Source organism: Streptomyces sp. NPDC020379 (assembly GCF_044387105.1).
Taxonomy (GTDB): domain Bacteria; phylum Actinomycetota; class Actinomycetes; order Streptomycetales; family Streptomycetaceae; genus Streptomyces.
Map to the genome: position 1 here is coordinate 115343 of NZ_JBIRVR010000005.1, position 57671 is coordinate 173013.

48 protein-coding genes (2 of these 48 running past the window's edge) are annotated in these 57671 nt (G+C 73.5%); 31 read left to right on the forward strand and 17 right to left on the reverse strand.

The features are described from left to right. The 3 genes from ACH427_RS08650 to ACH427_RS08660 form a co-directional block, all read right to left on the reverse strand. Positions 1-480, reverse strand: partial view of a metal ABC transporter ATP-binding protein gene (locus ACH427_RS08650; RefSeq protein ID WP_398868685.1) — the 5' portion only. 387 nt of this gene lie to the left of the window's left edge; only the first 480 of its 867 coding nucleotides appear in the window; the start codon lies at positions 478-480; its stop codon lies beyond the left edge, outside the window. 8 nt (positions 481-488) lie between these two features. Next, a complete protein-coding gene (locus ACH427_RS08655) occupies positions 489-1475 on the reverse strand; it encodes a metal ABC transporter solute-binding protein, Zn/Mn family (protein ID WP_398868686.1) in 987 nt (328 codons plus the stop codon). A 335-nt stretch (positions 1476-1810) separates the two neighbouring features. Then, positions 1811-2080 carry a LuxR C-terminal-related transcriptional regulator gene (locus ACH427_RS08660; RefSeq protein ID WP_398868687.1) on the reverse strand — a complete coding sequence of 90 codons (270 nt, stop codon included), beginning with the start codon at positions 2078-2080 and terminating at the stop codon, positions 1811-1813. 386 nt (positions 2081-2466) lie between these two features. Here ACH427_RS08660 and ACH427_RS08665 point away from each other — a divergent pair, with 386 nt between their 5' ends. Next, positions 2467-10395 carry an SDR family NAD(P)-dependent oxidoreductase gene (locus tag ACH427_RS08665; protein WP_398868688.1) on the forward strand — a complete coding sequence of 2643 codons (7929 nt, stop codon included), beginning with the start codon at positions 2467-2469 and terminating at the stop codon, positions 10393-10395. A gap of 456 nt (positions 10396-10851) precedes the next feature. Beyond that, positions 10852-12750, forward strand: a complete 1899-nt coding sequence (locus tag ACH427_RS08670; RefSeq protein WP_398868689.1) for a hypothetical protein — start codon at positions 10852-10854, stop codon at positions 12748-12750. A gap of 340 nt (positions 12751-13090) precedes the next feature. Here the strand turns inward: ACH427_RS08670 and ACH427_RS08675 are convergent, their stop codons facing one another. Next, positions 13091-13546, reverse strand: a complete 456-nt coding sequence (locus tag ACH427_RS08675) for a MarR family winged helix-turn-helix transcriptional regulator (protein ID WP_398868690.1) — start codon at positions 13544-13546, stop codon at positions 13091-13093. 119 nt (positions 13547-13665) lie between these two features. On the opposite strand from ACH427_RS08675, the gene ACH427_RS08680 reads away from it, so the two are divergent. The 9 genes from ACH427_RS08680 (at position 13666) to ACH427_RS08720 (ending at position 23189) form a co-directional block, all read left to right on the forward strand. Then, positions 13666-14058, forward strand: a complete 393-nt coding sequence (locus tag ACH427_RS08680; RefSeq protein ID WP_398868691.1) for a nuclear transport factor 2 family protein — start codon at positions 13666-13668, stop codon at positions 14056-14058. 104 nt (positions 14059-14162) lie between these two features. Then, entirely contained in the window at positions 14163-15635 is a 1473-nt protein-coding gene (locus tag ACH427_RS08685) for an FAD-dependent monooxygenase (protein WP_398868692.1), read from the forward strand. Between the two features lie 308 nt (positions 15636-15943). Continuing rightward, positions 15944-16531, forward strand: a complete 588-nt coding sequence (locus ACH427_RS08690; protein WP_398868693.1) for a TetR/AcrR family transcriptional regulator — start codon at positions 15944-15946, stop codon at positions 16529-16531. A gap of 75 nt (positions 16532-16606) precedes the next feature. Next, positions 16607-17827, forward strand: a complete 1221-nt coding sequence (locus ACH427_RS08695; RefSeq protein WP_398868694.1) for an MFS transporter — start codon at positions 16607-16609, stop codon at positions 17825-17827. A gap of 49 nt (positions 17828-17876) precedes the next feature. Next, complete coding sequence (locus tag ACH427_RS08700; protein WP_398868695.1) at positions 17877-18809, forward strand: MBL fold metallo-hydrolase; 933 nt, start codon at positions 17877-17879, stop codon at positions 18807-18809. Between the two features lie 154 nt (positions 18810-18963). Further along, positions 18964-19173 carry a hypothetical protein gene (locus ACH427_RS08705; RefSeq protein ID WP_398868696.1) on the forward strand — a complete coding sequence of 70 codons (210 nt, stop codon included), beginning with the start codon at positions 18964-18966 and terminating at the stop codon, positions 19171-19173. Beyond that, complete coding sequence (locus ACH427_RS08710; RefSeq protein WP_398868697.1) at positions 19160-20551, forward strand: amidase; 1392 nt, start codon at positions 19160-19162, stop codon at positions 20549-20551. Before ACH427_RS08705 ends, ACH427_RS08710 begins: the two co-directional genes overlap by 14 nt. Before the next feature lie 889 nt (positions 20552-21440). Next, complete coding sequence (locus tag ACH427_RS08715) at positions 21441-21974, forward strand: hypothetical protein (protein ID WP_398868698.1); 534 nt, start codon at positions 21441-21443, stop codon at positions 21972-21974. A gap of 579 nt (positions 21975-22553) precedes the next feature. Then, positions 22554-23189 (forward strand): DNA-binding response regulator, encoded by a 636-nt coding sequence (locus tag ACH427_RS08720; RefSeq protein ID WP_398868699.1) that lies wholly within the window; start codon positions 22554-22556, stop codon positions 23187-23189. Here the strand turns inward: ACH427_RS08720 and ACH427_RS08725 are convergent. Next, complete coding sequence (locus ACH427_RS08725; RefSeq protein ID WP_398868700.1) at positions 23128-24321, reverse strand: histidine kinase; 1194 nt, start codon at positions 24319-24321, stop codon at positions 23128-23130. The genes ACH427_RS08720 and ACH427_RS08725 overlap by 62 nt on opposite strands. Before the next feature lie 265 nt (positions 24322-24586). Here ACH427_RS08725 and ACH427_RS08730 point away from each other — a divergent pair, with 265 nt between their 5' ends. Next, positions 24587-25399 carry a BTAD domain-containing putative transcriptional regulator gene (locus ACH427_RS08730; RefSeq protein ID WP_398868701.1) on the forward strand — a complete coding sequence of 271 codons (813 nt, stop codon included), beginning with the start codon at positions 24587-24589 and terminating at the stop codon, positions 25397-25399. An 18-nt stretch (positions 25400-25417) separates the two neighbouring features. Here ACH427_RS08730 and ACH427_RS08735 read toward each other — a convergent pair whose 3' ends face one another. Then, positions 25418-25849, reverse strand: a complete 432-nt coding sequence (locus ACH427_RS08735; protein WP_398868702.1) for a nuclear transport factor 2 family protein — start codon at positions 25847-25849, stop codon at positions 25418-25420. 195 nt (positions 25850-26044) lie between these two features. Between ACH427_RS08735 and fabG the strand changes: the two genes are divergently transcribed. Genes fabG through ACH427_RS08750 form a run of 3 tightly spaced genes read left to right on the forward strand, consistent with a single transcriptional unit; the run spans position 26045 to position 28643 of the window. Beyond that, positions 26045-26830 (forward strand): 3-oxoacyl-ACP reductase FabG, encoded by a 786-nt coding sequence (fabG, locus tag ACH427_RS08740; protein ID WP_398868703.1) that lies wholly within the window; start codon positions 26045-26047, stop codon positions 26828-26830. Then, positions 26830-27570 carry an SDR family NAD(P)-dependent oxidoreductase gene (locus ACH427_RS08745; protein ID WP_398868704.1) on the forward strand — a complete coding sequence of 247 codons (741 nt, stop codon included), beginning with the start codon at positions 26830-26832 and terminating at the stop codon, positions 27568-27570. The genes fabG and ACH427_RS08745 overlap by 1 nt, the downstream gene beginning before the upstream one ends. A gap of 35 nt (positions 27571-27605) precedes the next feature. Next, positions 27606-28643, forward strand: coding sequence for an LLM class flavin-dependent oxidoreductase (locus ACH427_RS08750; protein ID WP_398868706.1), 1038 nt, complete (start codon positions 27606-27608; stop codon positions 28641-28643). On the opposite strand, the gene ACH427_RS08755 is transcribed toward ACH427_RS08750, so the two are convergent. Continuing rightward, on the reverse strand, positions 28638-29186 hold the full coding sequence (locus tag ACH427_RS08755; RefSeq protein ID WP_398868707.1) for a hypothetical protein: 549 nt from the start codon (positions 29184-29186) through the stop codon (positions 28638-28640). The two genes, ACH427_RS08750 and ACH427_RS08755, sit on opposite strands and share 6 nt — an antisense overlap. Before the next feature lies 1 nt (position 29187). After that, complete coding sequence (locus tag ACH427_RS08760; protein ID WP_398868708.1) at positions 29188-30018, reverse strand: SAM-dependent methyltransferase; 831 nt, start codon at positions 30016-30018, stop codon at positions 29188-29190. Between the two features lie 217 nt (positions 30019-30235). Between ACH427_RS08760 and ACH427_RS08765 the strand changes: the two genes are divergently transcribed. After that, on the forward strand, positions 30236-31126 hold the full coding sequence (locus ACH427_RS08765; RefSeq protein WP_398868709.1) for a TIGR03619 family F420-dependent LLM class oxidoreductase: 891 nt from the start codon (positions 30236-30238) through the stop codon (positions 31124-31126). Here the strand turns inward: ACH427_RS08765 and ACH427_RS08770 are convergent. Beyond that, positions 31089-31790: a TetR family transcriptional regulator gene (locus ACH427_RS08770; protein WP_398868710.1), complete on the reverse strand. Its 702-nt coding sequence runs from the start codon at positions 31788-31790 to the stop codon at positions 31089-31091. The two genes, ACH427_RS08765 and ACH427_RS08770, sit on opposite strands and share 38 nt — an antisense overlap. A gap of 64 nt (positions 31791-31854) precedes the next feature. On the opposite strand from ACH427_RS08770, the gene ACH427_RS08775 reads away from it, so the two are divergent. Next, the gene (locus ACH427_RS08775) at positions 31855-33321 is read left to right on the forward strand and encodes a DHA2 family efflux MFS transporter permease subunit (protein ID WP_398868711.1); all 1467 of its coding nucleotides are present in this window, start codon (positions 31855-31857) and stop codon (positions 33319-33321) included. A gap of 16 nt (positions 33322-33337) precedes the next feature. Here ACH427_RS08775 and ACH427_RS08780 read toward each other — a convergent pair whose 3' ends face one another. Genes ACH427_RS08780 through ACH427_RS08790 form a run of 3 tightly spaced genes read right to left on the reverse strand, consistent with a single transcriptional unit; the run spans position 33338 to position 36392 of the window. Beyond that, a complete protein-coding gene (locus tag ACH427_RS08780) occupies positions 33338-34363 on the reverse strand; it encodes a methyltransferase (RefSeq protein WP_398868712.1) in 1026 nt (341 codons plus the stop codon). Then, positions 34360-35505: an acyltransferase family protein gene (locus ACH427_RS08785; RefSeq protein WP_398868713.1), complete on the reverse strand. Its 1146-nt coding sequence runs from the start codon at positions 35503-35505 to the stop codon at positions 34360-34362. Before ACH427_RS08785 ends, ACH427_RS08780 begins: the two co-directional genes overlap by 4 nt. After that, positions 35502-36392 (reverse strand): NmrA/HSCARG family protein, encoded by an 891-nt coding sequence (locus ACH427_RS08790; RefSeq protein WP_398868714.1) that lies wholly within the window; start codon positions 36390-36392, stop codon positions 35502-35504. The genes ACH427_RS08785 and ACH427_RS08790 overlap by 4 nt, the downstream gene beginning before the upstream one ends. Before the next feature lie 170 nt (positions 36393-36562). Between ACH427_RS08790 and ACH427_RS08795 the strand changes: the two genes are divergently transcribed. The 10 genes from ACH427_RS08795 (at position 36563) to ACH427_RS08840 (ending at position 49800) form a co-directional block, all read left to right on the forward strand. After that, positions 36563-37438, forward strand: coding sequence for a DUF6081 family protein (locus ACH427_RS08795; RefSeq protein ID WP_398868715.1), 876 nt, complete (start codon positions 36563-36565; stop codon positions 37436-37438). After that, on the forward strand, positions 37435-37836 hold the full coding sequence (locus ACH427_RS08800) for a DoxX family protein (protein ID WP_398868716.1): 402 nt from the start codon (positions 37435-37437) through the stop codon (positions 37834-37836). The genes ACH427_RS08795 and ACH427_RS08800 overlap by 4 nt, the downstream gene beginning before the upstream one ends. Then, on the forward strand, positions 37833-39005 hold the full coding sequence (locus ACH427_RS08805; protein WP_398868717.1) for an acyl-CoA dehydrogenase family protein: 1173 nt from the start codon (positions 37833-37835) through the stop codon (positions 39003-39005). Before ACH427_RS08800 ends, ACH427_RS08805 begins: the two co-directional genes overlap by 4 nt. A 1131-nt stretch (positions 39006-40136) precedes the next feature. Next, the gene (gene cseB, locus ACH427_RS08810) at positions 40137-40805 is read left to right on the forward strand and encodes a two-component system response regulator CseB (RefSeq protein WP_398868903.1); all 669 of its coding nucleotides are present in this window, start codon (positions 40137-40139) and stop codon (positions 40803-40805) included. Between the two features lie 5 nt (positions 40806-40810). After that, positions 40811-42082 carry an ATP-binding protein gene (locus ACH427_RS08815; RefSeq protein WP_398868718.1) on the forward strand — a complete coding sequence of 424 codons (1272 nt, stop codon included), beginning with the start codon at positions 40811-40813 and terminating at the stop codon, positions 42080-42082. Positions 42083-42279: 197 nt separating this feature from the next. Continuing rightward, on the forward strand, positions 42280-43059 hold the full coding sequence (locus tag ACH427_RS08820) for an ABC transporter ATP-binding protein (RefSeq protein ID WP_398868904.1): 780 nt from the start codon (positions 42280-42282) through the stop codon (positions 43057-43059). Positions 43060-43108: 49 nt separating this feature from the next. Further along, on the forward strand, positions 43109-45667 hold the full coding sequence (locus tag ACH427_RS08825) for an ABC transporter permease (protein ID WP_398868719.1): 2559 nt from the start codon (positions 43109-43111) through the stop codon (positions 45665-45667). 550 nt (positions 45668-46217) lie between these two features. Continuing rightward, positions 46218-47864, forward strand: coding sequence for an ABC-F family ATP-binding cassette domain-containing protein (locus tag ACH427_RS08830; protein ID WP_398868720.1), 1647 nt, complete (start codon positions 46218-46220; stop codon positions 47862-47864). A 49-nt stretch (positions 47865-47913) separates the two neighbouring features. Next, on the forward strand, positions 47914-49176 hold the full coding sequence (locus ACH427_RS08835) for a hypothetical protein (protein WP_398868721.1): 1263 nt from the start codon (positions 47914-47916) through the stop codon (positions 49174-49176). A gap of 27 nt (positions 49177-49203) precedes the next feature. After that, entirely contained in the window at positions 49204-49800 is a 597-nt protein-coding gene (locus tag ACH427_RS08840; protein ID WP_398868722.1) for a 2'-5' RNA ligase family protein, read from the forward strand. Between the two features lie 32 nt (positions 49801-49832). On the opposite strand, the gene ACH427_RS08845 is transcribed toward ACH427_RS08840, so the two are convergent. Then, positions 49833-50198: a hypothetical protein gene (locus ACH427_RS08845; protein ID WP_398868723.1), complete on the reverse strand. Its 366-nt coding sequence runs from the start codon at positions 50196-50198 to the stop codon at positions 49833-49835. A 112-nt stretch (positions 50199-50310) separates the two neighbouring features. Next, positions 50311-50673, reverse strand: a complete 363-nt coding sequence (locus ACH427_RS08850; RefSeq protein ID WP_398868724.1) for a DUF488 domain-containing protein — start codon at positions 50671-50673, stop codon at positions 50311-50313. Positions 50674-50745: 72 nt separating this feature from the next. On the opposite strand from ACH427_RS08850, the gene ACH427_RS08855 reads away from it, so the two are divergent. Then, entirely contained in the window at positions 50746-51498 is a 753-nt protein-coding gene (locus tag ACH427_RS08855) for a uracil-DNA glycosylase (protein WP_398868725.1), read from the forward strand. Positions 51499-51578: 80 nt separating this feature from the next. Then, complete coding sequence (locus ACH427_RS08860; protein WP_398868726.1) at positions 51579-51959, forward strand: hypothetical protein; 381 nt, start codon at positions 51579-51581, stop codon at positions 51957-51959. 52 nt (positions 51960-52011) lie between these two features. Here ACH427_RS08860 and ACH427_RS08865 read toward each other — a convergent pair whose 3' ends face one another. The 3 genes from ACH427_RS08865 to ACH427_RS08875 all read right to left on the reverse strand — a co-directional run bounded on the left by ACH427_RS08865 (position 52012) and on the right by ACH427_RS08875 (position 56623). After that, on the reverse strand, positions 52012-53595 hold the full coding sequence (locus ACH427_RS08865; RefSeq protein WP_398868727.1) for a serine/threonine-protein kinase: 1584 nt from the start codon (positions 53593-53595) through the stop codon (positions 52012-52014). Continuing rightward, the gene (locus ACH427_RS08870; RefSeq protein WP_398868728.1) at positions 53592-55202 is read right to left on the reverse strand and encodes a serine/threonine-protein kinase; all 1611 of its coding nucleotides are present in this window, start codon (positions 55200-55202) and stop codon (positions 53592-53594) included. Before ACH427_RS08870 ends, ACH427_RS08865 begins: the two co-directional genes overlap by 4 nt. A gap of 293 nt (positions 55203-55495) precedes the next feature. Next, positions 55496-56623, reverse strand: a complete 1128-nt coding sequence (locus ACH427_RS08875; RefSeq protein WP_398868729.1) for a PP2C family protein-serine/threonine phosphatase — start codon at positions 56621-56623, stop codon at positions 55496-55498. 223 nt (positions 56624-56846) lie between these two features. Here ACH427_RS08875 and ACH427_RS08880 point away from each other — a divergent pair, with 223 nt between their 5' ends. Beyond that, entirely contained in the window at positions 56847-57248 is a 402-nt protein-coding gene (locus tag ACH427_RS08880) for a hypothetical protein (RefSeq protein WP_398868730.1), read from the forward strand. Further along, positions 57245-57671, forward strand: partial view of a hypothetical protein gene (locus tag ACH427_RS08885; protein WP_398868731.1) — the 5' portion only. It continues 4130 nt past the right edge of the window; 427 of the gene's 4557 nt are visible here — the first part of the coding sequence; its start codon is at positions 57245-57247; its stop codon lies beyond the right edge, outside the window. Before ACH427_RS08880 ends, ACH427_RS08885 begins: the two co-directional genes overlap by 4 nt.

The following is a 57671-nucleotide window of genomic DNA, read 5'->3' on the forward strand; positions in this document are numbered from 1 at the left end:
CTGCCCGATGGGCCGGTGCGCGTACGCGCTCGCCCCGACCAGCTCGACGACCTCGGCCACGCGTGCGCGGGCCGCCCGGCGGCGCGGGCCGCCGAATGGCAGCGGCACCCCCCAGCGGTCGCCGTCCAGCCCCATGCGGACCACGTCGATGCCGCGGATCCGCAGGGAGGCATCGAAGCTGCGGCGCTGCGGCAGGTAGCCGATGCGGTGGTTGGCCTGGCCGGGGCGGGCCCCGAGGACCCGGACCTCGCCCGCGGCGACGGGCGCGGCGCCGAGCAGCATCTTGACGAGGGTGGACTTACCGGCCCCGTTCGGACCGAGGACAGCGGTGAACTCCCCCGCCCGGACCGTGAGATCGACTCCGGACCACAGAGTGCGACCACCCGCGCGCGCCGCGGCGGCGCGCAGTTCGAGCACCGGGCCGTGTTCCCCCTCCGGAGCGGGCACGCGCGGCCCGTCCACCGCCGTCGGCCGGGCCATGACCCGGCTCATCGCCCGGTGGCCTTGGCCAGGGCGTCCGCGATGCCCTGGAGCTGGGCGCTCTGCCACTGCTGGAAGGTGGCGTCGGCCGGGGCGAGGGTCTCGGTGACGGTGGCCACCGGAATGCCCGCGTCCTTGGCCTCCTTGACCTGTGCCCGCACGTCGGGCGTGGAGTTCTGGGAGTTGTAGACGTAGATCTTGATCTTCTTGTTCTTGATCTGGTCGTCGATGGCGGTCTTGTCCTTGGCCGTGGGGTCCGTGCCCTCGCTCATGGCGTCGAGGAAGGTCTCGGGGGTGAGCATCTTCAGCCCGAGCCCCTCGGAGAGGGGGGTGACGATCGACTCCGACGCGCCGATCGGAGTGCCCGCGTACTTGCCCTTTATCTCCGATATGAGCTTGGTGTACGGGGCGAGATCCTTGCCCTCGTAGGCGGTCTTCCGCTGGTCGAAGTAGGCGGCGTCGGCGGGGTCGGCCTTCTTGTAGTCCTCGGTGATCCTCTCGATGACCTTGTGGACGTCGTCCGGGGAGTACCAGCGGTGCGGGTTCCCGCCCTCCTTCACGCCGACGAGGTCGCCGACCTTCAACTCGTCCCGCCCGCTGGCGGGGTTGGCGGCGAGGAGCTTGTCGGCCCAGGCGTCGTAGCCGATGCCGTTCACGATGGCGTACCGGGCGCCGGCCACGGTGCGGGCGTCGGCGGCCTTGGGCTCGTAGTCGTGCGGGTCGGTGTCGGGGTTGGTGATGACGCTGGTGACGTGCACATGGTCGCCGCCGAGCTGGGTGGCGATGCTGCCCCAGAAGTTCTCCGCCGCCACCACCTCGATCTTCTTGCCCGATCCGGAGCCGCTCGCGGCCGGCGCGCTGCCGTCCGCCTTCGAGCCGGAGGAGGACGAGGTCGAACAGGCGGTGGCGGTCACGGCCGTCAGGGCCGCCACGGCGGCGACGAGGGTGGTCCGGGCGGATGGTCGCGGAAATCGGGACGTGGTCGCGGTGGGCATGGGGGCTCCTTCGGGGCGTGCCGGTGGCGCTGCGGCTCACTCCGGCGTGCGGGACTCGCCCATGAACGTAAGTGGAAACGATTTTCATATCAACGTTAGATGAAAACCATTGCCATCTTTTGACTGGAGTGCGACCATCCGGACCAGACCATGCGCGCCTCCTGACGGATCCCGCCCCCTGTGCGGCTCGCCGCGGTTGCCGGCTGCTCTTGCTACGACCGGGAGCCGATCCGCGTGGGCCGGCTCGCGCGGCCGAATGTGACATGCGATGAGTGCCTACGGCGGAGGTGGTGGCCCGCTTGTCCCGGGCGACGGCGCTGACCCGGTGAGCTGGATCATGCCGAACAGTGCTTCATGCGTGCGGAAGCGAACAGAGCCCTGACGGTGTTGTAGGAGATGTGCAGGATATGGGCGATCTGGTGGAAGCTGTACCCGCGCGACACGAGGTCGAGAACCTGCCTCTCCCGCTGTGTGCAGGAGGCGTAGGCCGTCGGCCGGGCGGTGACGGTGGCGCGTGCGGGAGCCGCGTGAGCCGGTACGGCGCCCATGGTGACCAGGGACGCGGCCATGAGCGCGGCGGCGCATAGCTGTTGGCTTCGGGACATGGACGCCGTGCGGTTTCCCTGACGCGTGGCATGGCCTGTCGTCCGCATCATCATCTCCACTTCGCGCTGCCGACGCCTGAGTCGGCGCCGAGGGCAGGGTGAGGACGCGGGGCCGGTGACCGGGCGGCCGTGGCCCTCCGTCAGGATGACGATCCCGGCCCGCTGAGGTCCGACCGCTTTCCGGCCATTGCCCGCACTCCCCGGCCGGCAGCGGCCGTCCTCCAGTTCGGCGAGTCGGGCGGCATGTGCGTCGGCGGGCCCCGACGATGCCGACGGGCGGGTGTCCGGCCCTGACCGATGGTTGGAGAATCTCGGCAGCGAACGCGACTGGGGTCATGTCACCGCGCCGGGCGTTCAGGTCGGTCGCGGCGGCCGAAGGGGTGGGGATGACGGAGATCCGCAGCGAGTTGATCCGCGCATTGCCCGGTGTGCTGAAGGCACACGCTGAGCGAGCGGGAGAGAGGATCGCGTTCCAGGACGCGTACCGGGGCGTCACGTACAAGGAGCTGGAGGAGCGGACCGGCCGCCTGGCGGGCCACCTGGTGCGGCTGGGGGTGCGCAGGGGTGACCGGGTGGCGCTCCTGCTGGGCAACCGGGTGGAGACGGTGGAGAGTTCCCTCGCGGTTCTGCGAGCCGGAGCCATGGGCGTTCCGGTCGATCCCGGGGCCGCGGACGCCGAGCTCGCGTACTTCCTCGACGACAGCGGGGCGGTCGCGGTGGTCACCGAGGACACACTGCTCCCACGGGTCTTGCGACTGGCGGCCGGACGGCCACGGCTGCGGTCGCGGGTCCTTGTGGCGGTCGCGGGCGAGGCGGGCGCGGGTGCGCACGACTTCGAACGGCTCGCCGGGTCGGATCCGGGACGCTCGCCCCGGGACGACCTCGGCCTGGACGAGGCGGCCTGGATCCTCTACACCTCGGGTTCGACCGGGCGGAGCAAGGGCGTGGTCTCCAGCCAGCGCGCCGCGCTGTGGTCCGTGGCGGCGGCCTACGTCCCGTTGTGGGGCCTGGAACCGGAGGACCGGTTGCTGTGGCCGCTGCCGATGTTCCACGCCTACGCCCATTCGTTGTGCCTGCTGGGCGTGGTGGCCGTGGGCGCGAGCGCGTACCTCCTCGACCGGGGCGCGAGCGTCGCGAAGGCGCTCACTGAACAACGGTTCACCATCGTGGCCGGTGTGCCCGCCACCTACCGCCTGCTCACGAGCGCGGCCCGTGAAGCCTCGCGGCCGCCGGCCGGCCTGCGTCTGTGCGTCACCGCGGGCGCACCGTGTCCCCCCGGACTGCGGGCGGACGTAGCGGAGTTGCTCGGCGTACCGCTCCTCGACGGCTACGGCAGCACCGAGACCTGCGGGAAGATCACGGTCGACCGGCTCGAAGGTCCTGACGGTCTGCCGGTGCCTGGCGTCGAGGTGCGGCTGACCGATCCGTCCGGTGGCGAGGACGTCGCTGACGGGGACGAGGGGGAGATCCGGGTCCGCGGCCCGAACCTGATGCTCGGGTATCACGAACGCCCGGACGACACCGCCCGGGCGTTCCAGGACGGCTGGTACCGCACAGGGGATCTCGGCCGCCGCGTCCGGCACGGCGGTCTGCGCGTCACCGGCCGGGTCAGGGAACTGATCATCCGTGGCGGCGAGAACATCAACCCGGTCGAGGTCGAGCAGGCGCTGCTCGCCTGCCCCGGTGTCGTGGACGCGGCCGTCGTCGGCAGGCCGCACGACGTGCTGGGCGAGGTGCCGGTCGCGTTCGTGGTCGCCGGCCCGCGGCGCGGTGTCGACACGGACCGGGTACGGGCTCTGTGCCGGGAGCGGCTGTCGGGCTTCAAGGTGCCCGACGAGGTGTACGAGACCGGCTCCGTGCCGCGTACCTCCTCCGGCAAGACCGACCGTCCCGCGCTGGCCCGCCAACTGGCCGAACGGCTCGGGCTGGAGCGCGAGGCCACGTCCTCCGCCCTGCGGCGGAGCCTGGCGGAGCTGACCTCGTCCGCGCGGTACGGGGCCGTGTTGCGTCTCGTCCTCGCCGCGACGGCGCACGCGAGCGGGGTGCCGGAGCGGGAGCTGGAACCGGGCCGGCCCTTCACCGCCTCCGGGATCACGTCCCTCGCGGGTGTGCTGCTGCGTGACCGGCTGGGCGCGGTCACCGGCGTGCAGTTGCCCGCGACCTTGGTGTTCGACCACCCGACGCCCGCCGCCGTGGCGGAATTCCTGGGGAGCGAGCTGCTCGGTGACCCGGCTCCGGACGGCGCTGCCCGCAGGGTACGTACGCCGGTGACAGAACCGGTGGCCGTCGTCGCGATGGCCTGCCGGTATCCGGGCGGCGTGACCTCGCCCGAGGAGCTGTGGCGGCTCGTCGCGGACGGGATCGACGCGACCTCGGACGTCCCCGACGACCGCGGCTGGGACCTGCCCGGCCTCTTCGACCCCGACCCCGACCGGCTCGGCACGTCCGTCACCCGCCGCGGCGGCTTCCTGCGCGGGGCGGGCGACTTCGACGCGGCCTTCTTCGGGATGTCCCCGCGGGAGGCGCTGGCCACCGACCCGCAGCAGCGGCTCCTGCTGGAGACCACCTGGGAGGTCCTGGAGCGGGCCGGCATCGACCCGACGGCCCTGCGCGGCAGCGACACCGGCGTCTTCGTCGGCGTGATGCACGACGACTACGCCGGCCGTCTTCTGCACCATGGCCCGCACGAGTTGGAGGCGCATCTCGCCCTGGGCTCGGCGGGCAGCGTGGCCTCGGGCCGTATCGCCCATGCCCTGGACCTGCGCGGGCCCGCCGTGACCGTGGACACCGCCTGCTCGTCGTCGCTGGTGGCGATGCACTCGGCGGCACAGGCGCTGCGGTCCGGCGAGTGCTCGCTGGCCGTGGCCGGCGGCGTCACGGTGATGGCCACCGCAGTGCCGTTCGTCGTGTTCAGCAGACTGCGCGGCCTGGCGCCGGACGGCCGGTGCAAACCGTTCTCGGCCGCGGCCGACGGCACCGCCTGGGCCGAGGGCGCCGGCGTCGTCCTGCTGGAGCGGTTGTCCGATGCCCGGCGCAACGGCCATCCGGTGCTGGCCGTGCTCCGGGGCTCGGCCGTCGGTTCCGACGGCGCGTCCAACGGCCTGACCGCGCCGAACGGCCCGGCCCAACAGGAGGTGATCCGCCGGGCCCTGGATGATGCCGGGCTGTCCCCGGCCGACATCGACACGGTCGAGACGCACGGCACCGGTACCGCGCTCGGTGACCCCATCGAGGCCCAGGCGCTGCAGGCCGCGTACGGGCGGGAGCGGCCCGAGGACCGGCCGCTGTGGCTCGGGGCGCTCAAGTCCAATGTCGGACACACCCAGGCCGCGGCCGGTACAGGCGGTGTCATCAAGACGGTCCTGGCGATGCGCCACGGACGGCTGCCGCGCGTTCTGCACTGCGAGGAGCCGTCACCGCGGGTGGACTGGTCGTCGGGCGCCGTACGGCTCCTGACGCGCGAGGAGGACTGGCGCCCGGCCCGGCCCGGCGGCCCGCGCCGGGCCGGGGTGTCCGCGTTCGGCATCGGCGGGACCAACGCCCACGTCATCCTGGAGGAGGCGCTTGAGGAACCCGTTGCGGAGGTGCCTGCCGAGCCCTGGAGGGCGGTGCCACCACTGCTGCTGTCGGGCGCGGATCCGCGGGCCCTGCGCGCGCGGGCCGGGCAGGTGGCGGCTCTGATGCGGGAGCGGCCCCGGCTGTCCGCGCTGGACGTCGCGTTCTCCCTGGCGACGACCCGGGCGGCACTCGCGCATCGGGTGGCTGTGACCGGAGGGGATCGCGAGGCGCTGCTCAGCGCCCTTGACGCGGTGGCGTCTGCAAGCACCGAGGTGAGGCCGGTCGCGCCTGCCGGGCGCCTGGCACTGCTGTTCTCCGGCCAAGGTGCGCAACATCACGGGATGGGACGGGAGCTGCACAGGACGTTCCCCGGATTCGCGGCCGCCTTCGACGCCTTGTGCGCACGGTTCGACGCCATCGGCGACCTGGAGCGCCCGCTGCGCGCCGTGCTGTGGGCGGACGAGGGCACGGGTGACGCCGCTCTGCTGGACAGGACCGACTTCGCGCAAGCGGGGCTGTTCGTCCACGAAGTGGCCCTGTTCCGGCTGCTGGAGTCCTGGGGAGTGCGGCCGGACGCCGTGGCCGGGCACTCCGTCGGCGAGTTGGCGGCTGCCCACGTCGCGGGCGTCCTGCCGGAGCCGGCGGCGGTGGAGCTGGTCGCGGCCCGCGGGCGGCTGATGCGGCAACTGCCCGGTGACGGCGGCATGGTGGCTCTGGAGGCCACCGAGGGTGAGGCGGCGGAAGAACTGGCCGATCTGGCAGACCTCGTGGCGATCGCGGCGGTGAACGGTCCCTGGTCGGTCGTCGTCTCAGGGGAAGAGGAAGCCGTCCGCACCGTCGCCGCCCGGTTCACCGCGCGCGGACGCCGCACCACGCGGCTGCGGACCGCGCATGCCTTCCACTCACCGCTGATGGAACCGATGCTCGCCGAATTCGGCCGCATCGCGTCGGGCATGACCTACGGGAAGCCGCGTATCCCGGTGGTATCGACCATGACAGGGCGTCAGGCCGAGGGGGACGACCTGCGTTCGGCGACGTACTGGGTGCGCCACGCCCGCGAAACCGTACGGTTCGGCGACGCGGTGCGACACCTCGTCAACGACGAGCGGGTGACCGCCTGTGTGGAGGTGGGCCCGGACGCGCAGCTCACGGCGGCCGCCCTGGCCGGCGTCGCGGGGGAGCGCGAGGACTTGGTGTTCACGGCCACCACGCGGGCCGGTGCGCCGGAGCCGGAGGCGGTCCTGGCCGCGCTCGGCCGACTGCACGCGCACGGCCTGCCGGTGGACTGGCCCCGGGTCTACGCGGGCAGCGGCGCACGGCGGGCGGACCTGCCGACCTACCCCTTCCAGCGGCAGCGCTACTGGCTGGAGGACACCGTCGCCCTGGCGCCCGCCGGTGCCGGGCATCCTCTGCTGACCGGGACGACGACCACCGTCCCGGGCACGGAACGCCTGTTGTGCGTCGGCCACCTCTCCACCGCGGCCCAGCCGTGGCTGCGCGACCACGTCATCTCCGGGCAAGTGCTCGTCCCCGCTGCCGCGTTCGCCGAGATGGTCATCCACGCGGGCGAGGCGTGCGGGCTGGAAGTCGTCGAGGACCTCGTGCTGCTGGCCCCGCTGCCGGTGTCCGGCAGCGGGGACGGGTTCCAGATACAGGTGCTCCTCGGTGAGCCGGACGCCTCCGGCCGCCGCGCCGCGGATGTCCACTCCCGCCCGCGGGAGGCGGGCCCGCTGGGCGCCTGGACGCACCACGCGACCGGGCGGCTCGGCCCGGCCACCGGACGGGGCAGCCATGGGGCCTCAAAGTGGCCGCCTCCGGGCGCTGTGCCCATGGACCTCACAGGCGCCTACGAGCGCCTGGCCGATGCCGGTCACGCGTACGGTCCTGCCTTCCGCGGCGTCACGGGCGTCTGGCGAGGACCGGACGAAGAGGTCTTCGCCGAGGTGCGCCTGCCCGGGGCGACGAGCGCTGATGCCGGTCGGTACGGCCTTCATCCCGCCCTGCTGGACGCCGCGTTGCACGCCGCACTGCTCGCCGCGCCCAGCACCGGTCCCGCCCGGATGCCCTTCGCCTGGCGCGGTATGCGCCTCTACGCCGTGGGTGCCACGGCGCTGCGCGTACGCATCCGCACCACCGGTCCGGACACGGTCGCGGTGGACCTCACCGACCCCGCGGGAAGGCCGGTGGCCCGGGTGGACGCGTTGACCACCCGGCCCGTACCGGAAGCCACCGGTGCCATGGAGGAGAGCGCGGCCGGGGGTCTGTACGGCCTGCGCTGGGTCGCCGTCGTGGCCGAGGGCGACGGGCCGCTCCTGTCCGTGGCGCAACCCGACGACCTCGGCCTCGGCTCCGTGCTCTCCGCACCGTCGGACGCGCCTGGGGCGGTGGTGGTCTCCCTGTCCGGCCCCTCCTCGGCCGCCGGCCCGGTCGCGGACACCCATGCCCTGACCGCCCGTGCCCTGGCCGTGCTCCAGACCCACCTGTCCGCCCCGGCCGCGCCGGGATCGCGCCTGGTCGTGGTGACCCGCGGCGCCACCGCCGCCGCGCCGGACCTCCCGGCCGCCGCGGTGTGGGGCCTGGCGCGTGCCGCACAGGCGGAACATCCCGGGCGTCTCACGCTCGTGGACACCGATGGCCGGCCCGACTCCCTGCGCCTGCTCCGCGCCGCCGTCACCACCGGCGAGCCCCAACTCTCCCTCGCCGGAGGCGCCGTGCGCGTGCCGCGGCTGGCCACCACCGACACGCCACGGCGCGGTCTCCCGGCAGGTGGCACGGTCCTGGTGACGGGCGGCACCGGAGCACTCGGCAGCCTGCTGGCCCGGCACCTTGTCAGCCGGCACGAGGTCCGCCACCTCGTCCTCGTCAGCCGTCATGGCCTCCGGTCGCCGGCCGCGCGACAACTGAGGTCAGAACTGCGGGAGTCCGGCGCCCGCGTGGACGTGATCGCGTGTGATGCCGCCGACCGCTCCCGGCTGGCCGCCGTCGTGCAGACGTACGCACCCGGGCTGAGCACTGTCGTGCACGCCGCCGGGGTCCTGGACGACGGCGTGCTGGAGGCCCTGACACCCGGGCGGCTGGCCGCGGTGCTGCGGCCGAAGGCGGACGCGGCCTGGAACCTGCACGAGCTGACGCAGCATCTGCCCCTCTCGCACTTCGTCCTGTTCTCCTCGGCGGCCGGGCTCCTGGGCACCGCGGGCCAAGCCAACTACGCCGCCGCGAACACCTTCCTGGACGCGCTCGCGCAGTACCGCGCCGGCCTCGGCCTGCCGGCGCTTTCGCTCGCCTGGGGCCCGTGGGCGGGCGGGGAGGGAATGGCCGCGCGTACCGCCGCTCCCGGCCGGGCCCTGGACGGCGTGCTGCGCGCCGTCTCCCCCGCACAGGGGCTGGCGATGTTCGACGCCGCGCTGGGCAGCGGCGAACCGGTGCTGGCCCCCTTGCTGTTGGACCGTTCACGCCGGGCGGCCACCGCCGGGCAGCAGCTGCCACCGCTTCTGCGCGGGCTGTTGCGTACGGCCCGCCCGGCGGCCGGAGCCGGTGACGACTCCGGGCCCGAGGCCGGAGCATGGCGGGCACGGCTCGGCGCGCTGCCCGCGTCCGACCGGGCACCGGCCCTGCTCGAACTCGTGCGTGAGGAAGTCGCCACCGTGCTCGGCCATGCCGGTGCGTCCGCCGTCGCCCCGGACCGTCCCTTCGCCGAACTGGGCTTCGACTCCCTGACCGGAGTGCTGCTGCGCAACCGGCTCAGCGCGCTTACGGGCCTGCCCTTGCCCGCCACCGTCGTTTCCGACCGGCCCAGCACCGCGGAACTGGCGGATCATCTCGGCGAGGAGCTGGGCAGAGCCCTGCCCGAAGGGGACTCTCCCGAGCGGGGAACGGTACGGCCGCCGCAGGCCCTCGCCTCCCTCTACCGGCGCGTGTGCGAGACCGGCGACGTCGTGTCGGCCATGCATCTGCTGGTGACCGCCTCGCTCGCCCTGCCCGCCTTCGGCCACGCCGACAGCGCCCGGCACGAACTCGCGCCCCTCAAGCTGGCCGAAGGCACAGCCGGCCCCGCGCTCGTGTGCTTCCCCGGTTTCTCGCCCGCCCTCGGCGGCCCCTGGCACGCCACGCTGGCCTCCTCCTTCGACGGCGAACGGGACGTCCTCGAGATCCAGCACCCCGGCGTCCGGCACGGCGAAGCCGTCCCCGACGACTGGCAGACCCTCGTGGGCCTGCACGCCGGCACCGTGCGCGAGCACCTCGGCGACCGCCCGTACGCCGTCCTCGGCTCCTCGATGGGAGGCTGCCTCGCGCACGCGGTGGCCGCACGCCTCGCGGCGACCGGCACACCACCGCTCGGCCTCGTCCTCATCGACACCTACCACGTCACCCCGGACCTCGAGAACGAGCCGTGGCTGCTCGCCCTGCCCGCCCGCGTCCCCTTGCAGTGGGGTGAGCGGTTCGACACCGCCGTGGACGACATGTCCATGGCCGCCCTCGGCGCCTACACCCGTCTCGCCCGTGGCTGGTACCCGGAACCGACCGACATCCCCACCCTGCTGCTCCGCGCCACCGAACCGCCGCCGCGGCCGCCCGCCCACGGCAGGTCCGGGGCGCGGGCGGGGGAGTGGCGAGCGGCCTGGCCCGTGCCGCACACCACCGTGGACGTCCCCGGCGACCACTGGAGCATGACCGAGCAGCACGCGCACACCACGGCGGAGGCCATCAGGGCATGGTTGGGCACACGCTTCACGGCCACCGGTGACGCCCGGGCGTGACGCGCGTCCGTCTCCGGATCACTCGCCGCCGAGGCCGCCTCCTTGGGGATCAAGGTGACGATCGCCGACTGGTGGGAGGTGGCTCTCGGCGTCGGGTTCCCCCGGAACGGACCTCAAGTCGGCGTGCATGACAGCGCAGCGGCCTGATCCGTCTTCGCCCACCGGCATGGGTGAACCCGTAACGAACCGGGGACAGGGGGCAACCGGAGCTGATGTCGAGCTCCTCATCAAGGCGACGGGGCCGCCTGCTTTGAGTCAAGTGCCTGGAGACGCGGGGCGGTTGAGGTGCTCCGGGAGGAGCATCTGAGGGGAATCCAACGCAGGAGGCAGTCGGTTCTGTCCGGTGAGGAGGGAAACGAGCTCGGTGCCCAGGCGGGGTCGAGCGGAGGTTCGTGGAGAAGGCGCGCATTGACCCCCCGGGCTGCTTGGCCCGGGCCGACGCGGGAGGACGGACCATTGACGAGACACGACCATCCGACGGCGCGGGGCCGTCGACGGCGGTGGACGGCCGCCGCGGTCGCCGTCCCGGCCGTGCTGGCGGCGCTGGCCGCGAACGTGACGCTGACCGCCACGACAGCGCGGGCCGTGAACGGTGACGGGAGTTCGCCGTTCGCCACGTACAACATGCACGGTTCCGACAACGGCTTACGGTGGCGCTCGGAGATCCAGCCGCTGGCCGCGAACAATCAGGTGGTGATGGTGCAGGAGGCGGGTGCCGGGCCGCCCCTGCCGAGGGACGACCACCGGACCAACTTCCGGGGTATCCGGCTCACGCCGAACCGCGATCCCCAGCCCAGTTCCGTCACATTCGTGACCTGGCCGGAAGCCGGCCCGAACCACAGCGACCGCTATGTGTACTACCTCCAGACCGACCCCCGCAGGGTCGGCGCCACGACCCTGGACACCTGGGACGGCGGCCAGATGAACCTGGCGACGGTCACCGACACCCCGGCCAACGAGGTCCGCGTGCTGGAGAACGCGTTCTACAATCCGGACCCGAACGCCCCGAACAACCGCTACCGGGCGCGCCCCCTGCTCGGTCTGCGGTTCGGCGACACCTGGTACTGGAACACCCATGCCCGCGGTGAGGACGTGACCGGACGGGCGGGCATGCCCGGACTGCTCGACCAGGTCCGCGCCTTCATGGCCACACCGGGCCAGGGCGGCCGGAACTGGGTCCTGGCCGGCGACTTCAACGTGAACATCCTCAACCGCACCAACGACCAGGCCCGCAATCAGACGCTGCGCCTGCGAGCGGGCGAGAATCTGCTGCGCACCGGCCAGCCGACGTACATCGGCGGTGACGAGCCCAGCGAGCTGGACTACGCGGTCACGCACGGCCTGCCCGGGGGGTTCGCCGCGACCCGTCCGGGAGGCGGCGGTTCCGACCATGTGCCCGTGCTCTTCGCCCGGACCCCGCCGCCGGCCCAGCAGCCACGTCCGTCCCACGTCTTCCACAGTGTGCTGGCCACACCGACGGGGCGGCTGCTGCAGGAGAACCCGGACCGCTCGTTCGCGGTCGGGGACGCCCGCTACAACGGCAGCCAGACCTTCGGGATGTTCACCACCGGCGCGCTCACCCACTACCTGCAGAACATCGACACGGGCGACTGCATCGCCCTCGCGTCGGGTGCCCGCCGGGACGTGGCCTCCCCGATCGTGGCGGGCAAGTGTGACGACCCGCGCGCGCAGTGGACGGTCAGCCACCTGGAGGACGACCCGCAGCCGAACGAGGACGGCGGTGGACCGCAGCGCTGGCGGAACGTGGCCTTCCCCGGGCTCTGCCTGACCCCGGGCAACACCTCGGTGACCGCCACGCCGTGCACCGACAACCCCGGCCAGCGGTGGTGGGACAGCGCGGCCTCCGTGCCCGTGAGCTGGCAGACGACCGGCGACAACGTACGCCTGGAGTCCGCGTTCCTCGGCGGCCGGCTGCGGCGGGCCGGCAACGTCCCCGGGACCTTCGTCTACACGGCGCCCACCCCGCCCCGCTGGTGGTGGATCTACTGGCTGGCCTACGAGCGCAAGGACTTCGGCTGGAACATCCAGCGGATCAGCCGCGACGACAACCTGGTCCGCTTCCAGAGCCTCGACGGCACCAACCAGTGCCTGGGCAGCCGGGACGAGCACGCCACCACGCGAACGGGCGCTGTGCTCCAGGGCTGTGACGACCCCCGCGGCGTCGCCGGCGCAGGACAGCGCTGGCTGGCCGAGGCATACGCGGACGGCACCGTCCGCTACCGCAACGAGGCCAACCACCTGTGCCTGCTGGCCCCCGACGCCGACCACGGCACCGTCAGCCTCTACAAGTGCGAGGACATCCCCGCCGAGCGCTGGAACGCGGTGAACCCCTGAACCCCACCGGGCCGCCTGGACCTCCGTACCACCGGCCCAGGCGGCCCGGGCGCCGTCCACCGTGTGCGGGGCGAGCCGGTCCAGGATCGCGTCCTGAGCCCGGAACCGACCATGAAGACGGTGATCGCCGCTTCGGCGGAGGACAGCCGCGATCGCGGTCGGCGGCGTGACGATTTCGATCAACTCACGTTCATGGAGCTGGGCGTTGGCCGTGATCGAAGTCTGTCGCTTGCGCTGCGTGCTCCCAGCGACCGGCGCACAGCACCTCTCGCTCCCCGGTGCTCCTCGTGAAATACCGGGCTCGCACGCCGAACCGGCGGGCCCCGCGCGCCGGTGGCGGTCAGTGAGGTTCGTCGGCGAACGGGCCCTCGTCGACGAAGCGGCGCAGCTGGCGCGCGAAGGTCTGGGCGTCCGCCTGTGGCCAGGTGGCGAGCGAGGACTCGATGCCGGCCGCCAGGCGCTGCCTGGTGACCGACACGATGCCGTGACCCTGCTCGGTCAGCGCGAGGAGGGTCGCGCGGCCGTCGGCCGGATCGGGCTGGCGCCGGAGCAGGCCGGCCTGCTCCAGCCGGTCGGCGCGGCGGGTCACGGTGGTGCGGTCCAGTCCGATCTCACGGCCCAGGTCGGCGGCGCTGCACGCCCCGGTCCGGGCCAGGCCGCTGAGGACCGGATACGTGAGGTCGTCGACCGCTTCCCCCAGCCCCTCGGTCAGCTGGGCGTAGAGGCGGGCGCGAGTGCTCCGCCGCAGGAGCAGGCCCAGCGCATCGGCGATGTCGTGTCCCGTCGAGTTCTTCACCCCTCCAGATTAGCGTGCGCAGCGCACGCTTTTCCTGTACGGTCATAAGCGTGCTTCAGGCACGCATATCCGACCGATGTCCGGCGGGCCAACTCCCGCACCCGACCGAAGGAATCCCCATGAACCGCACCGATGCCCGCGCCGCCCTCACCGACCTGCTCCTCACCCCGGGCCTCGACCTCGACGAGGCCGCCGACCGGCACTTCGCCCCCGACTACCGCCAGCGCACCGACGGAAGCTGGGCGAACCGCACCGAGTTCCTCGCCCACATCGCCCACCTGCGCACGGTCGTCGCCGGCGGCTCGGTCGAGGTGCACGACGAACTCTCGTCCGGCGACCGCTACGCCGACCGCCACACGATGGAGGTCATCAAGGCCGACGGCTCCACCGTTCGCATGGAGGTCTACCTCTTTGCCGAGTTCGCCCCGGACGGTCGCTTCCGCCGCATCGAGGAGACCACCCTCATGCTCGAAGGCGCCGACGCCGACCGGAACCTCGGCAGCGCCCGCTGAGCCGCATCGCCCACCTGACGCCATGAGGCCGCCGCTCGTGTCCCAGCGCATCGGCGCGCGGCCGTCATGGCGCGTCATCCGAAGAGTGAGAGGAAGTGGTCGTCGTGCTCGATGTGCTCATCGCCGGGGCCGGCCCGGTGGGGCTCTGGCTCGCCGCGGAATTGCGCCTGCACGGGGTGGAGGTGGCCGTCGTGGAACGCCGGGCGGCACCGGACGGACGGTCGCGCGCGGTCGGCATGCAGGCCGGCACGCTGGACACCTTTGCCACCCGTGGCCTCGCGGAGCGGTTCATCGAACGCGGCACCCCGGTGCCGACCGGCCACTTCGGCGCGGCGGCCACCCGGCTGGACTTCTCCACCGTCGGGGCGGTGCACCCCTTCATGCTGGCGCTCGGTCAGTCCGTCACCGAACAGCTCCTGGAGGAGCACGCGGTCGCCGTGGGTGCCCGCGTGCTGCGCGGGGAGGAGGTCGTCTCGCTCACCCAGGGGCCGGACGCCGTCGAGGTGGTGATCCGGGCCGGAGGCACCCATCGGACCGTGCGGGCCCGCTGGGTGGTGGGCTGCGACGGCACCCGCAGCGCGGTGCGCCAGGCGGCCGGCATCGGCTTCCCCGGTCAGGACACCACCCTGACCGGGTGGCTCGCCGACGTCGAGCTCGACGATCCGCCCGCCGCGCCGCTCGCCGCCGCCGGGCCGGCCGGTTCGTTCCTGGCGGCCCCGATCGGCGACGGCGTCCATCGGCTGGCGGGCCTCTCCACGGCCACCATGCACCACGGCACCGGCGAACCGCTGACCCTGGAGGAGGTGCGCGAGCAGGCCCGCGCGCTGCTGGGACGGGATCTGGGCATCCGCGACCCCCGGTGGCTCTCGCGCTACGGCAATGCCACCCGCCAGGCCGCGCGGTACCGGGCCGGACGGGTGCTGGTCGCCGGGGACGCGGCGCACATGTTCTTCCCGGCCGGTGGGCAAGGCATGAACCTCGGTATCCAGGACGCCACCAACCTGGGCTGGAAACTGGCCGCCACCCTCCAGGGCCGGGCCCCCGACGGACTGCTCGACAGCTATGACACGGAGCGCCGGCCGGCCGCCCGCGCCGTCATCGACAACACCCGTGCGCAGCTCGCCCTGTTCGCCGCCGCGAGCCCGGAGCAGACAGCGCTGCGCGAGGTCTGGTCCGCCGCGCTCGCCGAACCGCGGACCAACCGCCGGTGGGCCCGCCGGATCGCCGGATTCGACGACCCGCTCCCCGCCGGCACCCCTCCCGGCGCGCATCCGCTGAACGGCACCCGACTGGCCGGCCTCGCCCTGGACGCGGCCGACGCACCCACCGCCCACCCGTTGATGCACCACGGCCGACCACTGCTGCTGGACCTCGGCGGGACGCGGACACCGTGCTCCGCGGATGGCCTGGAGCGGCGGGCGGGAACCGTCAACACCAGGACGGCGCACGCGATCTGGCGGGACGTCACCGCCGTACTGATCCGGCCGGACGCCCGGATCGCCTGGGCCGGCACCGACACCGACCCGCGGCGCCGGGCCAGGGACTGCCTCGCCGCCCTGCGCGCCTTGTGCCGGTGAACGCCGCCCGCCGGGCCTGTCTGCCGGGCCTCGCCCGGCGGCCCTCTCTCGCGGATCAGGCCGGATCACCGCCCGGCAGGTCCCGCCACGGATCGGGGTGGGTGGCCCTCGGTCCTGAGACCGTGGTGGGGTGGCCCTCGGTCCTGCGAGGTTCGCGGTCATGCCGCGGCGGGCCCGGAAGGATTGTCCGAGGAGATGGCCGCGTTCGAAGCGGGCTCCGGCGCGGGCGAGGGTGATGAGGCGGGATTCACGGCCCGCCCCGGGGCCAGGTCGGATCGAACGCAACTTCTTCGCATTAAGCTGTGTGCATGAGTGCCCGAGCGACCACACGCCCCGGCGGGCGCAGCGCCCGCGTCCAGCAGTCCGTGCATCAGGCCGTCCGCGATCTGGAGGCGGAGGTGGGGCGCGACGCGCTCACCGTGCCGCTGGTCGCCGCCCGCGCCGGAGTGACGCCGTCCACCATCTACCGGCGCTGGGGGGATCTGCGGGAACTGCTGTCCGACGTGGCCGTCGAGCGGCTGCGCCCCGACACCTCGCCGGCCGATCACGGCAGTCTGCGGGCGGACCTGGAGGCGTGGACGACGCAGTTCGCGGAGGAGATGTCCTCGACGGCGGGCCGCACGTACATCCGCGACGCCCTGCTGGGCGACCCCGGGCAGGGCAACGCGGCGCGCTGCTCCGACTACGCCGCCGAGCAGTTGAAGGCCATCGGCGTGCGCGCGGCCGGGCGCGGGGAGGCCGTGCCCGATGTGGAGAGCCTGCTGGATGTGGTCGTCGCCCCCCTGATGTACCGCATCCTGTTCCGTCCCTCGGATCTGTCGGCGGCCTACACCGACCACCTCGTGGCGACGGCGCTCGGCGGCCGGAGTTCCGCTCCCCCCACACCTAAAAGCTAAAGGTTTGCGTTTTGGATGCGCGGGGGCCTACTCTTCCTAACGCAAAGCGTTTGCCTTTAGGTGTGAGAGGTCTCCATGCTCAGCGTCGCAGCCCCGCCGTCCCCTCCCCGCCGTCTGCCCGTGCTGGACCGCCGCAGCGCCTTTTTCCTCCACGCCTCCGTCCTCGTCGCCCTGCTGGCCGCCTCGAGTGCGCCGACCCCTCTCTACGCCCTCTATCAGGCCGAATGGCGCTTCTCGGCGATGACGGTCACCGTCGTGTTCAGCGCCTACGCGCTCTCCCTGCTCGGCGCACTGCTGACCGCGGGCACGCTCTCGGACCACCTGGGCCGGCGCCCGGTCCTCACCGGCGCGCTGCTCACGGAGGCCGCCGCGATGGCCGTCTTCGCCACCGCCCAGGGCGTGATGGCGCTGATCGCCGCCCGGATCCTGCAGGGCCTGGCCACCGGCGTGGCCACCGCCGCCGCCGGAGCCGCCCTGCTCGACTTCGAGGACCCCGAGCGCCCGGGCCGGGCGACGCTCGCCAACGGCATCACCCCCGTGGCCGGCATGGCGGCCGGCGTGCTGGCTTCCACCGCCTTCGTGCAGTACGCCCCCGCCCCCACCCGCACCGTCCACCTCCCGCTGCTCCTGCTGTTCACCGCGCAGGCGGCCGCAGTGCTGCTCACCACCGAGACCGCACACCCCCACTCCGGTGCGTGGCGCTCCCTGCGTCCCGGCATCGCCGTCGCCCCCGCCTCCCGCCCGGCCATGCGGCTTCTCGCCCCCGGCGTCGTCGCCGCCTGGGCGCTGGGCGGCTTCTACTCCTCCCTCGGTCCCTCGCTCGCCCGGCTCATCGCCCCGCACACCTCCCGCGCCACCGGCGGCCTGGTCTTCTTCACCCTGACGGCCGCGGCTGCCCTCGCCGTCCACGCCGCGCGGCCGCTGCCCGCCCGCACCGCGAGCTCCGTCGGCACCGCGCTCCTGATCCCGGGGGCCCTGCTGACCCTGAGCGCGCCCCACCTGAACAGCCTGCCCGCCCTGTTCGCCGGCACCGCCCTGGCGGGCACCGGCTTCGGCGCCGTCACCCAGGGCGCCCTGCGCCTGCTGCTGTCCCCGGCCGCCCCGGGCGAACGCGCCGGCACGCTCGCCGCCTACTACGTCGTCAGCTACCTGGCCATGAGCATCCCCGCCGTCCTCGCCGGCCTGCTGACCAACCTGTACGGCCTGCGGACCGCCGTCTCGCTCTACGCCGTGACGGTCGTCCTGCTGACCCTGACCGGCCTCGCCCGCGCCGTGCGGCAGCCGAGCACCGGCTGACCGGTTCTGCTTTCCCGCCCCGCCCCGCCCCATTCGAAAGGCCCCACCGATGAGCACCGCCTCGCCCCGTCAGGCCACTTCCTCCACCAGCGCGGGATGGAGCCTCGGCGACATCACCGTACGCCGCGTCGACGAGATCGAACTGCCGCGCCAGACCGGACCCTGGCTGCTGCCGGACGCCACCAAGGAGGTGCTGGACGAGGCATCGTGGCTGCGCCCCGACTTCGCCGACGCCGACGTCCCGCGCCTGGCGAGCCACAGCTTCGCGGTGGAGGCGGGCGGGCTGCGGATCGTCGTGGACACCGGCATCGGCAACGGCAAGACCCGGGCCAACCCGGCCTGGGACGGTCTCGACACCGCCTTCCCGCAGCGCCTGGCAGCGGCCGGCTTCGCGCCCGAGTCCGTGGATCTGGTGATCACCACGCACCTGCACACCGACCACGTCGGCTGGAACACCCGCCTCGCCGGTGAGGACTGGGTTCCCGCCTTCCCGGGCGCCCGCTACGTCACCAGCCGCACCGAATGGGACCACTGGGCCGCCACCGACCTGGACGAGGCCCGCGCCCAGATGTTCCGCGACTCCGTCACCCCTGTCCGCGACGCCGGACAGTACGACCTCGTGGACGTGCCCGAGCAGGGGCACGAGGTGGCGCCGGGCGTCTTCCTGGTCCCCGCCCCGGGCCACACCCCGGGGCAGGTCGCCGTGGAACTGCGCGGCAGTGACCGCCGGGCGCTGATCACCGGCGACAGCATCCACCACCCCGTGCAGCTGTCCCACCCCCACGTGCACAGCTGCGTCGACATCGACCCCGCCCAGGCGATCCGCACCCGCGCCCGGCTGCTCGACGCTCTGGCGGACACCGACGCGCTGCTCCTGGGCACCCACTTCCCGCGGCCCACGGCCGGCACCGTCCGCCGGGAGAGCGGCCGTTACCGGCTGCTCGCCGAGCACGGCGCGGAGATGCCGGCCACCGCGGCCTGACCACGCGACCGGTCCCGAGTGGCCGGTCCCGCTCGGCCGCTCCCGCACGGGCCGCCGGGCTACCGCGGCGTCCGCAACCGCCTCAAGCGAATCCTTGGCCTTCAGAGCGCCGGTCACTCCGCCGCTCCCCCCTCCACCGAGAGCGAGAACACCCATGTCCGCCGTCGAACTCACACCGCCGGAGGCCGCCCGCTGGGCCGCCCGCGCCGGTCTGGTGCTGCCCACCGAGCGTCACGCCGCGGTCGCCGCGGTCGCCAACCACATCCACAGCGTCGTCGCGGTCCTGCGCGAGCTGGACTTCGCGGACGTCCCGCCCGCCGCTGCCTACCGCGCCGGAGAGGAGAAGCGCGATGCAGCCGTATGAGCTGTCCCTCGCCGCCGCCGCGGACGCGATACGTGCCCGGCGGCTGTCCCCGGTCGAACTGGTCGACTCCGTCCTCGATCGCGTCGAGAAGGCGGAGCCGCATCTCGGCGCCTACGTCACGGTCGCCGCGGAGCAGGCCCGCCGGGCGGCGGGCGAAGCCGAACACGAAGTGGCGCGAGGCCGATACCGGGGACCGCTGCACGGCATCCCGATGGGGCTCAAGGACCTGATCGATGTCGGCGGGATGGCCACCACGGCCAGCTCCCGGGTCCGTGCCGGCCATCGCGCGCCGGCGGACAGCACGGTCGCCGCGCGGCTGAGCGCGGCCGGCGCGATCCTGCTCGGCAAGACCCACACCCACGAATTCGCGTTCGGCCTGACCACCCCGCAGACCCGCAACGCCTGGGACCCCGGCCGGGTCGCCGGTGGCTCCAGCGGCGGCTCCGCGGTCGCCGTCGCGTCGGGCACCGCGACCTTCGCCCTGGGCACCGACACCGGCGGGTCGATCCGGGTGCCCGCCGCGCTCAACGGGGTCGTCGGCCTCAAGCCGACCTACGGTCTCGTCCCCCGGCACGGCGTCACCTCCCTGTCCTGGTCGCTGGACCACGTCGGCCCGGTCACCCGCACCGTCGAGGACGCGGCCCTGGTCCTGACCGCGCTGGCCGGACACGATCCGCGCGACCCCGCCTCGCTGTCCGTGCCCGTCACGGACTACCGGCCCGGTGCCGGCACGGACCTGACGGGGCTGCGTGTCGGGGTGCCGCGCACCTATTACTTCGACAACGTCCACCCGGAGGTGGAGACCGCCGTCCGGCAGGCCATCGGGCAGCTGGAGGCCCTGGGCGCACGGCTCGTCGAGGTCCACATCCCGATGACCCGCTACATCCAGGCCACCCAGTGGGGCCTGATGGTGCCGGAGGCCGGCGCCTACCACGAGGACAGCCTGCGCACGGTCCCCGAGCTGTACCAGGAGGACGTCCGCATCCTCCTGGAGGCGAGCGAGTTGATGAGCGCCCGTGACTACGTACGCGCTCAACGCTCCCGCACCCTCATGCGCGCCGAGTGGGCGCGGATGCTGGAGGAAGCCGACGTGATCGCCGCCCCGAGCGTCCCGATGCCCGCGGTCGGGGCCGACGAGGCTACGGTCACCTGGCCCGACGGCACGGCCGAGAGCGTCTCCGACGCCTATGTGCGCCTTTGCGCCCCCGCCAACATCACCGGAGTGCCCGCCCTGACCGTTCCGGTCGGCCACGACGCGGCGGGCATGCCCATCGGCATGCAGCTGCTCGGCCGGCCCCTCGGTGAGCCCACGCTCCTGCGGGTCGGCCACGCCTACGAGCAGACGCGGCCCGCCCGGGCACTCGCCACAGTGGCTTGATCCTTCGCGCTTCCCGGCCGGCACGCGGCACCTCGTCGGCCGGGCAGCGCGCCCGCGCTTCCGGGCGGCCTCCTCCCGGGCCGGGAAGCGCACCCGGCGGAGCACGGCGAGCGCATCGCGTCCCGCGTGCGCCACCTTGCCGGACGCCCGGTGGTCACCGCGTTTCGTCCTCCCGCCGCGCAGGCAGTGTCAGGCCGATGAGCCGTTTCCCTCGCCTCTCGTTGGCGGACGAATTCATGGCCCGGCACACCCGCGGTCCTCTGATCTGGTGCGTGACTTTTCTGTTCGGCGGCAGTCCGCCTGCCGTGGACGATCTGCGGAGCCGTGTGGCGGCGAGATGGGGTCATCTCAGGCGGCTGCGCCGGGTGTCGGAGCCGTCTCCCGGCACGGTTGGTGCCGGTCGGCGCCGGTGGACGGAGCATGCCCGTTGCGCGGTCGAGCAGCATGTTGTCCAGGATGCGGCCGAGTGCGCGATCGAGTCGTGGGCGTCCGCCCATCCGGTGCGCCCGCTGTCCCGGAACGGCCTTTGTGGGAGCCGCGGTTGATGCCGTGTCCGGAGGCGGGCGGGTGCGCGCCGCTGCTGCGGATGCGTCACGCCCAGGGTGCCTGGCGGTCGGCGGTCACGTGGATGCGTCTGCTCCTGGCCGCTCCGGGGGACGCGGTCCCCGGGCCTCGTCGGCACCCGGATCGCAGTGATCCGCGTCGCGTCGCCGAGAGCTACCCGCCGGCCGGGGCCGGCCGTCCCACTGCCTCAAGGGCGTTGTGCTGCCCCGGACCTGGCCTGGGGGCCGGTTGACGCGGGCACGTTCCGGGCGGCGCGCCGGGCCCTGCCCCACACCGCCGCGACCACCACCGAGACGCTGATGGCGGCGGCCGGAGCGCTTCGTGAGTGCTTCGGCGATCCGGCCGGGTGGAAGCGCTCACCGGCGGCAAGGCCCAGTGGGCGGCTGCCCGGTTCCGCCGGCGCTCCTTCTCCGGCCGAGGACGATGTGCCCTGGTCGGCGGCGCCGTCGGACTCGGACACCCCCCGGCCGCCCACGGCATGACCCTCGCGCTCCTCGACGGCGAATGCCTCGCCCGTCGGGGCGGTGACAACTCCTCCTGCGCCGCCGAACGAGCAGCCCGCTCCTGGTCGGCCGAACGTCTCGGCGCCGCACTCCACCGCGCCCTGACCGGGACCGACCCCACCTCCCTGCTGCTGCGTCGGGCGGCCTTCGGTTTGTGGCGGGATGGCGTCCGTCAACGGAGCCTCATGCTCGGGCTGTTGGGCATGCGGGACGACCGCCGCAGCGCGTTGTGCCATGTCCTCGCGCACGTGACGACTCGCGCGCTGGTCGAGCTCACCCGCGCCGACCCCGACCTCCGCGGCGCCGCCGAGCCGTCGGGCAGGCCGGCCGAACCGGCCGACTGCTGCTCTGGCTGATCGGCCCCGCCGTCGGCACCCGCCGTCCGCCCCGCAGGAGGAGGCTGCCGGCACTTGCCGTCATGGGGCCATGACAGGCGGCACCCGCTGACCACTTATGCGCCCACAGCGCGGCGGGAGCAACCCTCCTGACGTGGTGTCTGGTGCTGGTCGCGGGGCCGGTGGGGCCTTCGGGGCCGGGCCGCGACGGCCTGGCCACCTGTGCGTTCCCTTGCTGTGCGCCGGCCGGCGGACCTACGTACCGCAGGTGCCACGTGAACCAGTCGGACGCGAGTGCGAACCTGTGGTTTTCACCCGAGATCCGTCAGGGCGGCAGCGTGCGCCGTCCCCGGGGAAGCGCGGGCTGGACGAGGACGACCCGGGAGGCGGAACCGGCCGCCTGCTGAGCGCCGCCGGGGCGCGGGCGGCTCGAAAACGGCGCATACCCCCGCGCATCTTGGCGCCAACGTGCCTCCATGCAGAAGAACATGGCGAGAAAGGGACGATTGTTCGGGTAAGGGGTCCGTAGGCTGGAACTTCCAGCGAGTGGGCCGCGTTCCGCGGAAGGCGGCCCAAGGGCGCGAGCATCACGGGGGAACGGTGATCCGGATCCTGCTGGCCGAAGACATGCACATGGTCCGGGGGGCGCTGGTCGCGCTGCTCCGTCTCGAGGCGGACTTCGAGGTGGTCGCCGAGGTGGCGGACGGGCGGGGCATCATCCCCGCGGTGCTGACCCTGCGCCCGGACGTCGCGATCCTCGACATCCATCTGCCGGGCTCCAACGGACTCGACGCCGCCCGTCGGGTGAACGAGCTGGCGCCCGAGTGCAAGGTCGTCATCCTCACCGCCCTGGAGGAGCGGGGCACCGTGCGCAAGGCGCTCGACGCCCAGGTCAGGGGCTTCCTGCCCAAGGACGCGCCGCCAGCGGAACTGGCCGCCGCCATCAGGGCGGTCGTGTCGGGCAGGCGCGTGATCGACTCCCGGATACCGCCCGCCGCGTGGGAGAACGACGACGGGCCCCTCGCCTCGCCGGCCTGCGGCAACCCGCTGACGGCGCGCGAGACCGACGCCCTGCAGCTCGCCGCCGACGGCAATTCCGCCCAGGAGATCGCGCGTGTCATGCACTTGTCGACCGGCACTGTGCGGAACTACCTGACGTCCACCGTCACCAAGCTCACTGCACGGAATCGGCTGGACGCCGTCCGGATCGCGAAGGAGCGGGGCTGGATCCGTTGACCTCCCGGACCGGACGCACCGGGCACTCCGCACGGACGAGGAACCGGCCCCGGCCCTGCGGGCCCGCCCGGAAGACGCCCCCCGCCTCCTCCAGCCTGCGGGCCAGGTTGCACAGCCCGCCGTCCCGGCGGCGGGCCATGCGCCGCCGGGCGTCCCCCGGCGCGCCGTCGTTCCACAGGGTCAGCACCAGCCTGTCTCCCGACGGCACGACCGTGATGCGGCACTCGCGCGCCGAACTGTGCCGCAGGATGTTCGTCACCCCTTCCCGGACCACGGTGGCCAGCACGGTCCCGGTCTCCTCCTGCTGGGTCGGCCGGGCGTCGTCGATCCGTACGGCGATGTCGGCCGCCACCAACACCCGGGCGGCGGAGCTGAGTTCGGCGGTGAGTGAGAGCCTTCGGTAGCCGTGGGCGACGCACCGCACGTCGGCGAGGGCCTGCCGTGAGATGTCGACCATCTCCCGCAGCTCGACCCGGGCGCGCGCGGCCTCCTCGTCGGCCCCGTCGCGGATCAGGCGGTCCGTCAGCTCTCCCTTGAGAGTGATGGCGGAGAGGCTGTAACCCAGCAGGTCGTGCAGGTCACGGGCGACCCGCAGCCGCTCCTCCTGCACCGCGAGCCGGGCGATCTCGTCCCTGGCCCGGCGGAGCTCCACGCTCCATGTGGCCAGCAGGGTCATGCCGTACACCATCAGACCGTTCACCGTGCAGGAGAGCACCCCGATGCCGATGCCGAGTGGGTGCTGGCCGACCATCCAGGCGTAGACCCCGGTGAAGCCGGCCGTGCCGCAGAACACGGCGACCGAGTAGGGCGGGTCGAGGGTGATCAGCATGGAGCCCGCCAGGAAACCCGGCATCCCGCCCCAGGCGAGGCCCAGGACGGGCAGCAGTCCGTAGGTGAGCGCGGCCTGGGCCAGGAGCACCGCCCACCGCGCGGCGCGCGCCTGGGTGGCCCGGCCGGCGCAGTGCACGCCCTGGAGCGAGAGCATCAGGACGAAGCCGACGAGGAACAGCGCCACATGGGAGGCCGGAGGATGGGCTTGCAGGAGGTTCAGGAAGCCGAGAGCGGCCACCGCGGACATGACGGAGAGGATGATGCACGTAGCGAACCAGTACGGCGGCTCACTCCTGGTCATAACCACCATGCGACCTGCCCGTCCGAGCGAAGTTCCAGGGGTCTTTCCGGTAATGGGGGCCATTCCCCCGGCGGCGAACCGACTGTAGCCCAGCGGCCGTTGGATGGAGCCACCCCTCGGAACGATTTCGACGCCATGGAATTGTGAATTCCTCACACGCGCGTGGTGCTTTCACCACCCACCCGGTGACGGTCTCACTGTCCCGCGGCCGGTGCGTGGTGGGAGCCTCGGGCCAGGACCTGATTCCACCGATCGGAAGGCGTACATGGACATCGAAGTGCTGGGGGAGCTGGCGATGTACGAGAACGGGGTATCCATTGTGCCCAGTGCCGGGAAGCCACGGCAGGTTCTCGCCCTGCTCTCCTTGTGGTCGGGACGCGTCGTCCCCGTGACGACGCTGATGGAAGAGCTGTGGGGCGACGAGATCCCCCGCAGCGCCGCCACCACGCTGCAGACGTACATACTTCAACTGCGCCGGCGCATAGGAGCCGCCCTGCGGCAGTCGTCGGCCGGTGACCGCTCGCCGAAGGACGTCCTCGCGACGGCCTTCGGCGGGTACCGCATGACGGTCACGCCGGGAAGCTGCGACTGGACCCAGTTCCAGCAGTGGGCGGCACCGGGCCACAGGGCCCTCATGGCCGGGGACGCCCGTGCCGCATCCGCGCATCTGACGCGGGCTCTCGCCCTGTGGCGGGGTCCCGCCCTCGTCGACGTCCCGGCCGGGCGGGTGCTGGGTCTTGAGGTCCTCTATATGGAGGAGACCCGCATGCAGGCGCTGGAGGAACGCATCGAGGCCGACCTGCGGCTGGGCTATCACGCCGTGCTGCTGGGCGAGTTGCGCACCCTGGTCGCGCGGTATCCGCTGCACGAGAACTTCTGCGCCCAGCTGATGACGGCGCTGTGCCGCTCGGGCAGCCCCTGGCGGGCGTTGCAGGAGTTCCGGGAACTGCGCGAGCGCCTCCGTCACGAGCTGGGCGTCGAGCCCTCGTCCCGGCTCCAGCGGCTCCACTGCGCGGTGCTGTCGGGCGCTCCCGAGCTCGACGGGGAGGGGGCGTACGCGCAGGGGCGGCCCGCCTGAGGCCGGTGCTCCAGGGCGTCAGTCGAGGTGGTCGTGGGAGATGCTCCGGGACCGGGTGAGCACGCGCTCCCCGTCCACCTCGAGGACGTCGCGCACCACACAGCTGGGGGCGATCTCCGGCTCCCGCCGCCCCGGCCGGACGGTGACCACCAGCGCGTACACCGTGGAGCGGATGCTGCCGTCCGGCTGGGGGGTCAGGGCGATGTGGTCGAACCAGTGCCGCCGCCGGACCGGCTCGCCCGCGAACCGCTCGTGGAACGCGACCAGTTCGGCGACGATCGCCGCCCGGCCCCGGGCCGGCGCGACGGCGGGGGAGTGCTGGAAGCTGCCGTCCTCCGTGAAGGTCAGCGCGTACTCCTCGAACCGGCCCGCGTCCAGGGCCTGCATCTGATGCGCGTAGAAGTGCTGGATCCGCGAGTGGACCTCGGTGTCGACGGCGGTTGCGCTCATCGGTGCTCCTCGAAAAGTGGCGTACGGGGCCGCCGCCCAGGCTGGTGGCGCGGCCTCGAAGTCCCCTCGAAGGAACGGACCTCCGGGCTCCACCCGGCTTCCACTTGGGCTCTAGGCGGCCTGCCGACGCTCGCGTCGTCCGGACCGTGCCCACTGACGAGAAGCCCACCGACGACAAGACGGGACCGACAGCGCATGAGCGAGACGGAAAGGCCCGTGGCCCTGGTGACCGGAGCGACGAGCGGCATCGGCAAGGAGATCGCCCGCCGGCTGGCCCGGCGGGGCGCCCGCGTCCACATCTGTGCCCGTGGCAAGGGCGAAATCGACAAAGTGACAGGCGAGTTGCGCGAGGCGGGGAGCGAGGCCGACGGCGCCGTGTGCGACGTCTCGCGGCCCGAGCAGGTCAAGGAGTACGTGCGGACGGCGGTCGACTGCTTCGGCCCCGTCGGCATCCTGGTCAACAACGCGGGCCGCAGCGGCGGCGGCGCGACGGCGGAGATCACCGACGAGCTCTGGTTCGACGTGATCGGCACCAACCTGAACAGCGTCTTCCTGATGACCCGGGAGGTGCTCACCACCGGCGGCATGCTGGCGGCCGGGCGCGGACGCATCGTCAACATCGCCTCCACCGGCGGCAAGCAGGGCGTGGTGCACGCCGCGCCGTACTCCGCCTCCAAGCACGGCGTGGTCGGCTTCACCAAGGCGCTCGGCCTGGAGCTGGCCAGGACCGGCATCACCGTCAACGCGGTCTGTCCCGGGTTCGTCGAGACTCCCATGGCGCGGCGCGTCAGGGAGCACTACGCCGATATCTGGGGCGTCAGCGAGCGGGAGGCGTACGACCGCATCACGCACAGGGTGCCGCTGGGCCGTTATGTCGAGCCCCGGGAGGTCGCCGCGATGGTCGAATACCTCGTCGGGGACGACGCCGCGGCGGTGACCGCGCAGGCCCTGAACGTCTGCGGTGGACTGGGGAACTACTGATGGCCGCCCCCGCGCGCGTCGCCCTGGTGACCGGCTCCTCCTCGGGGATCGGCCGGGCCGTCGCAGGCCGCCTCGCTGCCGAGGGGATGCGGATCGTCGTGAACTCCGCCCGTTCCGCCGAGGCCGGCGAGAAGGTCGCGAGCTCACTGCCGGACGCGGTCTATATCCGGGCCGATGTCTCCGACGAGGACGAGGCACGCCGCCTGGTGTCCTCCGCGGTCGGGCACTACGGCCGCCTCGACCTCCTGGTCAACAACGCGGGCGGCACCCGCGTCATCCCGCACGCCGACCTGGAGGCGGCCACGCCCCAGGTGTGGCGGGAGATCCTCGGGCTCAACGTGGTCGGCACCTGGCAGACGACCGTGGCGGCCATGCCCCATCTGACGCGGACGGGGAAGGGGGCGGTGGTGAACATCTCCTCCGTCGCCGGCAGCCGGCCCGCGGGCAGTTCCATCCCCTACGCGGTGAGCAAGGCGGCCATCGAGCACATGACCCGCCTGCTGGCCAACGCGGTGGGCCCCCGGGTCCGCGTCAACGCCGTCGCCCCCGGCCTGATCGAGACGGCCTGGACCCGCGACGACGAGTTCTTCGCGCCGATCGCCGAGAAGGTGCGCCAGGGCACGCCGCTGCGGCGGGTCGGTCTGCCCGAGGACGTGGCCGAGGCCGTGCTGGCCCTGTCCCGCGCCGCATACACGACCGGGCAGGTGCTGCTGGTCGACGGCGGTGCCCACCTGATCTGACGACCCGACCGGACGCAGGAGACGCAGGAGGGGCCATGCGGCTCGGTGCCACCATCCCGTACCAAGGAACAGTACAACTCGCACGCGCGGCAGAGGAGTCGGGGTACGACGTGCTGCTGGCGCCGGAAGGCTACCGGTCCGACGCCGTCAGTGTCCTGGGGCTCCTCGCCGGGGCCACCCGCCGCATCGGCCTCGCCTCGGGCGTCATGCAGATCCCGGCGCGCCCGCCCGGCGCGACGGCGCTCACCGCCGCCACCCTGGACGCCCTGAGCGGCGGCCGGTTCCGGCTGGGCCTCGGGGTGTCCGACCCCGCCGTCTCGCAGGGGTGGTACGGCGTGCCGTTCGACCGGCCCCTGGCCCGTACCCGGGAGTACGTCGGCATCGTGCGGCGCGCGCTGGCCGGCGGGCCGGTGACCCACGACGGCGAGCACTACCGGCTGCCGGACCCCGCGGGCAGCGGGGCCGCGCCGCTGCACCTGCGCACGGAGCGGCCCGGCCGGCGGATCCCCGTCTATCTGGCGGCCGTCGGTCCGCGTGCCCTGCGGCTGGCGGGCGAGATCGCGGACGGCTGGATCGGGGTGTTCACCCCGCCCGAGGCGGTCGCCCGGGCGGTCGCCGTGATCGGGGAGGGGCGGCGGTCGGCCGGTCTGGGCATGGCGGGCTACGACGTACTGCCGAGCCTGCCGGTCGCGGTCGCCGACGACGTGAGCGGCGCGGTGGACAGCCTCCGTGGTCAGTACGTGTATCTGCTGGGCATCGGCGATCCCGAGCGGAACGTGCACTGCGGGCTGGCGCGGCGGCTCGGCTACGGACCGGCCGTCGGCCTGCTCCGCGAGCGGCTCGCGGCCGGTGACCTCAAGGGGGCCGCGGCCGCGCTGCCCGAGGAGTTCATCGACCGCACCGCCCTGGCCGGACCCGTGCCCAGGCTGGCCGAGCGGATGACCGCCTATGCCGAGGCGGGCGTCACCACGCTGGGGGTGATGGCGTCGGCGGCCGCCGCGACGCCGGACGGACGTATCCGGATCCTGCGCGCGGCGGCCGAGGCGCTCGAACTGGCGGGTGTGGCGTCATGAGCGCGGTCCGACGGGCGTGACCGTCAGCAGCGGGGACCGGTCGGGGTGGCCCACGACCGTGCCCCGCCTGCCGTCCGAGTGCCGGGCCCAGCGGTAGCTCCACGCCGGGTCGTCGAACGACGACCCGGCGAGCCCCGTGCGCACGGCGGCGCCGCCGCCGTCGGCCCGCAGCGTCCACCGCAGCGCGGGGAGGGTGAACGGCGTGCCCGGGCCGAACGGTCCGGGCGCGCGCAGCACCACACCCGCTGCCGTCGGGTCGAGGCGGGCGTCCGCGCCGGACGCGTCGCCGCCCGTGAGCGCGTATTCCAGCACCCGCGCCCCGGCCGGCGCCGCGAAGCGGAGCGCGATATGGCTGATGCCGCTGCTGAGCCGGGGGCTGAAGGTGATCGGATCCGGCGCCAGGACGATGTCGAACTCCCTGCCCCGGGCCACCGACCGGGGTGCCGTGGCGGTGAAGCGGAGGGTGTACGGGATCGTGTGGTCGTCACCGTCCGGCTCGGTGTGGACCCGGCAGACCAGCGACAGCGCGAAGGCCGTCTCCACGTCAGCCCTCCCGGACGGCCGCGGCCAGTCCGCTGAGCCGGTCCCGGTCCGGGCCGGGGGCCGGCCTGCCGCGGCCGTACCGCTTGAGGAGTGCCCCCCGGGTCGGGGCGTCCCGTACGGTCCAGCCGTGGCCCGCCAGCCATCCGGCCGGGTCGTCGAGCGTGGACAGCCAGGAGGCCCCCAGCCCGTCGAGGGTGTCGGACGTGGCGGCGAGGCTGCCCCGCTTGGTCTCCGGATCCAGGTGGTCCAGTGCCAGCTCCGAGCCCGGGGCGGAGAGGTGTCCGACGCGGTCGGCCAGCAGGTCGTTGTCCGCCGCGGAGAGGTAGGGCAGCAGCCCCTCGGCCAGCCACGCCGTCGGCGCCGACGGGTCGAAGCCGGCGGCGCGCAGTGCCGGCGTCCAGTCCTCGCGCAGGTCGGCCGCGAGCACCGTGCGCCGGCAGGAGGCGACCGCGCCCTCCCGGGAGAGCACCTCCTCCTTGAAGGCCAGCAGCGCCGGAAGGTCGAGTTCGAAGAGGTGCGTCCCGGCCGGCCAGGGCAGCCGGAACGCGCGGGTGTCGAGCCCGGCGGCGAGGAGCACCACCTGGCGGCGGCCACGCTCCGCGCCGCGGAGCAGACAGTCGTCGAAGAAGCGGGTGCGTATCGCGACGTACCCGCTGAAGGTCCCCATGCCGGCCACGGCGCTCGCCCCGACCGCGTCCACGAAGGCGCGTGCGTACGGGTCCTTGAACAGGCCGTCCGCGCGGTCGCTCTCCATGGCCCGGCCGATGGCGATGCCGACGGCCGTCAGGCTGACGCCGGTGGGCAGGTCGCGTCCGGTGGTGCTCCCGTTCATCCCGGCTCCCCTTTCTCTCGTCTTCTCCCGCTCTCGCGCCGTACGCGCGGGCTGCGGCGGATGCTGGCGCGCCCGGCTGGAGGGGGCCTCGAAACTCCCTGGAAACCGGGGAACGCGCGGATGTTGCCCGGAACGCGGTGGCGGCCGGCCCTGCCCGGTGGCATCGTGGGCCCGGTGCGATACGACAACTCCCCCACGCCCAACGGAGGTTGACGACGTGACCAGCCCGCTCCGGGTCGGTGGCGACCTGCCCTACTTCGGGACCCGCCAGGAACTCCACGACTATGTCCAGGCGTTCGAGGAGCTGGGGTATCGGCACCTCGCCTTCGGCGAGCACGTGCTGCCCGCCCGGGCGCCGAACTGGCCGTCTTCCGTGCCTCCGTGCGACCCCTGGCACGAGGCGTTCACCCACGCCGCCTTCGTGGCGGCGCTCACCTCGCGCGTCGAGATCGCACCGTCGGTGCTGCTGCCGCTGCGTTCGGCGGGCATGGCGGCCAAGCAGGCCGCCGAGATCGACCTGTTCTCCGGCGGGAGGCTGCGGCTCTGCGTCAGCGTGGGCTGGAACCGTGAGGAGGTCCGCGCCCTGGGCGCGGACCCGGCGACCCGGGGCCGCCTGCTCGAGGAGCAGGTGAAGGTGATGCGGCTGCTGTGGACCGAGCCGTTCCTCACCTACCGGGGCGAGCTGATCGAGATCGAGGACGCGGCCGTCAACCCCCGCCCGGAGAAGCCGATCCCGGTGTGGATGGGGGGTGGCGACTTCGAGGGCGGCGGGGTGCCCCGGCCGGTCGTCCTCGACCGGATGGCCCGGATCGCCGACGGCTACCGGATGTTCGGCCCGCTGATGCGGAACCTCGACGCCGGGCTCGACGTGGTCCGGCGGCTGCGGGAGCTCGTGGAGAAGCACGGCCGGGATCCCGGGGACTTCGGCGTCGAGGCGCGCATCCCGCTGCAGCTGCTGCCCGAGGACGCCTGGGTGGAGCGGGTGGAGACCTGGCGGCGTGCCGGGGCCTCGCACCTCACGCTCTCCAACCGGCGCGGGGCGGGCGGGGCGGACGCGGAGATCGCCCGGCTCACCCGGTTCCGTGAGCTGACCCGGGGTCTGTGGTAGCCAACTGCCGCAGCAGCAGCCGGATCTGCTCGCTGTAGCGCTCCCGGAACTCGGGCGAATGGGGGTCGAGCCCGGACGCCTCCCGCGCGGTGTGCGGCATCACGATGGGGGCCATCACCATGCCCATGACCGCGAGCCGCAGGAAGCCCGTGTCCAGGTCGGGGGAGAACTCGCCGCGCTCCCCGGCCCGCCGCAGCCGGTCCAGGTCGGTGTCGATCGCCGACGCCTCCTCCGGTGTGTGCTGGTCGTCGCCCGCGAGCCCGCGCCAGATGGCCAGCCTGGCCGGCCGGGGGTCGGCCAGGCCGCGCTCGAGATACCGGACGGCGACCTCCTCCAGTGGTGTGTTCTCCTCGGTGAACAGCGCCTCCCGCTCCGCCCATTCGCGCTGCAGCTCGCGGTAGAGGCCGTCCTTGCCCCCGAAGTAGTAGCTGATCAGCTGCTTGTTGACACCCGCGCGGGTGGCGATGTCCTGCACCCGGGCGCCTGCCAGCCCATGCCGGGCGAACTCCTCCAGCGCCGCGTCGAGCAGCAGCGCGCGCGACCGCTCGGCGTCGCGCTGCCGCTCGTCGGCCCGGGGGGCCCGGCGCGGCCGGGACCGCGCCGCGGGGGCGTCCTCGGGGGCGGCTGTGGCGGGGGCCGAGATGCCGGCCTTCTTCGTCGTCATGAGGCCACTCTAATCAATCATCCGGGTAGTTGACAGAGTCATTCCGTGGGATGACCATGGGAGCATGGCTGCACAAGATGAGCAGACGCGTACGCCCGGGCTCACTCGCGAAGTACGTCAGGCCGTGCTCGTGGTCCTGCTCGGCGCGATCCTCGCTTTCCTCGACTCGACCGTCGTCAATGTGGCCCTGCGCCACCTCTCCCTCGACTTCGACACCTCGCTGGACACGGTCCAGTGGGTCGTCACCAGCTATCTGCTGGCCCTCGCCGCGGTGACCCCGATATCCGCCTGGGCCGCCAGGCGGTGGGGCTCCCGCACGCTCTACGCCGTGGCGCTCACCGTCTTCACCGTCGCCTCCGCGCTGTGCGGCCTGGCCGGTTCCGCCGAGCAGCTGATCGGCTTCCGGGTGCTCCAGGGCATCGGCGGCGGCCTGATGATGCCCGTCGGCCAGGCGATCCTCGTGCGGGCCGCAGGGCCCCAGGGGCTGGCCCGGGTGATGAGCGCGATCGGGGTGCCGATGGTGCTCACCCCGGTCTTCGGCCCGACCGTCGGCGGGCTGCTGCTCGACCACGCCGGCTGGGAGTGGATCTTCTGGATCAATGTGCCGATCGGCGTGCTGGCCCTCTATCTGACCCTGCGTCTCCTCCCGCGCGACCGCCGGGAGGAAGCGGGCCCGCTGGACGCGATCGGCCTCTTCCTCGTCTCCACGGGCGTGGTGGGGATCACCTACGGACTGGCCCAGGCGGGGCAGCGCGGCGATCTGCTCGACGCCCAGGTCGTGGTGCCCTTCCTCGCCGGTCTCGCCCTCACCGCCGTCTTCGTGCTGCGGTCCGTCCGGATCGAGCGTCCCCTGCTCGACCTCCGGCTCTACGGCAACCGCATGTTCGCCGCGTCCTCCTTCGCCACCTTCGCCATGGGCGCGGCCATCTTCGGCGGCATGGTCCTGATGCCGCTGTACTACCAGGTGGTCCGGCACGAGGACGCCGTGCACACCGGCCTGTTGCTGGCCCCCCAGGGGCTGGGCGCCGCGGTCGCGATGTGGCTCTCCGCGCGGCTCTTCGAGAAGATCGGCACGCTCACCGCCGTCATCGGCGGGGTCGTCTGCGTCGCCGCCACCGTGCCGTTCGTGCTGATCGGAGCCACCACCTCCTACTGGCTGCTGAGCCTGGCCATGGTCGTCCGGGGGTTCGGCATCGGCCTGGCCGGCATGCCCGCCATGACGGCGGCCTTCCGCGCCCTGCGGCCGGAGCAGGTCGGTGACGCCACCCCCCAGCTCAACATGCTCCAGCGGGTGGGCGGTTCCATAGGCACCGCGCTGTTCGTCGTGGTGCTCCAGCAGCACCTCGACGACGCCGCGGGCCGTCCGGGCGAGCAGGCGTCCGGCTTCGGCACCACGTTCATCTGGGTGCTGGCCGCCGCTCTGGTCGCGATCCTGCCGGCCGTGCTGATGACGGCGCTGGAGCGGCGTGCGGCGGCCTCCCAGGTGACGGGGGCCGCCGAGGCGGACACCCGTGGTGCGCCCACCGCCTGACGGGCCGGGGCCGCGGTCAGGCCATGGCCTCGATGAGGGCCTCGGTGCGGGGGCTGGTGGGCATCGCCTCCGGCCCCCGCACCGCCTTGATCGTCAGCCCGGCCTGCCGCAGCAGCTCGCGGAACTCCTCGATCGTCCGTTCCCGGCCGCCGAGCACGACCAGCATCTGGAGGTCGGAGAACTTCCCGGGGTGGAAGCCGTCGCCCGCGGGGATCACCTGGTCGACGACGAGGAGCCGGGAGCCCGGGCCCATCGCCTCCCGCACCCGGCCCAGGATGCGCAGTGCCTGCTCGTCGTCCCAGTCGTGCAGCACCCGCGAGAGCACATAGGTGCTGCCTCCCGGCGCCACCGCCTCGAAGAAGCTGCGCCCCACGATCTCCACCCGGTCGGCCACGCCCTGGCGGTGCAGGATCTCGGGGGCCCCGTCCACCACGGTGGGCAGGTCCTGGAGGACGCCCCGCAGCTCGGGGTTGGCCCGCAGCACGTGGGCGACGAGCGTTCCCACGCTGCCGCCAAGATCCACCAGGGTGGTGTCGGAGGAGAAGTCGCAGAGGTCGATGGCGGGCGGCACGGTGCCCCGGCCGACCATCGTCCGCATCACCTTGCGCATCTCGTCGTTGCGGTCGAGGAATTCCCAGGCGCCCATGTGGAAGATCTGGTCGAACGCAGGCTTCCCGGTCCGCACGCTGTAGAGGACGTCCGCCCAGGCGCGGAAGTTCTCCGAGCCGTTGAGCGTGATGAACTGGGCCAGGCCGCCGGTGCGGAAGGCGTCGCCGAGAGGGGCGAGGGAGAAGGCCCGGCCGGGGTGCTCGTGGAAGAGCCCCAGGGCCGCCGCCGCGCGGCAGAAGCGGTAGAGGGCGCCCGGGTGGCTGTCGGTGGCGGCCGCGAGTTCCTCGCTGCCCCGCGGACCGTCGGCCAGCAGGTCGGTCAGGCCCAGCCGGGCCACCACATAGAGGGTCTGATGTGTCCAGGGGGCACTGTTGAAGGCCAGCTGGAACAGCTGGTCGTTCGCGGAGGGGCCGTTGTCTTCGGGGGAGTTCACGACAATTCACCCACTTTCAGGAGGAGTGGCGGATGGTGGCGGCTCCACCGGCGCATGACCGGCCGCTCGACACCGCTGTGGAGCAGCCAGGCGAGCGTCAGCGCGCCGCCGAGCACCGGGAGGGAGAGCGCCGCGGCCGGCCAGCTGTCCAGGCTGTGGGCCGCGTCGATGCCCAGCCGGCGCGCGACCTCGTCGATCAGGAGCTGATGCACCATGTAGAGGGCGAACGACACTTCGCCCAGCCACACCATCACCGGCCGGCGCAGCGCGGAGGGGTGGCCGCCGGCGTCGGCCATGGCACCGGACGCGATCAGCAGGGCGAGCGGTGCCACGCACACCGCGACCGTCCCGTACTGCCCGGGTGTGTACAGCGCCGCCACGTACGCCCCGGCCACGAGAGCCCCGGCCGGCAGCAGCGGCACCCGGGGGAAGCGGCCGACGGCGACGAGCCGGGCCAGCACCATGCCCAGCAGGAACTCCAGGCACCGGGTGACGGGGAAGAAGTACACGAACCACAGCTGGACCTCGGAGTACGGCATGCGCGGCGAGAGGGCCGGTCCGCCCGGCAGCAGCAGCCGGGCCACCAGGGGCACGCACCACACCATCGCCACCAGGGCCCCGGCGCACCACCACAGCCGCCGCTCCGGCACCGCCCGCACGGCGCGCAGCAGCAGGGGGAAGGAGAGATAGAAGAACGCCTCGCAGCACAGCGACCAGCTCACCGTGTTGACGCCGTTCAGGACCGAGCCGATGGGCAGCCAGGTGTGCAGCAGCGCGAGGTTCGGCAGCAGTTGCCCGGTGGAGACGGTGCCGCCGTGCCAGACGATCAGGAGCACCGCGGCCGCCGCCGTGACGAGGTGGTTGGGGTAGACCTTGCAGGCCCGCCGGCGCCAGAACGCCCGGGCGGGCCGGTCCGCCCGGGCCGACCAGGTGAGCACGAAGCCGCTGAGGACGAAGAAGAAGGAGACCCCGGCCGACCCGGCCTTGCTCCAGAAGAACCCGGCTCCGGTGTCCGATGCCCAACTGCCCGGTACGAACTGATAGAAGGAGTGCGAGAAGAAGACCGCGGCCGCGGCCAGGAAGCGCATCCCGGTGAGCGAGGGAAGCGCGGGGAGGCGTTGCGGTGCCTCCGCGGGGGTCACCGCGGTTCCTGGGGTGTCCATCCGGACTGGCGCAGGAACGCGTCGAAGGTCAGCAGACCCGGATGGGCGGAGCGCAGCGCGGGGATGTCCGCCTTGTAGCCGACCTCGTTGAACCAGATGAACGTCTTGGCCATCCACTCGTTCTGCCGGGCGATCTCCTCGATGGGCACCGAGACGAAGCGCGCCGCGCGACCGGCGTGCCGGCCCATCGCCTCCGCGATCTGCGGCCCCGTCAACTCGTCCCCGGCGATCTCCAGTTCCGCGCCGATGAAGCGGTCCGGGTCGTCGAAGGCGTCGGCGGCGAACCAGCCGATGTCCCGGGAGGCGATGATCTGCAGCGTGGTGGTGGGCAGCAGGCCGCGGCTGAGCACCAGAGTGCCCTCGGTGTCCAGGACCGGTGGCAGGTCCAGGAAGTTCTCCATGTAGTAGACGGCGCGCAGGAACGTCGTCGGCAGCCCCGCCGACCGCACGGTCCGCTCGACCTTGAGCTTGGTCTCCCGCCATCCCACGCCGCCGGGGTTCTCCACGCCGCCGACCGAGCTGTGCACCAGATGGGCCACCCCGGCCTCCCGGGCGGCCTCGGCGACCAGGGCCGCGTGCCGCTCCTCGCCGTCCAGCCCGTTGCCGTGGGTGGGCGTGAAGACGCTGAACACGCCGTACGCACCCGTCATGGCCTTGCGTACGGAGGCCGGGTCGTCGAGCGAGCCCTGGACGAGCACCGCCCCTCGCGAGGCCAGCTCCTGAGCGCCCGGCTTGCCCGGATCGCGTACGAACGCATGGACCGCCCAGCCCCGTTCGAGCAGGTGGCGGGCGACCGTACCGCCCTGCCGGCCCGTGGCTCCCAGCACCAGGACCCAGCGTTCCGCACCGTTTCCGCCGACTGCCATCGCGTTCCTCCTCGTCGCTCGTTCCGGCCGCCCACGGTCAGAGGGCCCACTGGAATCCGGGTGGAGAGGGGGTCGAGCCGTCCGTCCACCGTGGGTCGAGCGGACTTCGAGCCCCGGCCGCGAGCCTCCGGACGCGACACCCGGCATGAGTGAGGGGCTGAGGAAGCGCCATGACGATGCATCAGATGACACGGGTCACGCTGTTCGACTGGCACGGCGCGGCCGGCTTCCACGCCACCGGACCGCGACCCGACTGGCAGATCAGGACCGGCGGCCCCCTGCCCCACGGTGACGCGTCCGCGCGCACCACCCCGGCGGGTCTGGTCGTCGAGCCGGCGGCCACGGACCCGGAGACCGGGACCCCGGCCTTCCGGCCCGGTGGTGACGACCACCTCAAGTGGTGCGCCCTGACCGCGCACACGGCCTCCTCCGGCCTGCCCGGCTACGACGCGCCCGCCACCGGTGAGCTGACCATCCGGGGCGAGCTGGCGGCGCGCGTCTTCAACGCGGCCCGTCACCCCTTCGGCGACGCGGTGGCCGACGCCGAGGGCGACCCCAGGCTCGGGGCCGGAGCGCTGCTGGCCATCGACCGGGAGACCGGCCTGGTCTTCGACTTCTTCGTCTCCAACCGGCGGATCCACGCCGTGTACGAGCGGATGCGGCCGCCCGGTGCGCGGTGCGGCGCGTTCACCTGCCTGGTGCCGGTCGCCGACCGGGCCCCCGACCTCACCCACCTTCTGGAGATCGGCCTCGACCGGTCCCGGGGCACGGCCTGCTGGCGGGTGGACGGCCGGGAGGTGCTCTCCGTCGGCGACCTGGGCACTCCGCTCCACGAGCATCTGGTGATCGACCACGGCGGCCCGGCCGAGAGAGTGATCCCTCGTCAGCTCGCTTGTGGAATCGGTTTGTTCACCTTGCTCGACGCGGCAGGCCCGGACGGCCGGAGGCTGTCCGGCGGTCACCACGCACCGCACCGGCTGTGGGGTCAGGGAGTACGCCTGACCGCCCGCCGGATCACCGTCACCACGGAGAAGGGGGAATCATGAGGACGGCGGAGAAGACCGTACGCGGCCTGGCCCGGCCGTTGCTGGCCGCCAGTTTCGTCACCGGCGGCTACGGCGTGCTGCGCGACCCCGGCCCGTTGCCCGCGCTGGCCGAGCGCCACGGGGTCCCGCTGCCGGAGGCCGCGACCCGCTGCGCGGCGGCCGGGATGGTCCTGGGCGGGGTGGCGCTCGGGGCCGGGTTCCGGCCGCCGCTCAGCGGCGGCCTGCTGGCGGTGTGCCTGATCCCCACGACCATGACCGTGCACGACTTCTGGCGGCAGCAGGACCCGGCTCGCCGGCACGCCCAGCGGCACGAGTTCTTCAAGAACCTCAGCCTGCTCGGCGCGCTCGCGCTCGCCGCCGTCGACGCCCTCACGGAAGGCAAGGAGGCACAGCGATGACGAGCACCGGAGCGGTCGAACGGGAGGGCGGTCAAGTCGGCGGCGGCCCGGCCGGGCTGGCGGAGCGGGCGGTGGACGTCGCCCGGATCGCCGCGGAGCACGCCCAGGCCATGGACCAGGACCGCAGGCCCCACCCCGCCGTCGTCCACGCTGTCGTGGACGCCGGCTTCGCCCGGCACTTCGTCCCGGCCCGCTGGGGCGGCGACGCCGGCACCTTCGCCGGTCTCGTCGACGCGGTCACCGCGACCGGCGCCGGCTGCGCGGCCGCCGCCTGGGTGGCCTCGCTCAGCGCGTTCGTCTCCCGGATGGCGGCCCACCTGCCCGAGGACGGCCAGCGGGAGGTGTGGGCGGACGGTCCGGACGCCCTGCTGGTGGGCGCGCTCATGCCGGTCGGCAGGGCCGAGCCGGTGCCCGGCGGCTGGCGGCTGTCCGGGAAGTGGTCGTTCATCAGCGCCGTCGACTTCGCCCAGTGGGCGCTGGTCTGCGCGACCACGCGGTCGGGTGACGGCACCGCGCCGCATGCGCGCTACTTCGCGGTACCGCGCTCCGCCTGCACCGTGCTGGACACCTGGTTCTCCGTCGGGATGCGCGGCACGGGCAGCAACACCCTCGTACTGGAAGAGGTGTTCGTGCCCGCCCGGATGTCGTTCGCCCGCGACCGCGCGATGGACGGCACCGGCTCGATGTCCCCCGCCCCCTGCCACCGGGTGCCGCTGAAAGCGGTCAACGGGCTGTCCTTCGTGGCCCCCGTACTGGGGGCGGCGCGCGGCATGCTGACCGAGTGGACCGACTGGGGAGCCACCAAGGCGGCCGGCGGGGGCGACGTCCTGAACGCCGCGCGCGACGCGGGCTTCCGGGACGTACTGGCCCGCACGGCGGGCGAGCTGGACGCCGCCGAGCTCCTCGTGCACCGGGTCGCCGTCACCGCGGACGAGGGCGCGGTCACCGGACTGCTGACCGCGCGTGGCGCCCGGGACTGCGCGCTCGCCTCGGAGCTGCTGCTGGCCGCCGTCAACCGCGTCTTCCGCGCGACCGGCACCTCGGGCCAGACGGCCGGCGGCCCGTTCGAACGCGCCTGGCGGGACGTCAACTCCGCCACCAGCCACCTGGTGCTGCGCATGGACCCGGCGGCCGCCGCGTACGCGGAGCAGGTGCTCGCGCACAGGTGACCGGGGGAGAAGAGGCCCGCCGGGCAGTGCGCCCGACGGGCCCGCCGGCGTTCTCCTGCCACTTCCGCAGGGCGGTGACCGCACACATTCCCGCCGGCTCTCGACCCGGGGCGTCGAAGGCCGCTCGGAAACGGCCCGCCGGGGGCCGCGACCGTGTGCGCCCGCCTGCCGCCATTCCCCGCCCCGGGGGCTCGCGTCGGGCTGTCCCGACGCCGGCCCGCACGCCATGATGAAGAACCACCTCGACCTGACGCTCCTGGAGGCGACCGACCGCCTCCAGGGCCACTACGCCCAGGACCTCACCGACTTCGACTAGGTGCGCCGGCGGATCCTCGGCATGGCCGACATGCTGTCCGACGGCATCATCCGGCGATTCCCCGAGCGGTTCCTCTGAGCGGTTCTTCTGATCGGTTCCTCCGGGCCGCGCCGCTGGTCCCCGCGGCGCGGCCCGGGCCGGTCCCCGCCGCCCGCGCGCCGCCGCCGCGGCATGACGTGCCCGCGGTGCCGCTCCTCGGTGAGCCGGCAGCGGCGGGCGCGCGGCAGGTCCGCGAGGGCGATCACGCCGGCCAGGCGCCCGCAGCCCAGCGCACGCGGTTCGACGCCCCCCGGCGCCGATGACCAGGCCCCCGATCGCGGGCCGCCACGTCCACCGGAACGGCAGCCGCGCGAAGGCGTCCTCGGCCCGGTGGACCAGCCAGGTCACCACGACGGCCAGCCCGCCACCTGCGAGCCCGCGGACCACGGCCGCCAGGCCGGCCGCCGGGGCCGGGCGCACGGTGGGGTCGACCGACGGGAAGAGCGGGGCCGTGCCCACGCTTGAGTGAGGGCTCCCGGAGCACCGCTGTGAGCTTGGGACGACGGACCAGGCCGTCGGGTTTTGTATCGGGCACGTATCAGGAAGCGCTTCGTTGCCCATCGGATCGAGGCGGCGCCCCACGGCGAAGGGCGCACGGGGAGCCGGCGCGCGTGGCCCCCCGTATCGTTCCCCTCAGGTCGTCGGATGTGCGTGCGACCGGAACCGCCGTCCGCCCCGACCGTCCGAAACAGGAGCGATCCGCCGTGTCCTCGCCCGCCCCGGCTCCGGCCTCCCCGCGCCCCGTTCGCGTGCTGCTGGTGGAGGACGACGACCTGATGCGCCGGTCCTTCACCGTCGCCCTGGAGCGCTACGGCTACGAGATGAGGGCCGCGGCCGACGGCCTCACGGGGCTCGAACTCTTCCGGGACGAGGACTTCGACCTGCTGATCCTGGACGTGATGCTGCCCGGACTGGACGGCATCGGCCTGTGCCGCAGGGTCCGGGAGACCAGCCTGGTGCCCGTGCTGATGATGTCCGCCCGCGGCGACGGGCTCGACGTCGTCGCGGGCCTGGAGGCCGGAGCCGACGACTACGTGGTCAAGCCCGTGGACACCTATGTCCTCGTGGCACGCATCCGCTCACTGCTCCGGCGGGCGACGTACGCCGCCGCACCGGGCACCGGGCACGCGGCGGGGGAGGGGCCGGCGCCCTCCGAAGGGGAGACGCTGGCCTTCGGCGACCTCACCATCGACACCGCCGGCATGGAGGTCTTCGTCTCCGGCAGCCCGGTGGCCCTGACCCCGACCGAGCTGAAGCTGCTCCTGGAGTTCGCCGCCCACCCGGGCGTCGTGCTGGAGCGCCACACCCTGCTGCGCAACGTCTGGGAATACGGCTGGGACGGCGACAGCCGCGTCGTCGACCTGTGTGTGCAGCGGCTGCGCAGGAAGCTGGGCCGGGACCGGATCGAGACGGTCCGCGGCTTCGGCTACAAGTTCAGGCGCTGAGCCCGGTGCGTGCCTCCTCCCGGTTCTCCCGGTTCTCACGGCTGCGGCCGGGCCGCGCGTCCCTGCGCTGGAAGATCGCCGCGCTGGCCGCGGCCACCGCGTGCCTGGTGGCGGTCGCGGTGGGCGTGCTGGTGCACCTGTGGACCGCGCGCGACATCCGCCAGCGGGCCGAGATGCGGGCGTTCAACAGCGTGTACGCGGCCATGGACGTCTACCGGCGGACCGGGACGCTGACGGACGGTGCCGAGCTCGACCCGGCCGGCCTGCCCGCCAGACTGCGCCACCCGTCCGACGGCGACCGGCACACGGCCTACGACGGGCACGTCGACGCCGACGCCAACGCGGGGCCGACCTACTGGGCCGCCCAGCGGACCGGCGGCCCGGGCAGCCCGGTCCTCGCCGTCGAGATGAATATGAGCACCGAATTTCATACGCTGCGGCAGCTCGACGCGACCATGGCGGTCGCCTCGCTGATCGCGGTCGCGGCGGCCGTGCCGCTCGCGGCGTACGGCGCCGGGCTGCTCGCCCGCAGGCTGCGGCGGGTCTCCGAGACCGCGGGCCGGATCTCCGCCGGTGACCTGGACGCCCGCACCGGGCCCACCAAGGGCGATGACGAGGTGGCCGACATCGCCGCCACCGTCGACGCCATGGCCGACAGCCTCGGCCGGCGGCTGCGCACCGAGCGCCGGTTCACCGCGGACGTGGCCCACGAGCTGCGCACCCCCGTCGGCGGTCTGCTGGCCGCCGCCGACCTGCTGCCCGCCGGTGAGACGGAGGACCTGCTCCGGGCCCGGGTGCGCGACCTGCGCGGCCTGGTCGAGGACCTGCTGGAGATCTCCCGGCTGGACGCCGGCGCCGAACAGCCGGTCCGCGCCCATGTCCCGCTCGGCGCCGTCGTCTCCGAGGCCGTGGCACGCACCGGCTACGACGCCGAGGTCACCGTCGCGGACGGGACCACGACCGTGGAGACCGACCCGCGCCGCCTGGAGCGGATCGTCAGCAACCTCGTCGTCAACGCCCACCGGCACGGACAGGCCCCGGTGCGGGTCACCGTCGAGGGCCGCACGGTCGTCGTGCGCGACCACGGCCCCGGCTTCCCCGCCGACCTGCTGCGCGACGGCCCGCGCCGCTTCCACACCGGCGCGGCGGAACGCGGCACGGGCCACGGCCTGGGCCTGACCATCGCCCTGGGCCAGGCCCGCCTCCTCGGCGCCGAGCTGCGCCTGGACAACGCCCCGGACGGCGGCGCTGTCGCCACCCTGCGCCTCCCGGCCTGACCGCCCGGCGCCCGCCCCTCCCGCAGAGCCGCTGCGGAGCGGCGACACCCGGCCCCTGCGCAACCGCTACGAACCGGCCCCCCTACACAACCGCTACGAAGCGGAGCGGCCGCCGATACACGGCCGCCCAGGCCCCGATACGTTCCCCGGACACCCTTCGGAGTGCACCTTTGCGCATCCGAAGAGGAGTCCTTGTGATCGCCGATCCCCTTGCCCCGTACGCGCCGGACCCGACGTCCGCGGTCGCGGCCGCGGCCATCGACCTGTCGAAGGTCTACGGCAGCGGCGACACGCGCGTCACCGCCCTGGACCGGGTCAGCATCGCCTTCCGGGAGGGCGAGTTCACCGCGATCATGGGACCCTCCGGCTGCGGCAAGTCCACCCTGATGCACTGCGCCGCCGGGCTCGACACCCCCAGCTCCGGCTCCGTACGCATCGGCACGACCGAACTCGGCGCCCTGAACGACCGGCAGCTCACCGAGCTGCGCCGGGACCGGATCGGCTTCATCTTCCAGGCGTTCAACCTGCTGCCGACGCTGACCGCGCTGGAGAACATCACGCTGCCGCTCGCCATCGCCGGGCGCCGCCCCGACCGGCAGTGGCTGGACCGCGTGGTGGCCATGGTCGGCCTCTCCCAGCGCCTCGGCCACCGGCCCGCGCAGCTCTCCGGCGGACAGCAGCAGCGCGTCGCCGTGGCCCGCGCCCTGGTCTCCCGCCCCGCGATCATCTTCGGCGACGAGCCCACCGGCAACCTCGACTCCCGCGCCGGGGCCGAAGTCCTCGGCTTCCTGCGCGAGTCGGTGCGCGAACTGGGCCAGACCGTGGTCATGGTCACCCACGACCCCGTCGCCGCCGGCTACGCCGACCGCGTGGTCTTCCTCTCCGACGGCCGCCTGGTCGACGAGATGACACACCCCGCACCGGACCGGGTCCTGGACCGGATGAAGGCCCTCGACACCCGCTCACGCACCAGCTGACCCGCGCCCGCACCGCACGCCCCTCCCCCTACGTTCCCGAAAGCTCCCCATGCTGAGAACAGCCCTGCGCAACGTCCTGGCGCACAAGGCCCGTCTGGCCATGACCGTCCTCGCGGTCTGCCTGGGCGTCGCGTTCGTCTGCGGCACCCTCGTCTTCGCGGACTCCTCCGCGGCGGCCCGCCGTGCCGCCGCGTCGCAGAACTTCGCGGGCATCGCGGTCACCGTGAGCCCGAAGGCGCCCCCGCTGGGGACCGCCGTGACCGAGCGCGCGGATGTGCTCGACGACGCGCTCGTGCGGAAGCTGGCCGACGTACCCGGCGTCGCTTCCGTGCGGCCGACGGCCGACGGCGTGGCCACCCTGAACGCCGCGGACGGCAGCCCGCTGCGGGCCGACAAGGCATGGGCGCACCCGGCCGACGCCTACGTACCCGGCGCGGACGGCAAGGACAGCCGCTATCCCCTGGTCAAGGGCCATGCCCCCACGAACAGCGGTGAACTGGCCGTGGACGGCGGCACCGCCGCCGCGGGCCGCTTCCGCATCGGTGACACGGTCACCCTGGCCACCGACGGCCCGGTGATGACCAAGCGGCTCGTCGGCATCGTCACCACCAAGGACCCCCGGGTGACCGCCGGCGGCACCCTCGCCCTCTTCGACAAGGCGACCGCCCAGAAGCTGTTCGCGACCCCGGGCCACTACACCGCGATCGACCTGTCCGCGACGCCGGGCACCCCCCAGGCCGAGCTCGCCGACCGGGTCTCCGCCCTGCTCCCGGCCGACCGGGCCGAGGCCACCACCGGCAGCGCCCGGGCCGCGCAGCAGGCCACCAACATCGACATGCGGACCCAGGGCTACAAGAAGATCCCGATGATCTTCGCCGGAGTCTCGCTGTTCATCGGCTCGTTCCTCATCGTCAACACCTTCACCATGCTCGTCACCCAGCGCTCCCGTGAGATCGCGCTGCTGCGCGCGATCGGCGCCACGCGCCGCCAGGTCGTGCGCTCCGTCCTCTGGGAAGCCCTCCTGGTCGGCCTCGTCGCCTCGGCAGCCGGTTTCGTCCTCGGCCTGGGCGTCGCCTCCGTGCTGCCCGGCCTCCTGGGCACCAGCGCGGACCCGCTGCCCAGCGGTCCCCTGGTGATCGGCCCGCGCTCCGTCCTGGCGGCGCTCGGCGTGGGCGTGGGCGTCACCGTGCTCGCCGCCTGGCTGCCCTCCCGCAGGGCCGCGAAGGTCGCGCCCGTCGAGGCGATGCGCTCGGCCGGACAGCCGCCCACCACCACGCGGTCCCGGGTCCGCGCCGTGGCGGGCCTCGTCCTCCTCGTCCTCGGCGCCGGCTGGCTGATCTCCCTCACCGGGGCCAGGAGCGCCTCCGAGGAGAACGTGCAGAACGCGATGCTCGGCTGCGCCCTCCTCGTCGTCGCCCTGATCGTGCTCGCCCCGCTGCTCGCCGCCCCCGTGATCCGGCTGACCGGACTCCTGACCCGCCGCTCCGGGGTCATCGGCCACCTCGCCCGGGAGAACGCGCTGCGCGACCCGCGGCGCACCGCCGCCACCGCATCCGCCTTGATCATCAGCACGGCCATGGTCGCCGGGCTCGCGGTCCTCGGCCACTCCACCTCACAGGCCCTCGACCACCAGGCCGCCTCCGGCCTCGGCGCCGACTACGTGATCAGCACCCGCGGCAACCTGGACGGCATCGACCCGGCCGCCGTGAAGCGAGTGGCCGACACCTCCGGGGTACGGACCGCGACCGCCGTCACCGACTCCACCGCGGTCCTCGGCGGCATGGCCCAGAGCATCTCCGGCGTCGACCCCGCCACCGTGAAGGACGTGATGAAGCTCGACCTCACCAGCGGCTCCCTCGCGGACCTCCGGCCGGGCCGGATCGCCCTCTCCAGCACCACCGCCCAGCACCTCGGCGTCCGCGCGGGCGGCGAGATCAACGCCCGCATGGGCCGGAGCCAGGAGTTCAAGAAGTACACCGTCGCGGCCGTCTACAAGGACAACCCCATCGCCGACGCGGCACTCGGCGCCCGCACCGAAGTGGCCAAGAACAGCTACCTGCCCGACTCCGTCCAGCGCGTCCTCGTCCGCACCGGCACCGTCTCCGCGGACACCGAGGACCGGCTGCGCACCGCCGTCGGCAACAACCCGCTGCTGAAGGTGCAGGACCGCGAGGACATCGTCCGCGAGAAGGCCGGCACCGTGGGCGACCTGCTGACCCTGATGTACGGGCTGCTCGCCATCGGCATCGTGATCGCCTCGCTCGGCATCGTCAACACCTCGGCCATGTCCGTCACCGAACGCACCCGCGAGATCGGCGCCCTGCGCGCCATCGGCATGGACCGCGCCGGCATCCGCCGGATGATCCGCCTGGAAGCAGTCACCGTCGCCGCCTTCGGCACCCTCCTCGGCCTGGCGGGCGGGCTGTTCGGCGCCTGGGCGGTCGGCGCCCTGGCCAACGGAGCGATGGAACAGTATTCCCTGGCCATGCCCTGGGGCACCCTGCTCCTCATCTGCGTGGCATCCCTCGCGATCGGCGCGCTCGCCGCCGCCGTCCCGGCCCGCCGGGCAGCCGCCCTGAGCCCGCTGGAAGCAGTCGCGGAAGCGTGAGGACGGCCTTCGGGCCACAGATCACCGAGCGCTGTCCTCGCCGGTTCACGGCCGACCACGGCCGTGAACCGGCGAAGGCGTGTTTCCCGTGGGCGGGGACCGTCCCTTCCGGCTCGACGGACGACCGCGGTCACCGCACTCCGGCCTCGGATGTGCCTGACGCCGGAGCGGCCACTCGCTCCGGAAGTCTTCCCGTGCAGGGAATCGAGCACGCGGCCCGGCACTCCCGGCAAAGCCGCGCTGCCCGCCACCGTCGATAAATACGTTGACGCACCACCGGCACCCCTCATACGTTGGTCACGCCCCTGTTGCCGTCGATCGGAGAAGGACGTTGCTCGTCTGAGGTCTTGAGACACCGCGCCGCGCAGCCACGCCGTCATCGCGTCCGCTGCTCGCGTTCCGTGTGCGACCTCGACGCTTCAGCCGTCCTCCCGTCGGTGCGGGGATCCTTGACGACGCATCCCCCGCCCCTTCGCGGTCGCCCCGCGGTGTCCCCGTGCGCTTCCTGGCCACCTCCCACCTCAAGCGACCCCGCGAGGCCCGTATGCCCATGTCACCCACCTCTGCCCCCGCCTTCCTCTCCTGCGCGTCCCTCTCCTTCGCCTGGCCGGACGGCACCACCGTCTTCGACGGCTTCCAGGCCGCCTTCGGCCCCGGCAGGTCCGGCCTCATCGGCCTCAACGGCTCAGGAAAATCAACCTTGTTGAAGCTTTTCGCCGGGGAACTCCGTCCGGCCGAAGGCACCGTACGCGTGGCCGGTGAGATCGGTTACCTCCCGCAGAACGTCACGCTCGACACCGGGCTCCGCGTCGAGGACGTCCTCGGCATCGCCCGCACCCGCGCCGCCCTGCACGCCATCGAGGCGGGGGACGCGCGCGAGGAGCACTTCGCCGCCGTCGGCGACGACTGGGACGTCGAGGAGCGCGCCACCGCGACGCTCGCCGGGCTGGGCCTCGGCCACATCGGCCTGGACCGCACCACCGGCGAGCTGTCCGGCGGCGAGTCGGTCCTGCTGCGCCTGGCGGCCCTGCTCCTGCGCCGGCCCGGCATCCTCCTTCTCGACGAGCCCACCAACAACCTCGACCTGCACGCGCGCCGCAGGCTCTACGCCGCCGTCGAGGCGTGGCCGGGCGTCATGGTCGTGGTCAGCCACGACCGTGAACTGCTCGAACGCGTCGACCAGATCGCCGACCTGCGCGCGGGCGGGATCACCTGGTTCGGCGGCAACTTCTCCGCGTACGAGGAGGCGCTCGCCGCCGAGCAGGAGGCCGCCGAACGCATGGTGCGGGTGGCCGGGGCCGACCTGCGCAAGCAGCAGCGCGAACTGGCCGACGCCCAGGTCAAACTGGCGCGCCGCAAGCGGTACGGCCAGAAGATGTGGGACAGCAAGCGCGAGCCGAAGATCGTCATGGGCGCGCGCAAACGCCAGGCCCAGGTCTCCGCGGGCAAGCACCGCATCATGCACGAGGAGAGGCTCGCCGAGGCGAGGGACCGGCTCGGCAAGGCGGAGGAGGCCGTGCGCGACGACGACGAGATCCGCGTCGACCTGCCGCACACGGCCGTCCCGCCGGGCCGCTCTGTGCTGACGCTGCGCGAGCTGCGCCTGCGCTACGGGGCCCGCGTGGAAGGCGAGTTCGAGCTGCGCGGCCCCGAGCGGATCGCGCTCGTCGGTCGCAACGGCGCGGGCAAGACGACGCTCCTGCGCACGATCGCCGGCGAGCTGGACGCGCTCTCCGGGGAGGCGACGGCCCATGTGCCGCTGCGCTTCCTGCCCCAGCGGCTCGACGTCCTCGACGACGGACTGACCGTCGCGGAGAACCTCGCCCGGTTCGCCCCCGAGGCGACCGGGAACGAGATCAGGGCCCGGCTGGCCCGCTTCCTCTTCAAGGGCGCCCGCGCCAGCCGGCGGGCCGCGACCCTCTCGGGCGGCGAGCGCTTCCGGGCCACCCTGGCGGCCCTGATGCTCGCGCAGCCCGCCCCGCAACTGCTGATGCTCGACGAGCCGACGAACAACCTCGACATGGCGAGCGTGAAACAGCTGACAACGGCCCTGGAGTCGTACGAGGGGGCACTCGTCGTGGCGAGCCACGACCTCCGCTTCCTGGAGTCCATCGGCGTGACGCGCTGGCTCCGCCTGGACGGCGAACTGCGGGACACGACAGAGGAGGAGGTACGCGCCGGGACGGCCGCGGGCTGAGCACGTGCTCCCCGGGCCCGGGGAGCCTGGCCTCGCATACCGTGGGCGCATGATCGCCACTGCCCGGATCCCTTCGCTGCTGTATTACGCCGGTTCCCCTGGCCTGTTGACGGAGGTCGCCACCCGGCTGCGTCTGATCGCCACACCCCGCGACCGGCTCCCCGACGGGCTGTGGGAGAGGAACCACGGCATACGCCGCACCGCGAGGGAAGCGGTCGCGAGGGAAGAACAGGCCGCCCGGCAGCGCGACTCGTTCGAGGGCCTGCTGTGGGATCCCGGGCAGGAGTGGGCCCGTAGGACCACGGGCTTCGGCCCGGGTTCCCTGGCCGGCTTCTTCGCACGCGCCGTCCTGCCGCCGTTCCTGACCGCCTGGCGCGACGGCGAGGCGGTGTGGCCCTTCGCCGACGCCCCCTTCCCCCGCGACTTCCTCCTCGCCGACCACCCCATGCTGCGCCTGCGCGCCCTGCTGCCCGACTGGCCCGAGCCGGGCCACGGGCGCGACCGCGTCCACCTGGACGCCGGTGAACAGCTCGCGGCCGGCCTGCTGTTGGCGCGCCATGACCGTTTCGACCTGCTCGGACAGGTCGTGGCGGCGGGCGAGGGGGCCCTCCTGGACGAGGTGCGTCCGGCCTTCGAAGCCTCCGTGCGCGAGGCGGGCGCGCGGGCCCTGCGCGAGGCCCTGGCGGGTGACCGGCGGCGCCGCGACCACCTCTTCGCGAGGTTCGCCGCGGAGCCCGACCCGGAGCCCGACCAGCGGTGGATCGCGCTCGACTGGGACCGCGTCCGGCAGGCGGCGGAGGCCGGCAGCACGCGGCTGCGCGGGCAGGCTCCCGAGCTCGTGGCCCACCCGGGATGTCCCGAGGACCTGCGGGTCCTGGCGGCCACCCGGTGGCCGGACCGGTTCGTGTGGTCCCGGCTGCTGTCGGACCGGCCCACGGGCCGCCACCTGCTGCGCACCCTGCCGATGCGGCCGGACCGCTCCCTCGCGGTGCCCTTCTCGTACGTGGGCGAGGGCGGCGTCGGCGTCGGTGACATCCTCGAACTGGCGCGCCCCGCCGATCTCGTCCTCCGTGACGCGGCGGGGCTGCCCGGGATCACCCGATGGCACCCGACGCAGTGTGTGATCCCGCGCCAGGACGAGGAGGGACCGATGCGGCTGGTCCGCGGGATCACGGAGTTGGCCGATCACCACCTGGGGGAGGACCCCGGCGCCTGGACCATCGGCTGCCGCCTCGTCGAGGGCCCCCGCTTCACCGGCTCGGTCAGCGAGCTGCTCGGACGGGCGGCAGCGGGACGGCCCCGGCTCGTGTGACCGGGGCGCGGCCGGGACGATGGAAGCATGGACGGTAATCCGCCGGCCGGCGGGGCCGAGCCGCCGGCCGCGCTCGAGGTGCCGCCGACGGCCCGTACGGCCGTGGCGTGGCTGCCGCCTCGGGAGCTCTGGCCCGCGATCCAGGACATCCGCTGGGAGCACGACCCGCAGATCCGCCGGTGGCCCCCGCATGTGAACCTGCTCTTCGGCTTCGTGCCGGAGGAGGAGTTCGCACGGGCCCTGCCGCTGCTCGCCGCCGTGGCGGCCAAGAGCCCGGCGTTCACGGCGCGGCTGGCCGGCGTGCGGTACTTCAGGCACCGCCGTGACGCGACGGTGTGGCTCGACCCGGCCGCGGCCGGGCCGGGGCCGTGGACCCGCCTCCACGGGGCTCTGAGGCTGAGCTTCCCGCTCTGCGGCGGCCGCTTCACCCCACACCTGTCCCTCGGCCGCACACGGGACCCACGACACCTGGCCCCGCAATGCGCGGCCCGCCTCGGCACGCTGACGGCGGAGGTCGAGGAGGTGACCCTGCTCTCCCGCCGGGACAACGGCCCGATGCGGGCCCGTGCCCGCGTCACACTGGGCACGGGGGAGGTGCACCGGCTGGGGGAGTACGAGCGATAGGGCGCCGCCCGGCCGCCCCGCGCCGCCGTGCTCTACCCGTCGAGGTACGCGTGCCTGATGTCGCCCGGCGATACGCGGAGTTCCCCTTCGCCGATCCGCCACTCGGCCGTGCCGTCGACCTCATGGCGGGCGAGGAACAGCCCCTTGACGCGGTCCCCGTCATCGTCGAAGGCCGGGAGCCCGGCGCTCTCCCCGAGCTGGCCGAGGATCCAGTCGAGGGCCGAATCCCGGATGTCGGCGCCGTAGAAGAGGTAGTGGGTCCAGTTGATGTGCCGACGGGGGGCGCCCCACCCGTGGGAGTAATGGCCGTCCTCGTGAGCCGAGATGATCTCCTGCGCCGCGACGAGCTGCTTCTCGTCGCACTCCAGCCACCCTCTGACCGACACATATATGCCCACGGACGTGCCCTCTTCTCTCACCGGTCTCGGCGCCACAGCCTACGGCTGTCCGAGGCTCGGCAGACCTGCGCCAGGATGGTGAGAAGGAGGATCCCCACCCGTGAAGCCCCGGTCACCCCTTCCCGCTCAGCCACTCCGCCAGGACCGCCGCCTGGCTGTGGTCGACGTCCTTCGTCGCCGTCAGCAGCGTGAGTCTGTCGTGCGTGGCCAGGTCGCGCAGGTGCCGCGTGGCCTGCCGGTGTTCGGTGTCGCGCAGCTCCGCGCGGTAGCGGCGGCGGAACTCGGGGAAGCGGCCGGGGTCGTGGGCGTACCACCGGCGGAGCTCCGTGGAGGGGGCCACGTCGCGCAGCCACGCGTCCAGGTGCGCGTCCTCCTTGCGCATGCCGCGCGGCCAGACGCGGTCGACCAGCACGCGCCGCCCCTCCTCGGGTGAGGTCTCCTCGTAGACTCGCCGGTACGTGATCTTCGTGGCCATGACGGCACCCTCCGGACCGCGCGGCGTGCAGGAAATTTCCGATTCATCCATTTTATGAAGAGGAGCGCGAGTATGCAGGACTTCCCCGCGGTGACCGCTCCCCGGGTGGGCACGGTCCGGGATCTGGACGCGGCGGTGGTCACCTGCCGGGCCTGCCCGCGGCTCGTGGCCTGGCGGGAGGAGGTGGCACGCGTGAAGCGCAGGGCCTTCCAGGAGTGGGACTACTGGGCCAGGCCCGTGCCCGGCTTCGGGCCGCCGGACGCCCCGCTGGCGATCGTCGGGCTGGCCCCCGCCGCGCACGGCGGCAACCGCACCGGACGGGTCTTCACCGGGGACCCGTCCGGTGACGCGCTGTTCGCCGCGCTGTACGAGCTCGGCCTGGCCTCCCGGCCGAGGGCCACCCACCGCGGCGACGGGATGGAGCTGTCCGGGGTGCGGATCACCATGCCGGTGCACTGCGCGCCGCCGGACAACCGGCCCACCACCGTCGAACGGGACACCTGCCGCCCCTGGCTCGCCCGCGAACTCGAACTGCTGCGCCCGGGACTGCGGGCGATCGTGGTGCTCGGTGCTTTCGCCTGGCAGGCGCTGCTGCCCGTGCTGGCGAGCGCGGGCTGGCGGCTGCCCCGCCCGCGCCCGGCCTTCGGGCACGGCGCCGAGTCACAGCTCGTCACCCCCGACGGTGAACAGCGCCTGCGCCTGATCGGCAGTTACCATCCGAGCCAACGCAACATGTCCACACGGACATTGACCCCTGACATGCTCCGCGACGTGCTGCGCCGTGGAGCCGGCGCCGCGGGGCTGCCGATCGGGCCGATGCGTTGAGCATCCTGTTCCCGGCTTCGGCGTGCGGCCTTCGACCGCGTGCAACAAGTGACCATGGCGATCTCGCGGCCGTGGTGGGCATGTCCGCGCGGGCCCTGGCCGGGACGGACGAGAACCTGACGCTCCCACAGCTGCGCACGCTGGTGGTGCTGGAGGGCAATCCGTCCACGGCGATGGGGATGCTGGAGGCCGCCGGGCCGGCCGGGCGCAAGGCCGACCCGGCGATGCGGCGCGAGGTGACCGTGCGGCTCACGGAGCGGGGACCGTCCCTGGTGGGGGAGGTGATGGGGCGGCGGGCGAGGTGGTGGCGCTCGTGTCGCGGCCGGCCCCGCGCGAGCGCGCGGGGCTGCCGCCCGGCCTGCGGGCACTGGCCACCGGCGCCGACGAGCTTGGGGCTGACCGTCAAGGGCGCGCGGTGGCCCACGACCGGTGAGGCCGGTGACCGGCTTCCTTTCGGGTGATCAGGGGATCGTCGCGGACCGGGGTTCGGATGCGTTCCCGCAGGTCCGTGGTCTAGTCGGCGCGCGGCGGCATGGCCGCCAGCGCGGCCTTCGTGACGCCCTTGGCCTCGGCTTCGCAGTCGGGGTGCCGGGTGCCGTCCAGGAAGACGCGCACGACGAGGTTGCCGTCAAGGACGTTGAGCTGGCAGGTCTTCCGGTCCTTCGCGGAGGCCGTCCAGTACGCGGCGTCGCCGAAGCCGGTCTCGTCGCGCGTGTCCTTGGGGTCGTGAGCGAATTCCTTGCGCGCCCTCGCCGTGCCGTCGCGGCCGTCGTCCGACCGGTAGAGCTCCCAGGAGACGTCCGCGCTGGGGGTGAAGTTCCAGCCGTCCGGCTGGGGCTGATCCTTGTCGTACCAGGAGCACTCGGTCCGCGCGGGGTCCTGCTGTTCGATGTCTTTGTCCTTCCTCCGCTCCCCCTGGAGCGGAAGTTTGGACACGGCCTCCGAACACACCGGCCTCGTCACGTATTTGTCCGGCGTGCCGCCGCTGCCACCGCCGTCCTCACGCAGCAGCAGATACGCGCCCACGCCGACCGCCGCCGCGAGCACCGCGCCCACCGCGACCCAGGTCAGGGGACGCCGGTGGCGGGGTGGTGCGGCGGGGGCGCCAAACGTGGTGAGCGCGGCTGTCGGTGGCGCCGCGGGCGTGTCGTACGTCGTGAGCACGGCCGTCCCCGGAGCGGCGGCGCCCGGCGGAGGTGCCGTGCGCTCGGGGGCGCCGTCGAGCAGGCCCGCGACGCGGGCCCGCTGTTCGTCGACCATCCGGTGCACGGCGGGCGGCCACGGCCGGGCCGCCGGGGCCACCGGGCCGAGGAAGGCGAGCAGTTCGCCGGGCGTGGGCCGGGCGGCCGGGTCCTTCGCCAGACAGCGGGCGACGATCCCGTGCAGGGACCGGGGTACGCCGCTCAGGTCGGCCTCGGTGTGGACGACGTTGTAGAGCGTCTGGAGCGCGGAAGGGCCGGAGAACGGGCTGCGGCCGGTCGCCGCCATCACGAGCACCGACCCGAGTGAGAACACGTCGCTCGCGCCCGTCACTTCCCGGCTCTGCGCCTGCTCGGGCGACATGTACGGCGGCGAGCCGACCACCCAGCCGGTGCCGGTGAGTTCGGTGACGTCCCCGGACCGCGCCGCCCGCGCGATACCGAAGTCGATGACGCGGGCGCCGTCCTCCGCGAGCAGGACGTTCTCCGGCTTGAGGTCGCGGTGGACGAGACCGGCCCGGTGGATCTCGCCCAGCGCCGTCGCGAGGCCCACCGCCAGCCGGTGCAGGGCGGGCTCCGGCAGCGCGCCCGCGCGCTCCACGGCCGCCCCCAGGGAGGGGCCTGCCACGAACACCGAGGCGAGCCAGGGGAGTTCGGCGTCCGCGTCGGCGTCCAGGACGGCCGCGGTGTACGCGCCGGACACCCGCCGCGAGGCCGCCACCTCCCGCCGGAAGCGGGACCGGAAACCGTCGTCGGCCGCGTGCCGGGCGTGCACCAGCTTCACCGCCGCGGGCCGGCCGTCCGGCGCGACACCGAGCAGCACCCGGCCCATGCCACCCCGGCCGAGCTCGGTGAGGAGGACGTACGGCCCGGCCTTCTCCGGCAGCGGCGAGCTCACAGGGACGCCACCGCTCGCACGCTCTGGCGGGCCATGTCCTTCGTGACGCCCTCACATCCGCCCTTCGGATAGTGGACGCCCTTGACTTCGACGAACAGGGCCAGGTTGACGTCCCGTGCGTACAGCACGCAGTTGTTCTCGGTCGAGCGCTTCAGCCACATGCCCTCCTCCACGAAGCCGAGCCCGGGATCGCGCGGGGTGCTGTCGCGGATGTAGAAGCCCTCGTAATGCCGCTTCGCCAGCTCGGCGCCGGTGGGGCCGCCGGGACGGGAGGGGTAGAGGTCCCAGACGACGCTGATCTGGTCGCCGGAGCGGGTGGTCCAGTCGCAGGAGGTCTGCGGGTGTGTGTGCCCTCCGCCGTCCTGGGCCTGCCACACGGAGTCGGGGAAGTTGCCCCCCGGGTCGCCGAAACCGGACGGGGCCTTCATGCTGCCGCGGACCTGCACACAGGTCGGGACCGTCTTGGTGTACTTGTCCCGCACCTGCGCCAGCGGGACCGAGCCGGGGGTCGGCACGGGCTCGGGGGCGAATGCGTAGTAGACGTCGGCCGGGCCGATCGCCAGGACCGCGACCGCGGCCGCCGCGAGCACGGCGCCCGCCACGATCGCGGTGATGAGCCGGCGGGAGCGGCGACGTGGCGCCGGAGGCTGTGCCGTCCCCACGGTGGGGGGTGCCACTGGGACGGGCGGGACGGCCGGGACGGCCGGTGGCGCCGTACCGGCCGTTGCCGCGAGCCGGGCCGCCCAGGACCGGCGTTCCGCGATCCGCTCGTACACCGCTGCCGGCCAGGGCCGGGCGGGAGGGGGGAGCGGGCCGATCAGTGCGAGGAGCCGGGCCGGGGCCGGCCGGGCGGCCGGGTCCTGCGCCAGGCACGGCTCGACGATCCGGCGCAGCCGGGGCGGCAGGGAGCCGAGGTCGGGGGCGTCGTGGGCGACGGCGTGCATGAGCGCGAGCGGCGAGTCCCCCGCGTACGGGCTCCGGCCCGTGGCGGCCGTGACGAGCGTGACGCCGAGCGAGAACACGTCGCTCGCCGGCCCCGGCCGCTCGCCCCGGACCTGCTCGGGCGACATGAACGCGGGCGAGCCGATCACGGCGCCCGTGTGGGTCAGCTTCGTCTCGTGGTCGGCGGCGCGGGCGATCCCGAAGTCGACGACCCGTACGCCGTCCTCCGTCAGCAGCACGTTCGACGGCTTCAGGTCCCGGTGCACGAGGCCCGCCCGGTGGATGTCGTCCAGGGCCTGGGCGAGCCCGGCGGCGAGCAGCCGTACGGCCTCCTCGGGCAGTGTGCCGCCCGCGTCCAGCGCCTCACTCAGCGCGGGCCCCGGCAGGAAGAGGGAGGCGAGCCATGGCGTCGGCGCGTCCGGGTCGGCGTCGACGACCGGCGCGGTGTAGGCCCCGGACACCCGGCGCGAGGCGTCCACCTCCCGCCGGAACCGCGTACGGAACCCGGGGTCCTCCGCCAGATCGGCGTGCACCCGCTTGACGGCCACGAGCCGCCCGTCGGGCGCCACCCCGAGCAGCACCTGCCCCATGCCACCCTGCCCGAGCACCCCGACCGTCCGGAACGGCCCTACGTGCGTCGGTCTGTCCGCTCCCAGCATGCCCATGCCGAATCCGTCCTCCCCCTGGAACGGGTGGATCTTACTAAGGGTGCGAGCTTTGGGGTGAGGAAGACGCCGAGGTCCTTCCGGACGGGGCGCATGGGGTGGCGCTTCGCGGGGCCGCACGCGACTGTGGCACGCTCCCGAACCCGTTCGTAGATCAACCGCTGTCGCCACTCTGGCAGATGCCTATGACAACGGGCGGAGGGAGCACTGCTCCAGGACCTCACGCCGGACGTCGGTGCCTGTGTCCTGGGCGAGGGCGAGGGCGAGGGCGAGGCTCGGCCGGTGGGCGGCCGCTACGCAGCCTGCCTTTTTGGGCCGTCCAGCGGAGCAGGGGCCTCGCGGGAGCGTACGGCCAGCGCGGCGATGTCGTCGTCCAGGCCGCCGCTGCTGTACCGGAGGAGATCGCGGTGGAGCCTGTCGAGCAGTTCGCGGGGGTGGGCCGGGGTCTGCCGGCGCATCCAGTCCGCCAGCGGGAAGAACTCGCCCGCGCGGTCGCGGGCCTCGGTGACGCCGTCGGTGTAGAGGAGCAGTTGGTCGCCGTGGGCGAAGGCGAAGGTGTCGGTCTGGTAATGATCGCCGATCAGGTCCGCGAGGTTGAGCAGGGGTGAGGGGGCGGTCGGGTCCAGGACGCGTACCCCCTCCCGGGTCAGGAGCAGCGGCGGGGGATGCCCGAAGTTGAGGATTCTGACGATGCCGCCCTCGCAGGGGATCTCGACGAGGACGGCGGTGGTGAAGCGCTCCATCAGGTCGTCAGGGGGGAAGGCGGCGTTGTAGCGGGTGCTGCTGGCCTCCAGGCGGTGGGCGATGCCGGCGAGGTCGGGTTCGTCGTAGGCCGCCTCCCGGAAGGAGTTGACCACCGCCGCGGCCGCGCCGACCGCCGGCAGGCCCTTGCCCCGTACGTCGCCGATGAGCAGCCGGACGCCGAAGCCCGTGTCCGCCACCTCGTAGAAGTCGCCGCCGATGCGGGCCTCCGCGGCGGCCGCGAGATACAGCGACTCGACCTCGATGCCGCCGTAGCAGCGCGGCATCGGGCCCAGGACCACCTGCTGCGCGGCGTCGGCGACGAGCCGGACCTGGAACAGGGACTGCTCGCGCTGGAGCCGGACGTGGCTGCCGTAGGCCGCCGCCACGGTGACCGCGACGATCCCCGCCGCCGTGTACCCCGTCCCGAGGTCGGGGAAGACGATGCCCAGCCCGATCATGAGCAGAAAGCAGACCGTCCCCAGCAGCACCGTGGGCAGCACGGGCCACATGGCGGCCGCGAGGGCGGGGGCCGCGGGCAGGATGCGGCTGAAGGCCATGCTCCTGGGGGTGGTGTACGCCAGGCTGGCGATGACGGCCGTCAGGAGCACGGGGGACAGCAGAACCGGCGACCACCGGCCTTGGGGTCGGTGGAGACGCTGCTGTCCAGGCTTGCCCATGCTGGGCATCATATCTGTGCAATATGGATATATGGCTTCTTTTGGGCGCCCGCCGCTGGGTGCCCGCCGTCGGGCGGGGGCCTGTGCCCTGCCGGTGATCGGCGGGTGTCGTCGAAGTAATGTTCGATGGCGGGTCGTGTCGGCGCCCACCCCGGCGCCCTGATCGGACAGCCGTTCCCGTCAATGTCCCCCACGCGCCCCTCGCCGTCACTACGCTCACAGCATGCAGGTGACCATCACCGTGGAGAGCGTGAACGGCCCCGCGGGGCCCGATGACTTGAGGCGCTGGCTCGGCGGGCAGCCCGCGCTGCGCGGCAGGGTCCGCAGGGGGGCGGACGAGCCGCTGCCGGGGGCCATGGGGACCGCCGGGGATGTCGTGCTGGCGCTGCTCGAGCCAGGAGGTGTGGCCGCCGCGTTCGCCGGGGCGGTGGTCGCCTGGGTACGGACCCGCCGCGGTACGCAGACAGTGACGATCACCCGGCCCGACGGCACGCGGATGACCCTCAGCACCACCGAGGTCAAGGGGCTCGACGCCCGGCAGGCCGCCGAGCTGGCCCAGCGGCTGGCCGCCACCCTGGAGGACGGCCCCGCCGAAGTGCCGCCCGCCACGCCGCCGACGCCATGACCGGCGACGCGACGGCGGCCCCCGCGACCGGCCTGGCCGCGCCGGGCGCCCGGGCCGTGCTCGTCGGCACCGGCAGGCACGCGTCCGGATCGGCCCTCCCCGCGCTGCCCGGCGTCGACACCACACTCGACGACCTGGGCCGGATCCTCCGCGACGGCTGCGGAATGCCGGAAGAACACGTCCGCAGGGTCCCCGCCGACGCCACCGCCGCCGAGGTGATCGGCGCAGTCGAACAAGCGGTCGCCGAAGCCACCGGCACCGTGCTCTTCTGCTACACCGGCCACGGCCTCCTCGGCCCCGGTGACCAGCTCTACCTCGCCACCCGCGGCTCACTGGCTGAGGACACGATCGCCCACGGCGTGCCGTACGGCGTCGTCAAGGACCTGCTCGGCGGCGCCATGGGCGGCAGCGTCGTGGTCCTCG

What these genes read in the sequence shown, in the direction of transcription:
- ACH427_RS08655 (WP_398868686.1), bottom strand. Translation starts at nt 1,475, where the DNA reads ATGCCCACCGCGACCACGTCCCGATTTCCGCGACCATCCGCCCGGACC.
- ACH427_RS08660 (WP_398868687.1), bottom strand. Translation starts at nt 2,080, where the DNA reads ATGTCCCGAAGCCAACAGCTATGCGCCGCCGCGCTCATGGCCGCGTCC.
- ACH427_RS08665 (WP_398868688.1), top strand. Translation starts at nt 2,467, where the DNA reads ATGACGGAGATCCGCAGCGAGTTGATCCGCGCATTGCCCGGTGTGCTG.
- ACH427_RS08680 (WP_398868691.1), top strand. Translation starts at nt 13,666, where the DNA reads ATGAACCGCACCGATGCCCGCGCCGCCCTCACCGACCTGCTCCTCACC.
- ACH427_RS08690 (WP_398868693.1), top strand. Translation starts at nt 15,944, where the DNA reads ATGAGTGCCCGAGCGACCACACGCCCCGGCGGGCGCAGCGCCCGCGTC.
- ACH427_RS08695 (WP_398868694.1), top strand. Translation starts at nt 16,607, where the DNA reads ATGCTCAGCGTCGCAGCCCCGCCGTCCCCTCCCCGCCGTCTGCCCGTG.
- ACH427_RS08700 (WP_398868695.1), top strand. Translation starts at nt 17,877, where the DNA reads ATGAGCACCGCCTCGCCCCGTCAGGCCACTTCCTCCACCAGCGCGGGA.
- ACH427_RS08705 (WP_398868696.1), top strand. Translation starts at nt 18,964, where the DNA reads ATGTCCGCCGTCGAACTCACACCGCCGGAGGCCGCCCGCTGGGCCGCC.
- ACH427_RS08710 (WP_398868697.1), top strand. Translation starts at nt 19,160, where the DNA reads ATGCAGCCGTATGAGCTGTCCCTCGCCGCCGCCGCGGACGCGATACGT.
- ACH427_RS08725 (WP_398868700.1), bottom strand. Translation starts at nt 24,321, where the DNA reads ATGACCAGGAGTGAGCCGCCGTACTGGTTCGCTACGTGCATCATCCTC.
- ACH427_RS08730 (WP_398868701.1), top strand. Translation starts at nt 24,587, where the DNA reads ATGGACATCGAAGTGCTGGGGGAGCTGGCGATGTACGAGAACGGGGTA.
- ACH427_RS08735 (WP_398868702.1), bottom strand. Translation starts at nt 25,849, where the DNA reads ATGAGCGCAACCGCCGTCGACACCGAGGTCCACTCGCGGATCCAGCAC.
- fabG (WP_398868703.1), top strand. Translation starts at nt 26,045, where the DNA reads ATGAGCGAGACGGAAAGGCCCGTGGCCCTGGTGACCGGAGCGACGAGC.
- ACH427_RS08745 (WP_398868704.1), top strand. Translation starts at nt 26,830, where the DNA reads ATGGCCGCCCCCGCGCGCGTCGCCCTGGTGACCGGCTCCTCCTCGGGG.
- ACH427_RS08750 (WP_398868706.1), top strand. Translation starts at nt 27,606, where the DNA reads ATGCGGCTCGGTGCCACCATCCCGTACCAAGGAACAGTACAACTCGCA.
- ACH427_RS08760 (WP_398868708.1), bottom strand. Translation starts at nt 30,018, where the DNA reads ATGAACGGGAGCACCACCGGACGCGACCTGCCCACCGGCGTCAGCCTG.
- ACH427_RS08770 (WP_398868710.1), bottom strand. Translation starts at nt 31,790, where the DNA reads ATGACGACGAAGAAGGCCGGCATCTCGGCCCCCGCCACAGCCGCCCCC.
- ACH427_RS08775 (WP_398868711.1), top strand. Translation starts at nt 31,855, where the DNA reads ATGGCTGCACAAGATGAGCAGACGCGTACGCCCGGGCTCACTCGCGAA.
- ACH427_RS08790 (WP_398868714.1), bottom strand. Translation starts at nt 36,392, where the DNA reads ATGGCAGTCGGCGGAAACGGTGCGGAACGCTGGGTCCTGGTGCTGGGA.
- ACH427_RS08795 (WP_398868715.1), top strand. Translation starts at nt 36,563, where the DNA reads ATGACGATGCATCAGATGACACGGGTCACGCTGTTCGACTGGCACGGC.
- ACH427_RS08800 (WP_398868716.1), top strand. Translation starts at nt 37,435, where the DNA reads ATGAGGACGGCGGAGAAGACCGTACGCGGCCTGGCCCGGCCGTTGCTG.
- ACH427_RS08805 (WP_398868717.1), top strand. Translation starts at nt 37,833, where the DNA reads ATGACGAGCACCGGAGCGGTCGAACGGGAGGGCGGTCAAGTCGGCGGC.
- cseB (WP_398868903.1), top strand. Translation starts at nt 40,137, where the DNA reads ATGCGCCGGTCCTTCACCGTCGCCCTGGAGCGCTACGGCTACGAGATG.
- ACH427_RS08825 (WP_398868719.1), top strand. Translation starts at nt 43,109, where the DNA reads ATGCTGAGAACAGCCCTGCGCAACGTCCTGGCGCACAAGGCCCGTCTG.
- ACH427_RS08830 (WP_398868720.1), top strand. Translation starts at nt 46,218, where the DNA reads ATGTCACCCACCTCTGCCCCCGCCTTCCTCTCCTGCGCGTCCCTCTCC.
- ACH427_RS08835 (WP_398868721.1), top strand. Translation starts at nt 47,914, where the DNA reads ATGATCGCCACTGCCCGGATCCCTTCGCTGCTGTATTACGCCGGTTCC.
- ACH427_RS08840 (WP_398868722.1), top strand. Translation starts at nt 49,204, where the DNA reads ATGGACGGTAATCCGCCGGCCGGCGGGGCCGAGCCGCCGGCCGCGCTC.
- ACH427_RS08850 (WP_398868724.1), bottom strand. Translation starts at nt 50,673, where the DNA reads ATGGCCACGAAGATCACGTACCGGCGAGTCTACGAGGAGACCTCACCC.
- ACH427_RS08855 (WP_398868725.1), top strand. Translation starts at nt 50,746, where the DNA reads ATGCAGGACTTCCCCGCGGTGACCGCTCCCCGGGTGGGCACGGTCCGG.
- ACH427_RS08860 (WP_398868726.1), top strand. Translation starts at nt 51,579, where the DNA reads ATGTCCGCGCGGGCCCTGGCCGGGACGGACGAGAACCTGACGCTCCCA.
- ACH427_RS08870 (WP_398868728.1), bottom strand. Translation starts at nt 55,202, where the DNA reads ATGGGCATGCTGGGAGCGGACAGACCGACGCACGTAGGGCCGTTCCGG.
- ACH427_RS08875 (WP_398868729.1), bottom strand. Translation starts at nt 56,623, where the DNA reads ATGGGCAAGCCTGGACAGCAGCGTCTCCACCGACCCCAAGGCCGGTGG.
- ACH427_RS08880 (WP_398868730.1), top strand. Translation starts at nt 56,847, where the DNA reads ATGCAGGTGACCATCACCGTGGAGAGCGTGAACGGCCCCGCGGGGCCC.